Origin of the sequence: Pseudomonas sp. NY15354, assembly GCF_048068075.1 — a bacterium.
Taxonomy (GTDB): Bacteria; Pseudomonadota; Gammaproteobacteria; order Pseudomonadales; family Pseudomonadaceae; genus Aquipseudomonas; species Aquipseudomonas guariconensis_C.
This window is the reverse complement of record NZ_JBLUPV010000030.1, coordinates 1-57,671: the sequence shown is the minus strand read 5'-3', so window position 1 is coordinate 57,671 and position 57,671 is coordinate 1. Positions and strand designations below refer to the sequence as shown.

The 57,671-nt window shown below is 62.7% G+C and carries 47 protein-coding genes; 20 read left to right on the top strand and 27 right to left on the bottom strand.

The window, feature by feature from the left end; translation table 11 throughout:
* The first annotated feature begins 275 nt into the window (after nucleotides 1–275).
* Nucleotides 276–1,559 (top strand): arsenic transporter, encoded by a 1,284-nt coding sequence (locus ACNFCH_RS21630; protein WP_416743701.1) that lies wholly within the window; start codon nucleotides 276–278, stop codon nucleotides 1,557–1,559.
* 144 nt (nucleotides 1,560–1,703) lie between these two features.
* Complete coding sequence (locus ACNFCH_RS21625; protein WP_337160118.1) at nucleotides 1,704–2,915, top strand: MFS transporter; 1,212 nt, start codon at nucleotides 1,704–1,706, stop codon at nucleotides 2,913–2,915.
* Between the two features lie 6 nt (nucleotides 2,916–2,921).
* On the opposite strand, the gene ACNFCH_RS21620 is transcribed toward ACNFCH_RS21625, so the two are convergent.
* The 5 genes from ACNFCH_RS21620 to ACNFCH_RS21600 all read right to left on the bottom strand — a co-directional run bounded on the left by ACNFCH_RS21620 (nucleotide 2,922) and on the right by ACNFCH_RS21600 (nucleotide 10,043).
* Complete coding sequence (locus ACNFCH_RS21620; RefSeq protein WP_416743699.1) at nucleotides 2,922–4,739, bottom strand: ABC transporter ATP-binding protein/permease; 1,818 nt, start codon at nucleotides 4,737–4,739, stop codon at nucleotides 2,922–2,924.
* 177 nt (nucleotides 4,740–4,916) lie between these two features.
* Nucleotides 4,917–5,129, bottom strand: a complete 213-nt coding sequence (locus ACNFCH_RS21615) for a formate dehydrogenase subunit delta (protein WP_337160116.1) — start codon at nucleotides 5,127–5,129, stop codon at nucleotides 4,917–4,919.
* The gene (gene fdhF, locus ACNFCH_RS21610) at nucleotides 5,126–8,011 is read right to left on the bottom strand and encodes a formate dehydrogenase subunit alpha (protein ID WP_416743696.1); all 2,886 of its coding nucleotides are present in this window, start codon (nucleotides 8,009–8,011) and stop codon (nucleotides 5,126–5,128) included. The genes ACNFCH_RS21615 and fdhF overlap by 4 nt, the downstream gene beginning before the upstream one ends.
* A complete protein-coding gene (locus ACNFCH_RS21605; RefSeq protein ID WP_416743694.1) occupies nucleotides 8,008–9,567 on the bottom strand; it encodes a formate dehydrogenase beta subunit in 1,560 nt (519 codons plus the stop codon). Before ACNFCH_RS21605 ends, fdhF begins: the two co-directional genes overlap by 4 nt.
* Complete coding sequence (locus ACNFCH_RS21600) at nucleotides 9,561–10,043, bottom strand: formate dehydrogenase subunit gamma (protein WP_337160113.1); 483 nt, start codon at nucleotides 10,041–10,043, stop codon at nucleotides 9,561–9,563. The genes ACNFCH_RS21605 and ACNFCH_RS21600 overlap by 7 nt, the downstream gene beginning before the upstream one ends.
* 355 nt (nucleotides 10,044–10,398) lie before the next feature.
* Here ACNFCH_RS21600 and ACNFCH_RS21595 point away from each other — a divergent pair, with 355 nt between their 5' ends.
* The 4 genes from ACNFCH_RS21595 (at nucleotide 10,399) to ACNFCH_RS21580 (ending at nucleotide 15,453) form a co-directional block, all read left to right on the top strand.
* On the top strand, nucleotides 10,399–11,079 hold the full coding sequence (locus ACNFCH_RS21595; protein WP_416743692.1) for a hypothetical protein: 681 nt from the start codon (nucleotides 10,399–10,401) through the stop codon (nucleotides 11,077–11,079).
* A 309-nt stretch (nucleotides 11,080–11,388) separates the two neighbouring features.
* Nucleotides 11,389–12,399, top strand: a complete 1,011-nt coding sequence (gene dusA, locus ACNFCH_RS21590; protein ID WP_416743691.1) for a tRNA dihydrouridine(20/20a) synthase DusA — start codon at nucleotides 11,389–11,391, stop codon at nucleotides 12,397–12,399.
* A 122-nt stretch (nucleotides 12,400–12,521) separates the two neighbouring features.
* Nucleotides 12,522–13,448, top strand: coding sequence for a transaldolase (gene tal, locus ACNFCH_RS21585; protein WP_416743689.1), 927 nt, complete (start codon nucleotides 12,522–12,524; stop codon nucleotides 13,446–13,448).
* A 121-nt stretch (nucleotides 13,449–13,569) separates the two neighbouring features.
* Complete coding sequence (locus ACNFCH_RS21580; RefSeq protein WP_416743687.1) at nucleotides 13,570–15,453, top strand: alkaline phosphatase D family protein; 1,884 nt, start codon at nucleotides 13,570–13,572, stop codon at nucleotides 15,451–15,453.
* Nucleotides 15,454–15,573: 120 nt separating this feature from the next.
* Here the strand turns inward: ACNFCH_RS21580 and rssC are convergent, their stop codons facing one another.
* Together rssC and rssB are read right to left on the bottom strand one after the other, a co-directional pair.
* Nucleotides 15,574–16,056 (bottom strand): anti-sigma factor antagonist RssC, encoded by a 483-nt coding sequence (rssC, locus tag ACNFCH_RS21575; RefSeq protein WP_008099230.1) that lies wholly within the window; start codon nucleotides 16,054–16,056, stop codon nucleotides 15,574–15,576.
* Nucleotides 16,053–17,237: a two-component system response regulator RssB gene (gene rssB / locus ACNFCH_RS21570; protein WP_043212903.1), complete on the bottom strand. Its 1,185-nt coding sequence runs from the start codon at nucleotides 17,235–17,237 to the stop codon at nucleotides 16,053–16,055. The genes rssC and rssB overlap by 4 nt, the downstream gene beginning before the upstream one ends.
* 269 nt (nucleotides 17,238–17,506) lie before the next feature.
* On the opposite strand from rssB, the gene ACNFCH_RS21565 reads away from it, so the two are divergent.
* A complete protein-coding gene (locus ACNFCH_RS21565; protein WP_337160109.1) occupies nucleotides 17,507–17,806 on the top strand; it encodes a PilZ domain-containing protein in 300 nt (99 codons plus the stop codon).
* Between the two features lie 53 nt (nucleotides 17,807–17,859).
* On the opposite strand, the gene ACNFCH_RS21560 is transcribed toward ACNFCH_RS21565, so the two are convergent.
* The gene (locus tag ACNFCH_RS21560) at nucleotides 17,860–18,567 is read right to left on the bottom strand and encodes a VacJ family lipoprotein (RefSeq protein ID WP_196164217.1); all 708 of its coding nucleotides are present in this window, start codon (nucleotides 18,565–18,567) and stop codon (nucleotides 17,860–17,862) included.
* 192 nt (nucleotides 18,568–18,759) lie between these two features.
* On the opposite strand from ACNFCH_RS21560, the gene ACNFCH_RS21555 reads away from it, so the two are divergent.
* Both ACNFCH_RS21555 and ACNFCH_RS21550 read left to right on the top strand, forming a co-directional pair.
* Nucleotides 18,760–19,323 (top strand): phosphonoacetaldehyde phosphonohydrolase-related protein, encoded by a 564-nt coding sequence (locus ACNFCH_RS21555; RefSeq protein ID WP_337160108.1) that lies wholly within the window; start codon nucleotides 18,760–18,762, stop codon nucleotides 19,321–19,323.
* 123 nt (nucleotides 19,324–19,446) lie between these two features.
* The gene (locus tag ACNFCH_RS21550; RefSeq protein WP_043212894.1) at nucleotides 19,447–19,710 is read left to right on the top strand and encodes a DUF4404 family protein; all 264 of its coding nucleotides are present in this window, start codon (nucleotides 19,447–19,449) and stop codon (nucleotides 19,708–19,710) included.
* Nucleotides 19,711–19,753: 43 nt separating this feature from the next.
* On the opposite strand, the gene queF is transcribed toward ACNFCH_RS21550, so the two are convergent.
* Together queF and ACNFCH_RS21540 are read right to left on the bottom strand one after the other, a co-directional pair.
* Nucleotides 19,754–20,584: an NADPH-dependent 7-cyano-7-deazaguanine reductase QueF gene (gene queF / locus ACNFCH_RS21545; RefSeq protein ID WP_337160107.1), complete on the bottom strand. Its 831-nt coding sequence runs from the start codon at nucleotides 20,582–20,584 to the stop codon at nucleotides 19,754–19,756.
* Nucleotides 20,585–20,649: 65 nt separating this feature from the next.
* Nucleotides 20,650–21,177: a cupredoxin domain-containing protein gene (locus ACNFCH_RS21540; RefSeq protein WP_416743682.1), complete on the bottom strand. Its 528-nt coding sequence runs from the start codon at nucleotides 21,175–21,177 to the stop codon at nucleotides 20,650–20,652.
* Nucleotides 21,178–21,382: 205 nt separating this feature from the next.
* Here ACNFCH_RS21540 and ACNFCH_RS21535 point away from each other — a divergent pair, with 205 nt between their 5' ends.
* On the top strand, nucleotides 21,383–22,063 hold the full coding sequence (locus ACNFCH_RS21535) for a heavy metal response regulator transcription factor (protein WP_070093452.1): 681 nt from the start codon (nucleotides 21,383–21,385) through the stop codon (nucleotides 22,061–22,063).
* Complete coding sequence (locus ACNFCH_RS21530; RefSeq protein ID WP_337160132.1) at nucleotides 22,060–23,412, top strand: heavy metal sensor histidine kinase; 1,353 nt, start codon at nucleotides 22,060–22,062, stop codon at nucleotides 23,410–23,412. Before ACNFCH_RS21535 ends, ACNFCH_RS21530 begins: the two co-directional genes overlap by 4 nt.
* A 76-nt stretch (nucleotides 23,413–23,488) precedes the next feature.
* Here the strand turns inward: ACNFCH_RS21530 and ACNFCH_RS21525 are convergent, their stop codons facing one another.
* The 3 genes from ACNFCH_RS21525 to ACNFCH_RS21515 all read right to left on the bottom strand — a co-directional run bounded on the left by ACNFCH_RS21525 (nucleotide 23,489) and on the right by ACNFCH_RS21515 (nucleotide 26,733).
* Complete coding sequence (locus tag ACNFCH_RS21525; protein WP_337160104.1) at nucleotides 23,489–24,733, bottom strand: lipoprotein-releasing ABC transporter permease subunit; 1,245 nt, start codon at nucleotides 24,731–24,733, stop codon at nucleotides 23,489–23,491.
* A 61-nt stretch (nucleotides 24,734–24,794) separates the two neighbouring features.
* On the bottom strand, nucleotides 24,795–25,490 hold the full coding sequence (gene lolD, locus ACNFCH_RS21520; protein ID WP_043212877.1) for a lipoprotein-releasing ABC transporter ATP-binding protein LolD: 696 nt from the start codon (nucleotides 25,488–25,490) through the stop codon (nucleotides 24,795–24,797).
* The gene (locus ACNFCH_RS21515; RefSeq protein WP_337160103.1) at nucleotides 25,483–26,733 is read right to left on the bottom strand and encodes a lipoprotein-releasing ABC transporter permease subunit; all 1,251 of its coding nucleotides are present in this window, start codon (nucleotides 26,731–26,733) and stop codon (nucleotides 25,483–25,485) included. The genes lolD and ACNFCH_RS21515 overlap by 8 nt, the downstream gene beginning before the upstream one ends.
* 93 nt (nucleotides 26,734–26,826) lie before the next feature.
* Between ACNFCH_RS21515 and ACNFCH_RS21510 the strand changes: the two genes are divergently transcribed.
* On the top strand, nucleotides 26,827–27,411 hold the full coding sequence (locus ACNFCH_RS21510; protein WP_337160102.1) for a PilZ domain-containing protein: 585 nt from the start codon (nucleotides 26,827–26,829) through the stop codon (nucleotides 27,409–27,411).
* Between the two features lie 31 nt (nucleotides 27,412–27,442).
* Nucleotides 27,443–28,165, top strand: coding sequence for a glycerophosphodiester phosphodiesterase (locus tag ACNFCH_RS21505; protein WP_099593081.1), 723 nt, complete (start codon nucleotides 27,443–27,445; stop codon nucleotides 28,163–28,165).
* Nucleotides 28,166–28,207: 42 nt separating this feature from the next.
* Here the strand turns inward: ACNFCH_RS21505 and sthA are convergent, their stop codons facing one another.
* The 3 genes from sthA to ACNFCH_RS21490 all read right to left on the bottom strand — a co-directional run bounded on the left by sthA (nucleotide 28,208) and on the right by ACNFCH_RS21490 (nucleotide 32,399).
* Nucleotides 28,208–29,602, bottom strand: a complete 1,395-nt coding sequence (gene sthA, locus ACNFCH_RS21500; protein ID WP_337160101.1) for a Si-specific NAD(P)(+) transhydrogenase — start codon at nucleotides 29,600–29,602, stop codon at nucleotides 28,208–28,210.
* Between the two features lie 202 nt (nucleotides 29,603–29,804).
* A complete protein-coding gene (locus ACNFCH_RS21495) occupies nucleotides 29,805–30,803 on the bottom strand; it encodes an FAD:protein FMN transferase (RefSeq protein WP_337160131.1) in 999 nt (332 codons plus the stop codon).
* Between the two features lie 132 nt (nucleotides 30,804–30,935).
* Nucleotides 30,936–32,399 carry a glyceraldehyde-3-phosphate dehydrogenase gene (locus tag ACNFCH_RS21490; protein ID WP_416743679.1) on the bottom strand — a complete coding sequence of 488 codons (1,464 nt, stop codon included), beginning with the start codon at nucleotides 32,397–32,399 and terminating at the stop codon, nucleotides 30,936–30,938.
* Between the two features lie 167 nt (nucleotides 32,400–32,566).
* Between ACNFCH_RS21490 and mfd the strand changes: the two genes are divergently transcribed.
* The 3 genes from mfd to ACNFCH_RS21475 are packed head-to-tail and all read left to right on the top strand — an operon-like array spanning nucleotide 32,567 to nucleotide 39,917.
* The gene (gene mfd / locus ACNFCH_RS21485; protein ID WP_416743677.1) at nucleotides 32,567–36,016 is read left to right on the top strand and encodes a transcription-repair coupling factor; all 3,450 of its coding nucleotides are present in this window, start codon (nucleotides 32,567–32,569) and stop codon (nucleotides 36,014–36,016) included.
* 9 nt (nucleotides 36,017–36,025) lie between these two features.
* The gene (locus tag ACNFCH_RS21480) at nucleotides 36,026–36,598 is read left to right on the top strand and encodes a CsiV family protein (protein WP_337160098.1); all 573 of its coding nucleotides are present in this window, start codon (nucleotides 36,026–36,028) and stop codon (nucleotides 36,596–36,598) included.
* Nucleotide 36,599: 1 nt separating this feature from the next.
* Nucleotides 36,600–39,917, top strand: coding sequence for an SNF2-related protein (locus ACNFCH_RS21475; RefSeq protein WP_416743674.1), 3,318 nt, complete (start codon nucleotides 36,600–36,602; stop codon nucleotides 39,915–39,917).
* Nucleotides 39,918–40,167: 250 nt separating this feature from the next.
* On the opposite strand, the gene nagZ is transcribed toward ACNFCH_RS21475, so the two are convergent.
* From nagZ to ACNFCH_RS21460, 3 genes are read right to left on the bottom strand one after another with little or no spacing between them, the layout of a single operon-like run.
* On the bottom strand, nucleotides 40,168–41,166 hold the full coding sequence (gene nagZ, locus ACNFCH_RS21470; protein ID WP_416743717.1) for a beta-N-acetylhexosaminidase: 999 nt from the start codon (nucleotides 41,164–41,166) through the stop codon (nucleotides 40,168–40,170).
* A gap of 23 nt (nucleotides 41,167–41,189) precedes the next feature.
* Nucleotides 41,190–41,714 (bottom strand): L,D-transpeptidase family protein, encoded by a 525-nt coding sequence (locus ACNFCH_RS21465; RefSeq protein WP_416743672.1) that lies wholly within the window; start codon nucleotides 41,712–41,714, stop codon nucleotides 41,190–41,192.
* A 39-nt stretch (nucleotides 41,715–41,753) separates the two neighbouring features.
* Entirely contained in the window at nucleotides 41,754–42,467 is a 714-nt protein-coding gene (locus tag ACNFCH_RS21460; protein WP_337160096.1) for a TetR/AcrR family transcriptional regulator, read from the bottom strand.
* Between the two features lie 241 nt (nucleotides 42,468–42,708).
* Here ACNFCH_RS21460 and lexA point away from each other — a divergent pair, with 241 nt between their 5' ends.
* A complete protein-coding gene (lexA, locus tag ACNFCH_RS21455) occupies nucleotides 42,709–43,317 on the top strand; it encodes a transcriptional repressor LexA (protein WP_070093465.1) in 609 nt (202 codons plus the stop codon).
* Between the two features lie 13 nt (nucleotides 43,318–43,330).
* Nucleotides 43,331–43,819 carry an SOS-induced cell division inhibitor SulA gene (gene sulA / locus ACNFCH_RS21450; protein WP_337160095.1) on the top strand — a complete coding sequence of 163 codons (489 nt, stop codon included), beginning with the start codon at nucleotides 43,331–43,333 and terminating at the stop codon, nucleotides 43,817–43,819.
* Between the two features lie 53 nt (nucleotides 43,820–43,872).
* Here sulA and ACNFCH_RS21445 read toward each other — a convergent pair whose 3' ends face one another.
* The 7 genes from ACNFCH_RS21445 to ACNFCH_RS21415 form a co-directional block, all read right to left on the bottom strand.
* Complete coding sequence (locus tag ACNFCH_RS21445; protein ID WP_043215749.1) at nucleotides 43,873–44,106, bottom strand: hypothetical protein; 234 nt, start codon at nucleotides 44,104–44,106, stop codon at nucleotides 43,873–43,875.
* A 51-nt stretch (nucleotides 44,107–44,157) separates the two neighbouring features.
* The gene (locus tag ACNFCH_RS21440) at nucleotides 44,158–44,679 is read right to left on the bottom strand and encodes a DUF6586 family protein (RefSeq protein WP_337160094.1); all 522 of its coding nucleotides are present in this window, start codon (nucleotides 44,677–44,679) and stop codon (nucleotides 44,158–44,160) included.
* Nucleotides 44,680–44,837: 158 nt separating this feature from the next.
* Nucleotides 44,838–47,447, bottom strand: a complete 2,610-nt coding sequence (gene topA / locus ACNFCH_RS21435) for a type I DNA topoisomerase (protein WP_337160093.1) — start codon at nucleotides 47,445–47,447, stop codon at nucleotides 44,838–44,840.
* A gap of 100 nt (nucleotides 47,448–47,547) precedes the next feature.
* Nucleotides 47,548–47,799 (bottom strand): DUF1653 domain-containing protein, encoded by a 252-nt coding sequence (locus ACNFCH_RS21430; protein WP_337160092.1) that lies wholly within the window; start codon nucleotides 47,797–47,799, stop codon nucleotides 47,548–47,550.
* A gap of 77 nt (nucleotides 47,800–47,876) precedes the next feature.
* The gene (gene fadA / locus ACNFCH_RS21425) at nucleotides 47,877–49,052 is read right to left on the bottom strand and encodes an acetyl-CoA C-acyltransferase FadA (RefSeq protein WP_196164197.1); all 1,176 of its coding nucleotides are present in this window, start codon (nucleotides 49,050–49,052) and stop codon (nucleotides 47,877–47,879) included.
* A 31-nt stretch (nucleotides 49,053–49,083) separates the two neighbouring features.
* On the bottom strand, nucleotides 49,084–51,231 hold the full coding sequence (fadB, locus tag ACNFCH_RS21420; RefSeq protein ID WP_337160091.1) for a fatty acid oxidation complex subunit alpha FadB: 2,148 nt from the start codon (nucleotides 51,229–51,231) through the stop codon (nucleotides 49,084–49,086).
* A gap of 403 nt (nucleotides 51,232–51,634) precedes the next feature.
* A complete protein-coding gene (locus ACNFCH_RS21415) occupies nucleotides 51,635–52,072 on the bottom strand; it encodes a hypothetical protein (protein WP_337160090.1) in 438 nt (145 codons plus the stop codon).
* Nucleotides 52,073–52,180: 108 nt separating this feature from the next.
* Here ACNFCH_RS21415 and ACNFCH_RS21410 point away from each other — a divergent pair, with 108 nt between their 5' ends.
* Entirely contained in the window at nucleotides 52,181–52,624 is a 444-nt protein-coding gene (locus ACNFCH_RS21410; protein WP_043206695.1) for a universal stress protein, read from the top strand.
* A gap of 108 nt (nucleotides 52,625–52,732) precedes the next feature.
* On the opposite strand, the gene ACNFCH_RS21405 is transcribed toward ACNFCH_RS21410, so the two are convergent.
* Nucleotides 52,733–54,667 carry an ATP-binding cassette domain-containing protein gene (locus tag ACNFCH_RS21405; RefSeq protein ID WP_337160089.1) on the bottom strand — a complete coding sequence of 645 codons (1,935 nt, stop codon included), beginning with the start codon at nucleotides 54,665–54,667 and terminating at the stop codon, nucleotides 52,733–52,735.
* 222 nt (nucleotides 54,668–54,889) lie between these two features.
* Here ACNFCH_RS21405 and ACNFCH_RS21400 point away from each other — a divergent pair, with 222 nt between their 5' ends.
* The gene (locus ACNFCH_RS21400; protein ID WP_337160088.1) at nucleotides 54,890–56,818 is read left to right on the top strand and encodes a transglycosylase SLT domain-containing protein; all 1,929 of its coding nucleotides are present in this window, start codon (nucleotides 54,890–54,892) and stop codon (nucleotides 56,816–56,818) included.
* Nucleotides 56,819–57,671: the final 853 nt, after the last annotated feature.

Sequence of the window (57,671 nt, the reverse complement as noted above, 5' to 3'; positions counted from 1 at the left end):
TGAGTTTAAATCTTATTTACGAAATTTACAGATTGCCGAGGAACTTTCAAATGTCGCAGGCGATGGCTCTATCACGGGATCACCCGCTCTGCTGTGGGGTATCACGATCGGCCAGTTCGCGCGGCAAGGTCGTTGCCTGAATATATGAAATTCCATATATTTGTTTTTCCGTATATCTCAATCGATCACTGCTCCATGCTTACGCCTACCCCTATTTCCCAGCGCCTGGCAGACGAAACCACCGGCGCGCCACCTGCTGCCGAGGAGCGCGCACGATGCTAGCTGCCGCCGCTGTCTTTCTGTTCACCTTGGTCTTGGTCATCTGGCAGCCCAAAGGCCTGGGCGTTGGCTGGAGCGCCAGCCTCGGCGCCGTACTCGCCTTGCTGGTAGGCGCTGTGTCACTACAGGACATTCCCACGGTCTGGGCGATCATCTGGAACGCCACCGCCACCTTCATTGCCATCATCATCGTCAGCCTGTTGCTGGACGAAGCGGGCTTCTTCGAATGGGCTGCCCTGCACGTGGCCCGCTGGGCACGCGGCGACGGCCGACGCCTGTTCGTTTTCATCGTGCTGCTGGGAGCGGCGGTTTCAGCGCTGTTCGCCAACGATGGGGCCGCCTTGATTCTCACCCCGATCGTCATGTCCATGCTGATGGCCTTGCGCTTCTCCCCCGCCGCCACGCTGGCTTTCGTGATGGCAGCAGGCTTCATTGCCGATACCGCGAGCCTGCCGCTGGTGGTGTCGAACCTGGTGAACATCGTCTCGGCCGACTACTTCGGCCTGGGCTTCTCGGCCTACGCGTCGGTGATGCTGCCGGTCAATATCGCGGCGGTGCTCGCCACCTTGCTGGTGTTGTTCCTGTACTTTCGGCGGGATATCCCGGCGCACTACGCGCTCGACGATCTCAAGCCGCCCGCAATGGCCATCCGTGACCGCGCCACCTTCCGCGTCGGCGCGCTGGTGCTGATCGGCCTGCTGGCCGGCCTGTTCGTCCTCGAGCCGTTGGGCATTCCCATCAGCGCCGTGGCAGCGGCCTGCGCCGCCGTGCTGTTCGTTGTGGCCGCCCGCGGTCATGTGATCGCCACACGCCGCGTGCTGCGCGAAGCGCCCTGGCAGATCGTGGTGTTTTCGCTGGGGATGTACCTGGTGGTCTATGGCCTGCGCAACGCCGGGCTGACCGACTCGCTTACCACCCTGCTCGACCGCCTGGCCGCCCAAGGCCTGTGGACCGCTACTTTGGGCACGGGATTGGTCTCGGCGCTGCTCTCCTCGGTGATGAACAACCTGCCCAGCGTGCTGATCGGCGCCCTGTCGATCCATGCCAGCGAAGCGCAAGGCGTGGTGCGCGAGGCGATGATCTATGCCAACGTCATCGGCTGCGACCTTGGCCCGAAGATCACTCCCATCGGCAGCCTGGCGACCCTGCTATGGCTGCATGTGCTGGCGCGCAAGGGCATGCGCATCACCTGGGGCTACTACTTCAAGGTCGGCATCCTGCTGACCCTGCCTGTGCTGTTTGTCACCCTCTCGGCATTGGCCCTGCGGCTGAGCTTATGAACCCGAAAGTCCTGCGGTGACGACGGCCCACGTTGCAGCGCACCTGCAGCTTGGCCGCTCACGTTATCTCAATCGCCAGTCCCCATGGCCTACAGTGAATACGGTCGCGTCCATTCCGGCGCGACACGGATTCCGAGGTCCACGATGAATGGCGCTGGCAACTTCGAGTCATCCCCTCCCCACAGGACACTACCGAGCATCCCCCGCAGCGTCTGGGCGTTGGGCTTCGTCTCGATGTTCATGGATATCTCGTCGGAGATGATCCACGCCTTGCTGCCGCTGTACATGGTGTCAGTGTTGGGCACATCGGTGGTGGCGGTGGGGTTCATCGAGGGGGTGGCCGAGGCGACGGCGTCGATCACCAAAGTGTTTTCCGGAGCCCTCAGCGATTGGCTGGGCAAACGCAAACTGCTCACCGTGCTGGGCTACGGGCTGGCCGCCTTGACCAAACCGGTGTTCCCCTTGGCCTCCGGTCTGGAGTGGCTGACCGCGGCGCGTTTTGTCGACCGCATCGGCAAGGGCATTCGTGGTGCACCGCGTGATGCATTGATCGCCGATGTCACACCGCCTGAGCTGCGTGGCGCGGCCTTTGGCCTGCGCCAGACACTGGACACCGTAGGCGCCTTTCTCGGGCCGTTGCTGGCGATCGTGCTGATGTGGCTGACCGCGAGCCACTTCCAGACGGTGTTCTGGGTGGCGGTGATTCCGGCGTTTCTCGCGGTCTTCGTGCTTATTGTCTTTGTCCGCGAACCCGAGGCCCCTGGCCGGGGGCGAGCGGCGCGCTCGCCATTGGCAATTGCCGAGCTGGCACGCTTGGGCCCGGCCTACTGGCGGTTGATCAGCCTGGTCATGGTGTTCACCCTGGCGCGCTTCAGCGAGGCGTTCTTGCTGCTGCGCGCTCAGGACATGGGCCTGGCGCCGCTCTGGGCACCGGCGGTGCTGGTGCTGATGGCCTTGGCTTATTCGCTGTCGGCCTACCCCGCTGGCGCGCTGTCGGACCGCGTCGGTCGCCGGGGCGTGCTGATGATGGGGCTGGGCTTGCTGATTGCCGCCGACCTGGCGCTGGCCTTGTTGCCGGGCTGGGCCGGGCTGGCAGTGGGGGTGTTGGTGTGGGGGCTGCACTTGGGCTTCACCCAAGGCATCTTCAGTGCCTTGATCGCCGACAGCGCGCCGGCGAACCTGCGCGGCACAGCGTTCGGCCTGTTCAACCTGCTGTCGGGCGTGGCCCTGCTGATTGCCAGCGTGATGGCCGGGCTGCTGTGGGATGGGGCCGGCTACCAGGCCACGTTTCTGGTCGGCGCCGCGTTCGCCAGCGCCACCCTCGCGGGGGTGGCGCTGCTGCGCGGCGGGGCTTGAGCCTCGCTAGGCCAGCACGTCCTGGGTCGGCTGCTGTTCGAGCAGCGACCAACCGCCCTGCCCGTCCATTTCCAAGCGGTGGGTATGGAACGTCGCCAGCGTACTGCGGTGTCCGACACTGACCAGCAAGGTGTCAGGCATTTCGGTGCGCAGCAATGAATACAGCGCATGCTCCAGGCCTTCGTCCATGGCCGAGGTGGACTCGTCGAGGAACACCACTTGTGGCCGATTGAACAACAACCGCGCGAAGGCCAGGCGCTGCTGCTCGCCCACCGAGAGAATGTTCGACCAGTCATTGCTGACATCCAGGCGCTCGACCAGATGAGCCAGGTTGACCTGGCGCAGGGCCTGTTGCATGCGCCCATCGTCTGCGGGTGTCCCTGGCGCGGGATAGGCGATCGCGGTACGCAGATCACCCAACGGCAGGTATGGGCGCTGCGACAGGAACAACGCCTGGTTGCCCAGCGGCCGCCTGACCTCGCCTTCGGCGTAGGGCCACAAGCCAGCCAGGGCGCGCAGCAAAGTGGTCTTGCCGCTGCCCGAAGGCCCTTTGATCAACAGCGCCTGGCCGGCACGCAGGCGCAGATTCAGGTCGGCGATCAGCGCATGACCGTCCGGGCGCAACACCTGCAAGCCAGCGATATCCAACGCTTGGGCCTGCTCCTGCGTGGTGACGCGCGGTAACGTGCTGGCCTGTTGGTTGGCGTCGAGAAACCCGGTGAGACGATCAAGCGTGGCGCGGTACTGGGCGAAAGTGTCGTAGGACTCACGGAAGAACGACAGCGAATCCTGAACCTGGCCGAACGCCTGGGAGGTCTGCATCACATCCCCGAGCTTGATTGCCCCGCTGAAGAATCGCGGCGCCTGGAGGATGAACGGAAACACCACGGCGACCTGGCTGATGCCCAGGTTGAAGCCATTGAACTTCAGGCTCCGATAGACCAACGCCCAGACGTTGACGATCAGCGCGCCGAAGCGTCCCAGCAACGTTCCCCGCTCGACCTGCGCACCTTGGTAGAAGGCGATGTTCTCGGCGTTTTCACGCAGGCGCATCAGGGCATAACGGAAGTTCGCGGTGAGTTTTTCGTTGAGGAAGTTCAGACGGATCAACGGCCGCCCCAGGCGAAACGCGATCCAGGTGGCGACGATCACATACAGATACACCGCAAACACCATCGCCCGGGGGATCTCCACCCCGCCCACCATCAGTGGCGCCGAAAGCCCCCAGAGAATGGCGGTGAATGCCACCAACGAAACCAGCGCACTGACCGCGCCCAGGGCCAGGGACACGGAACCTGTGACGAAGGCATTGACGTCCAGTTCGATACGTTGGTCAGGGTTGTCCACCGGCTCGGCGAGAAACCGCCCGCGGTAGTAGGCATCGCCCTGCATCCAGTCCGCGGTCAGGCGCTCGGTGAGCCAGACACGCCAATGGATGTTGAACGCCTGGGTGACGTAGTAGGTGAACAGCGAGCGCAGCACATGGATCGTGGCCAGCACCGCGAACACGCCCAGCAGGTACCAGAAGGCTGTCTGGTCCAGGGCCTGCAAGGCACTGTAGAAGCCGTTGTACCAGAACGAGAACAGCACGTTCAGGCGCACCGAGAAGAGCGTCAGCACCAGCAGCAGTGCGAACACCAACAGTGGCCGCCAACTGCGCCTGAAACTGAAGTAAGGCCCGGCGAGGGACCAGAATTGACGCCCCCACCGGGTAAAGCGCACGGCCAGGGCGCCAGCGGCGGTGAAACCGATAAGGGTGACGATGGAAGCGATTGCGAGCCAGCTCAGGCTCTCTTGCAGGGCCTGGTGCCAGTTCATGTCCATAGCGGGGTATCCATTGCGAGGTTTTTGCGAGCGTAGCATTCCCCGACGATTTATCTGGCATCCATGACGGACTTTTCATGTTTACCAGGTCCCAATCGCGGGACACCTCAGGGCACCGAACGACGCCTCGACGTGTCCCACGATCGGGCTGCAACGCAGCCCTGCTCGCCTACGGCATCACGCCGCTTGCTGCAGCGCCTCTTTCACCAACGGATCCACCCCCTCGGCATCGGCTTGCACGCGCTCCCCCAACTGCCGACGCATCGCCGGCGTCCAGAAGCTCTGCAGGTGCTGTCTCACCCCCTGCACCGCCAGCGCCCGGTCAGGCTCGCTGGCAAAGTACTGGGCGATCTGGTTGGCCATCTTGACCAGGCTGTCATGGCCGCTCATCGGCGCACCTCGGCTGTCTCGGATTTTTCGGCCTGGCGACGCTCCTTGAGCAACCGATGCTGCTCGTCACTGAACGCCTGGTAGCGCTTCTGCCATTCCGAGGGATGGAACACTTTCACTATCTCCACCGCCGTCACTTTGTATTCAGGGCAGTTGGTGGCCCAGTCGGAGTTGTCGGTGGTGATCACGTTGGCGCCAGACTCAGGGAAGTGGAAGGTGGTGTACACCACCCCCGGTGCCACGCGGGTACTGACCTTGGCGCGCAGCACGGTCTGCCCTGCCCGACTGCCCACGCCTACCCAGTCGCCATCGCTGATGCCACGGGCCTCGGCGTCGGTTGGGTGGATCTCCAACTGGTCCTGGGCGTGCCAGGCGACGTTGCCGGTGCGTCGGGTCTGCGCGCCGACGTTGTACTGGCTGAGGATGCGGCCAGTGGTCAGCAACAGCGGGAAGCGGCTGTTGACCTTCTCGTCGGTGGGCACATAACCGGTGAGCATGAAGCGCCCCTTGCCTCGCACGAACTGGTCGATGTGCATGGTCGGGGTGCCATCGGGCGCGGCGTCGTTGCACGGCCACTGCAGGCTGCCGTGGCGGTCGATCTCGGCATAGCTGACCCGGTGGAAGGTCGGCGTCAGGCGCGCGATCTCGTCCATGATCTCGGACGGATGGCGATAGTCCATCCGATAGCCCAGGGCGTTGGCCAGGGCGACGGTGGCTTCCCAGTCGGCCTTGCCGGCCAGCGGGTCCATGACCTTGCGCACCCGCGAGATGCGGCGCTCGGCGTTGGTGAAGGTGCCGTCCTTCTCCAGGAACGAACTGCCCGGCAGGAACACATGGGCGAACTTGGCGGTTTCGTTGAGGAAGATGTCCTGCACCACCACGCACTCCATGGCCATCAGGGCCGCGGTGACGTGTTGGGTGTTGGGGTCGCTCTGGGCGATGTCCTCACCCTGGCAGTAAAGGGCCTTGAAGCTGCCATCGAGGGCCGCCTCGAACATGTTGGGAATACGCAGGCCAGGATCAGGCTGCAGGGTCACGCCCCAGGCCTGCTCGAACTCGGCGCGCACGGTCTCGTTGGAGATGTGCCGGTAACCGGGCAGCTCGTGGGGGAACGAGCCCATGTCACAGGAGCCCTGAACGTTGTTCTGCCCCCGCAGCGGGTTCACGCCCACGCCTTCGCGGCCGACGTTGCCGGTGGCCATGGCCAGGTTGGCGATGCCCATCACCGCGGTACTGCCCTGGCTGTGCTCGGTGACGCCCAGGCCGTAGTAGATCGCCGCATTGCCGCCGGTGGCGTACAACCGGGCAGCCTCGCGGATCTGCTCGGCAGGCACGCCGCACACCGGGCCAAGCACCTCGGGGGCGTTTTCCGGCAGGCTGACGAAATCACGCCAGCGGACGAAGTCTTGCGCCTCGCAGCGGGCATCGACGAACGGCTGGTCAACCAGGCCTTCGGTGACGATCACATGGGCCAGGGCGTTGAGCATGGCCACGTTGGTGCCCGGACGCAGTTGCAGATGCAGCTCGGCGCGGGCATGAGGCGAATCCACCAGGTCGATGCGCCGTGGGTCGATGACGATCAACCGCGCGCCCTGGCGCAGGCGACGCTTGAGCTGGGAGCCGAACACCGGGTGAGCGTCGGTGGGGTTGGCACCGATCACCAGGACCACGTCGGCCTGCATCACCGAATCGAAGCTCTGGGTACCGGCGGACTCGCCCAATGTCTGCTTGAGGCCATAGCCGGTCGGCGAATGGCACACCCGCGCGCAGGTGTCGACGTTGTTGTTGCCGAAAGCAGCGCGCACCAGCTTCTGCACCAGGTAGGCTTCTTCGTTGGTGCAACGGCTGGAGGTGATCCCGCCGATGGAGTCGCGCCCATGCTTGAGCTGGATACGCCGGAACTCGCTGGCGGCATAGTTGACCGCCTCGTCCCAGCTGACTTCCTGCCACGGGTCATTGATGTGCTTGCGGATCATCGGCTTGGTGACGCGATCCGGGTGGGTCGCGTAACCCCAGGCGAAGCGGCCCTTGACGCAGGCGTGGCCGTGGTTGGCACCGCCGTTCTTGTCCGGGACCATGCGCACCAGCTGGTCGCCTTTCATTTCGGCACGGAACGAACAGCCCACGCCGCAGTAGGCGCAGGTGGTGATCACCGCACGTTCTGGCTGGCCCAGCTGGATCAAGCTCTTCTCGCTCAACGTCGCGGTCGGGCAGGCCTGCACGCAGGCGCCGCAGGATACGCACTCGGAGCTGAGGAAGTCGTCACCACCGGCTGCCGCCACGCGGGACTCGAAACCGCGCCCGGTGATGGTCAGGGCGAAGGTGCCCTGGATGTCTTCGCAGGCGCGCACGCAGCGGCTGCAGACAATGCACTTGCTCGGCTCGTAGTCGAAGTACGGGTTGGAGACGTCTTTCTTCTCCTCCAGGTGGTTGGCGCCGTCATAGCCATAACGCACCTCGCGCAGGCCCACTTGGCCAGCAACGGTCTGCAGCTCACAGTTGCCGTTGGCCGAACAGGTCAGGCAGTCCAGCGGGTGGTCGGAGATGTACAGCTCCATGACATTGCGCCGCAGATCGGCCAGGCGCGAGGTCTGGGTCCGCACCACCATGCCTTCGCTCACCGGCGTGGTGCACGAGGCCGGGTAGCCGCGCATACCTTCGATCTCGACCATGCACATGCGGCAGGAGCCGAAGGCTTCCAGGCTGTCGGTGGCGCACAGTTTGGGAATGGTGGTACCAAGCAAGGCCGCGGCGCGCATCACCGAGGTGCCTGCGGGCACGCTGATATCACGCCCATCGATGACCAGGCTGACTTGCACTTCGCTTTCGCGCGCAGGCGTACCCAGGTCGAGGTCGTTGGCGGGGTCGAAGAAATTGATCACTGGGCGGCCTCCGTGGTGGTCAGACCGAAGTCGGCAGGGAAATACTTGAGGGCACTGGCCACCGGGTACGAGGTCATCCCGCCCATGGCGCAGAGCGAGCCGTACTGCAGGGTGTCGCACAGATCGCGCAACAACAGCGCCTGGTTCTCGCGCTCGGCCATGTCGGTGCTGGCGATCAGCCGGTCCACCACCTCCATGCCGCGGGTCGAGCCGATCCGGCAAGGGGTGCATTTGCCGCAGGATTCCTCGGCGCAGAACTGCAGCGCGAAGCGGGCCATGCTGGCCATGTTCAGCGTGTCGTCTGCCACCACCACGCCGCCGTGGCCCAGCATCGCACCCATGGCGGCGAAGGCCTCGTAGTCCAGAGGAGTGTCGAAGCCGCTCGGCGGCACCCAAGCGCCCAAAGGACCACCGACCTGCGCGGCCTTGAGCGGCCGACCACTGGCAGTGCCACCGCCGTAGCCTTCCACCAGCTCGCGCAGGGTGAGGCCAAAGGCGCGCTCCACCAGGCCACCGTGGCGAATGTTGCCGGCCAACTGGAACGGCATGGTGCCCAGCGAGCGCCCCATGCCGAAGTCCCGATAGAACGCGGAGCCTTTGGCCAGGATCACCGGCACCGAGGCCAAGGTGAGTACGTTGTGCACCAAGGTTGGCAGGCCGAACAGGCCTTCGAGGGCCGGCAGCGGCGGCTTGGCGCGCACGATGCCACGCTTGCCCTCGATGGATTCGAGCAGCGCGGTTTCCTCGCCGCAGATATAAGCGCCAGCGCCGACCCGTACTTCCAGGTCGAAGGCCAGGCCACTGCCGGCGACGTCATCGCCCAGGTAGCCTGCCGCGCGGGCAATGTCGAAGGCCGCATTCAGCGCCCGGATCGCATCCGGGTATTCCGAGCGCACGTAGATGTAGCCCTTGGTGGCACCAACGGCCAGGCCGGCGATGGCCATGCCTTCGATCAGCAGGAAGGGGTCCCCCTCCATCAGCATTCGGTCAGCGAAGGTGCCGGAATCGCCTTCGTCGGCGTTGCAGACCACGTACTTCTGCGCAGCCTGCGCGCCACGCACGGTGCGCCACTTGATACCGGCGGGGAATGCCGCGCCACCACGGCCACGCAGGCCGGAGTCGAGCACGTCCGCGACCACGTCCGCACCCTCGAGCGTCACCGCGCGGGCCAAGCCCTCGAAGCCGCCATGGGCGCGGTAGTCGTCCAGCGACAGCGGCCGGGTGACACCCGCACGGGCGAACAGCAGGCGCTGCTGGGTCTTGAGGTAAGGAATCTCGACCACTGGCCCCAGGGCCAACGCATGACCACCAGACTCGCCCACCAAGGCATCCAGCAGGCTCGATACATCCTCAGCCGTGACCGGGCCAAAGCCCAGACGCTCACCGGCATGTTCCACTTCGACCAGCGGCTCCAGCCAATAGAGGCCACGAGAACTGGTGCGTTGAATCTCCACCGGCACCTGCCGGCGTTCGGCCTCGCGGGCCAGTGCGTCGGCGACCTGGTCGGCGCCGACCGCGCGGGCGACCGAATCGCACGGAACGAATAGCTTCAGCATGCTTCTTCCTCCCGGCAGCCGTTGACCAGTGCCCGCAGGCGCTCAGGGGTCAGGCGCGCGTGCAGTTGCCCGTCCAGTTCCAGGGCTGGCGAACAGGCGCACGCGCCCAGGCAGTACACAGGGCGCAGGCTGATGGCGCCATCGGCGGTGGTGCCGTGGTCATCCAGGCCCAGTTGCTCGCGCAATTGCGCGGCCAGGGCCTCGGCGCCTCGGCTCTGGCAGGACTCGGCCCGGCACAAGCGCAAGGTATGGCGTGCCGGGGGCGAGGTACGAAAATCGTGATAGAAGCTGATCACCCCGCGCACCTCGGCCTGGCTGAGGTTGAGGGCATGGGCGATTTCAGGGACGGCGTCGTCAGGCACGTAGCCTACGTCTTCCTGGATGGCATGGAGGATCGGCAGCAAGGCACCGTCGGTGTCCTTGTAGCGCTCCAGCACGCGCTGGATCAATGGCAGGTGAAGCGTCTCGTCAGGCATACAGCGGACCTCGGCATCACGGACCGCTGCAGGGCAAGCGTCCGGCGTCTTCTGCTGCGGCGCACCGTCCATGTCACGGTCACATGGTCATCGGGCGCCCTCCGTACCTAGGCCCTGCGTCTGCGCGCAGTGGGTCCGTAGGCATCCTGCAAGCATGGCACCCCTGGCGCCGGAGGGTTGCGCCCAAGCGACAGGGCGCATTCTGAAACCGACCTGAGGACGCTGCATGATTCTCGCAGCACGCAGACAACCCATGCAGTCACCAGATCGCTGACTGCCGGTCAACTGTCATAGCTGCGAGACTCGCGAAAAGTCCTTAAGCGCTAAGGTGGAACTTCACTGAAGGAGTAACACCATGCATGACAACAGCGTGAAACACGAACGAGTTGGTTTTGGTAAATCACGAGTCATCGTTGAAGATGTTAGAAAGCTACTTCAAGCATCTGTAAACAGTGCCTTTTATCATGACGGGGAGAACTATACCGTCAGCGCGCGGTTCATTCGGCTGGTCGGTGATGACCGAGCCACAATCTATATCCGTAACGATCAGGGGGACGAGTACTACGGTACCGTGGAATCGGCTCAAAGCGCTTTCGACCATGCCACCGAACTGGATATTTTCATCAATGATGACAACTATCAGTTCGTTTGGGAGAAGCAAGTTTTTGCCCACGACCATCCAACAGAAGTCACCAGCCACTCCATTCCCCCACTAACCCCCGAAGACGGAATAGAGAACGACCTGGCCCTGTTTGCCTCCAAGTGCTCCCGCATCACGGTCGACAATGAAGACGACTATGTCCTGTACCGTGCTCTTTATAGTTTGCCGGACGGGCAATCGACATTTGTCGTGAAAACGATCAGCGATAAGACTTACACCCACTCTGGCCCGACCTCGGCGCTTGAAGCCCGAGTCGTCCCCGGGGATTTCTATACGTACCAGCCTCACAACGATTTGCTATGGCAGGTTCATGGGATTCAGTTGAGCCCACTCGGCTTCATCAGACCCGTTGCCTCTCCGGTATATCTCGTTTGATCCATGGTCGCGGAGCCGGCAAAAACGCCGGGTGAAGAGTCAATTTTCGGTGACGACACGATGGATTGGTGACCTGTTGCATTGAAACGGGGCTCGGAATGCTCATGTACTCCAGCGACTCCACTTGCCCGCACTGCCTGGCCCTCGCGTGAACCCATTTCGCACCACCACTGACTACCCACCATCAGTGAGTCAGGCGAACAGGCACCACTCTTGGTAAACTGGGGCAACTTTTTGAAGGCCGATCTAGCGAAGTCACTGACCGCGCCATCGGCCTTTTTCCTGCTCTGATCCTTGCCGTAGACTCACATGCCCATAGAATCACCCTCGAATCCAAGCACTGTAAGGCCCGAGCCGTCCCGCCGGTTCAGCGTTGCACCGATGATGGACTGGACCGACCGTCACTGCCGGTTCTTCCTGCGCCTGCTCTCCAAGCACACCCTGCTCTACACCGAAATGGTCACCACCGGTGCATTGCTGCACAACGATGCCCATCGCTTCCTGCGCCATGACGAATCCGAGCACCCGCTGGCCTTGCAACTGGGTGGCAGCGTGCCGGCGGAGCTGGCGGCGTGCGCGCGGCTGGCCGAGGATGCAGGTTACGATGAGGTCAACCTCAACGTTGGCTGCCCGAGCGACCGGGTGCAGAACAACATGATCGGCGCCTGCCTGATGGGGCATCCGGCGCTGGTGGCTGATTGCGTCAAGGCCATGCGCGATGCGGTGGATATTCCGGTCACGGTCAAGCACCGCATCGGCATCAATGGCCGTGACAGCTACGCCGAACTGTGCGATTTCGTGGGACAGGTGCGTGACGCGGGTTGCCGCAGCTTCACCGTGCATGCGCGTATCGCCATCCTCGAAGGCCTGTCGCCCAAGGAAAACCGCGAGATCCCGCCGCTGCGCTATGACGTGGCTGCGCAACTGAAGGCCGACTTCCCGGATCTGGAACTGGTGCTCAATGGCGGCATCAAGACGCTGGAAGAGTGCCATGCGCATCTGCAGACCTTCGACGGCGTGATGCTGGGCCGCGAGGCCTATCACAACCCTTACCTGCTGGCCGAAGTGGACCAGCAGCTGTTCTCCAGCACCGCCCCGGTGGTCAGCCGCAGCGAGGCGCTGGCGAAGCTGCGCCCGTACATCGTCGCGCACCTGGAAAGCGGTGGCGCCATGCATCACATCACTCGCCATATCCTCGGCCTGGGCCAGGGTTTCCCCGGTGCCCGACGCTTCCGCCAACTGCTGTCGGCGGACATCCACAAGGCCCCGGAACCGCTGGCCATCCTCGACCAGGCCGCCGAGCTGCTGCAAGGCCGCTGACGGAACCTGGGGCGCGCTTTCGACTCGAACCATCATTCCCCTGCCCGACCCGCCCCGCCGGCCCTTGAGCGGCCGTCGGGGCTCGGGTAATGTCGAGTCATTGCACAGGACAGAGCACGCCCATGACCTCCAAGCTGGAACAACTCAAGCGGTTCACCACCGTGGTCGCCGACACCGGGGACCTGGACGCCATCACCCGCCTCAAGCCGGTCGATGCCACCACCAACCCCTCGCTGCTGCTCAAGGCGGCGGCGATCCCGGGTTACGCGGACCTGCTCAAGCAGGTCAAGAGCGATGCCAAGGGCAATGTGGACCTGGCCTGCGACAAGTTCGCCGTGGCCGTGGGCTCGGGCATCCTCAAGGTCATTCCCGGGCGTATCTCCACCGAGGTCGACGCCCGCCTGTCGTTCGACGAACCTGCGCTGCTGGCCAAGGCGCGCCAATTGATCGGCCTGTACGAGCAGGCCGGCGTGCCGCGTGATCGCGTGCTGATCAAACTGGCCTCCACCTGGGAAGGCATCCGCGCCGCCGAGAAGCTGGAAAAAGAAGGCATCCAGACCAACCTGACCCTGCTGTTCTCCTTCGCCCAGGCCCAGGCCTGCGCCGATGCCGGGGTGTTCCTGATTTCGCCGTTCGTGGGCCGTATCTACGACTGGTACAAGAAGAGCACCGGCAAGGAATATGTCGGCGCCGAAGACCCAGGTGTGCAGTCGGTGACGCGCATCTACAACTACTACAAGGCCAACGGCTACGACACCGTGGTGATGGGGGCGAGCTTCCGCAACATCGGCCAGATCGAGCAACTGGCTGGCTGCGATCGCCTGACCATCAGCCCAGAGCTGCTGCAGCAATTGAGCGATGACCAGGGCCAACTGCCGCGCATCCTCAAGCCAGGCAACGCCGGTGAAGCCAAGCAGCACCTGAGCGAAAGCCAGTTCCGCTGGGCGATGAACGAAGACGCCATGGGCACCGAGAAACTGGCCGAAGGCATCCGCCAGTTCGCCCGGGACCAAGAGAAGCTCGAAGCCCTGATGGCTGACAAAGCCTGATACACATCAGGGTTGCCCTACGGGCGGGAGATGCCGAGCATTTTCCGCCCGTTTTCATTTGAGGCGCGTTCAAACTGCTTGGCCTGCGAAAGACCAGGCACACACGACTGAAAACCAATCGATGCCACCGAACACCGCACTTCCCCTTGTCCTTGCCGGCCCCGTCCTGCGTCGGCTGGAGCCTCAACGCCTGGCCATCTGGCTCGTTGCCACGCAGCCGCTGCAGCCGACATTCGTTCTCGATCTTCCAGCCCCTACCGCCAACCTCGCGTGCGAGGTGATCGCCATCGGCACCCAGGCCTTCGTTCACCTGCTGGATATCCACTTCGACCAGCCGCTGCCCTGCAACAAGGCCCTCCACTATGACCTGCTGCTCGATAGCGGCCAGGGGATCGCCGACTGGGCCCCTCACCTGCTCTACCCCGGCAGCCAACGCCCAAGCTTCGTGCTGCGCGAGCGCCTTGAGCAGTTGCTCCACGGTTCTTGCCGCAAGCCCCACTACCCAGCGGCCGATGGCCTGCTGTGTGCGGACCGGCTTCTGCAACAGTGCCAGCAACCCCAGGAGCGCCCTGCGCTGCTGTTGATGAGCGGTGACCAGGTCTATGCCGACGATGTCGCCGGCCCAATGCTACGCGCCATCCATACGCTGATAGAACGCCTGGGCCTGTTCGGCGAAACACTGGAAGGCGCCTTGGTCGCCGACAGCGCCGCGCTGTATCGCCACCCCGCCAGCTACTACCACCGCGCGGACCTGCTGCCCGCCCAGGAGAGCAACGAAACCTTGCGCGAGCGCTTCTTCGGCGGCAAGCGCAAACCGATCTTCTCCAGCAGCAACGCCGACAACCACCTGGTGACCTTCGCCGAAGTCATGGCCATGTACCTGCTGGTCTGGTCACCCGTGCCGTGGACGCTGATACACCTGGACATGCCCGAAGGCCTGAGCGACAAGCGTCAAGCACGCTACCAGGAAGAGCTGCCCCAGATCGAAGCCTTCGCCGCCAACCTCGATCAGGTAGCCCGGGTAATGGCGCACCTGCCGTGCCTGATGATCTTCGATGACCATGACATCACTGACGACTGGAACCTCTCGGCGCAATGGGAAGAGACAGCCTACGGACATCCCTTCTCGCGCCGGATCATCGGCAATGCGCTGCTTGGCTATCTGCTCTGCCAGGGCTGGGGCAACGATCCAGACAGTTGCCAGGCGTTGATCGAGCCGTGCAAGGCCCTGGGCGATCGCCAGCAACAACACCTGGACCTCCAGACCCAGGACGCACTGATCGACCAGTTACTGCGCTTTCAGGGCTGGCAATTCAACCTGCCCACCCAGCCACCGCTGCTGGTGCTGGACACCCGCACCCGCCGCTGGCGCAGCGAGAGCAGCCTGAAAAAACCTTCAGGCCTGCTCGACTGGGAGGCCTTGTGCGAACTGCAACAGGCACTGCTGGACCATCCTTCGGCGATCATCGTCTCCCCGGCACCGATCTTTGGGGTCAAGCTGATCGAGACGGTCCAGCGCGTGTTCAGCTGGCTAGGCTACCCGTTGTTGGTGGATGCGGAAAACTGGATGGCCCATCGCGGCGCGGCCCAGGTGATCCTCAACATCTTCAGCCATTCGCGTACTCCAGGGCACTATGTAGTCCTGTCGGGCGACGTGCACTATTCGTTCGTCTACGAGGTGTTGATCCGCCACCGTCAGCGCAGCCCGCACCTGTGGCAGATCACCAGCAGCGGCATCAAGAACCAGTTTCCCAAACGCCTGCTGGACGTATTGGATCGCCTCAACCGCTGGCTCTACGCGCCGCGTTCGCCACTCAACTGGTTCACCAAACGTCGACAGATGGAGGTGATGCCACGCACGCCCAGCCGCAGCCAAGCTGGTGAGCGGCTGTGGAATGGTGCGGGACTGGGACAGGTGTTCTTCGATGAGCAGGGGCGCCCGGCGCGGGTGTTTCAACTGAGCGCCAATGGGAGCGAGGCTACGGAGTTTACGCGGCGGGAGTGACAACGGCTGTTTCTGCCGACCTCTTCGCGGGTACCCCCACAGGAGTATCACCCGCCTAGAGGCTTGTGATGTACCTGTGGGAGCGGGTTTACCCGCGAAAGAATCGATACGAGGTAGGGATCAGGTGCGCTCCAAGGCGCTGACCAAGTCGTGGAAAGCCTCGCGGTTGGAGTCGTTCAGCCCCATGAGGATCTTGTGCGCCTCCAACACCTTGGAGCGCACCACATCTTCGTTCTGGTCTTGGGATGGCAGGTCGGTCAGGCACTCCGGGCAGGGTACCGGGCGGTCGACGATGTTGAACACCTGATCGAAGCCCATGGACTGCAGCAACCGGGAAATGTCCGGGTTGGTGGTGACCACGGTCGGCAGCAGGCCAACCTTCTGCCGGGACAGGATCGACAGCTTGGCCAGCAAACCGAGGGTGGTGCTGTCGATACTCTCGGTCTCGGTCAGATCGATGACGATGGCCGAGAAGTTCAGCGCGGTGAAGATCTTTTCGATCGTTGCATCCAGCGCCGAGCACAGGGTCAGGCGCACTTCACCGACGAACTTCAGAACAAAGGTCCCGCTCTGCTCGGCGAACTGGATTCTACCGGTACTCATTCAAGGTTCCTGCTCAACACCAATAGGGCGATATCATCCGGCATCTCCCCAAGCGTAGCCAATCCAAATCGTTGGCGCAGCCCATCCAGGCTGCCCCCCGCGTCCTTGACGATTTCCGGCAAGGTCGCTTCCTTATCTTTGAGTGTATCCCCTGGCAAAAGGTCCAGAATGCCATCGGACATCAGGGTCAGGCTGAAGCGCGACGGCAGCTCCAGCACCTGATCCTGGTAACTGGCCTCTTCGAACAGCCCCACCGGCAGGCCGCGGCCTTCAAGGTAACGAGCCTGGCCCGGGGTATAGAGCACCGGCAGCGGCAAATGGCCGCCGACACTGTAGGTCATCAGCCCGGTTTCCTCATCGATCACCCCACCCACCATGGTCACGTGCTTGCCCAGCTTGCAATTGATCAGCCCACGGTTGATGTGGCTGAGCACCTCGGAGGGCTTGAACTCACGCATCTTGCCGCTGCGCTTGAATTCAAAGAGCAAGCGGGTGGTCATGAACTTCAGCAATACGGTGACGAACGCCGACGATGCGCCATGGCCGGAGACGTCTGCCAGGTAGAAGGCGATACGTCGCTCATCGACCCGGAAGTAGTCGGCAAAATCACCCGACAGGTACAACGACGGGATGATCTGATGCTCGAACGACAAATCGCCCGCTGTCCACGGACTTTCCGGCAGCATGTTCATCTGCACCTGGCGACCGGCGTTCTGGTCCTCCTGGAGCAGGTGCAGGCTGGCTTCCAGCTCACGGTTGGCGGCTTCGAGCTTGTCGCGGTAGCGCTGGTTTTCCAGCACCAGGCGCGAACGGTCGAGGGCGCGGCGCACCGAATGCTCGAGCACAGCCAGATCTTCCAGTGGCTTGATCAGGTAGTCGGCGGCGCCCAGGCGCAAGGCCTCGACTGCATCGTTCATGACGCCTGCCCCGGATACCACGATCACCGGCAGTTGCGGCGCCCGCTCGCTGATCCGACGGATCAGTTCGAGGCCGCCCATCTGCGGCATGCGCAGATCGCAGATCACGAGGTCGGGCTGGTGTTCTTCGAAGACCTGAAGCCCCTGCTGGCCATTGCCGGCCTGGAGGACGCTGAAGCCACTGTCTTCCAGATAGGCGGCGAGGCTGGCACGGACCACGTCGTCGTCATCGATGATCAGCAGCGTTGCACTGGTTTTCTGCATGTGGGCGAACGGCGCCGGATTGGTTGGCGTAGTGACGTCAGCAAGGCGGACGGCGGCTACAGGGATACTCTGTGGCAACTCTCTACTTGAGTTGTAGGACAAGAAAACTGGCCCGGCAACTGGCAGAGGTGCCTTGTAAGGCGCAGACGGTACTCCCATCCGCCAGGCGTTTCAAGCCATGCGAGGGTCGACTTCCCCGCACTTTACAGGGCAAATCACCGGGAGTTATAAGAAAGCCGACCAGTGCAACCCAATGGGAAGGATGCAGCATGCCTCAGACCCCCACGAACCACAGCGAGAAACGCGACTTCATCCGCATGCGTATCGATGCCGACGTCACCCTGCTACATGCGGGCCAGGTGATCTCGGCCGTCTGCCTCGACCTGTCCAGTGGCGGCATGCAGGTCCAGGCCGCGCAACATTTTAAGGTGGGTGACAAGGTGCAGACGCGTATCGAATCCGACCACCCTGCCCTCAAAGGCCTTGAAGCCAGCACCGAAGTGGTGTGGATCGCTGATCAACCCAATGGCCAGCAGAAGTTCGGTTTGCGCATCCTGGCCCTGCACTGAGGCCAAAACGAGAAAAGGCGACCCGAAGGTCGCCTTTTTCATGCCCGCACGGATCAGAAGTCGTCTTCGACTTCCCCATCCTTGACCTTGAACTCGCGGTTCTGCAGGTAGGCGTTGCGGATGAACACGTACTTGTCGCCGGTGATCAGTTTTTCCGCCGACAGCAGGTTGGCCCGGGTGTCGATCACGTCCAGGGCGAAGATCGAGTTGCGGGTCGGCACGTGGTCGATATAGCGGTAGGGTTCGGTGTAGGTGTCCGGGTACTTGGCCAGGCCATCGCGCACGGTGCTTGGGCCCAGCAGCGGAATGACCACGTAGGGGCCACTGCCGATGCCCCAGTAGCCCAGGGTCTGGCCGAAGTCTTCGTCGTTGCGCTGCAGGCCCATCTTGGTGCCGACATCGAAGAAGCCGCCCAGGCCGAACGTGGTGTTGACGATCAGGCGCGCCGTGTCGACGCCCGCGGCATGGGGCTTGAGCTGCAGCACATCGTTGACCAGGTTGGTGACATCGCCCAGGTTGCGGAAGACATTGTGGATGCCATCTTCGAGGAACTGTGGGGTGACGGCCTGGTAACCCTTGGCCAATGGCTTGAGGGCATAGGTGTCGAGGGTATCGTTGAACTTGAAGATCGGTCGGTTGACCGCCTCCCAGGGATCCTCCTCGGTGGCCGCCTGGGTGGCTGCCACGGGCGCCAGCAACAAGCTGGCGCAGACACAGGCCTGGGTGACTCGCTCGATCACTCCGGCACCGATCCTACGCATAGATGTTTCTCCATCGGATTTGACGGCAACAGGCACGTTAGTGCACTGCAAAATTAAGACGCCAGTATAAAGGCTCATCGGCTGATAAGCAGCTTTACACATTTTTATTCAAGATTATGTGAACAACTGTTGCGGTGTCATCCAGCGGTAACAGGCGCCCACTAGCCTGCGGACTATTTGAGGGACGCTGCCATGGAAGATGCATCCGCCTTCACCGCCATACTCTTTGGCCTGCGTGGCTGCCTGGTCCAGGCAGTCAACGGCAGCCCCCAGCCCACGCCTGGGGCGCTGGACACCCTCTCGGCCCTGCGCAAGCACCAAGTACCCTGCATATGGCTCGACGAACTGAGCGCCAACCAGGGCAGGCGTCTGGCCAACGTGTTGCCAGACTGGCTGCCAGGGCAAGCCGTCAATGATTGTCCTTGGCCCGCTCCTAATGCCTGCTGGCAGGCGCTGATGACCTTGCAGAGCGCTCGCCTGGACGGCAGCGTGCTGGTCAGCGGCGATCCGCGCCTGCTGCAATCAGGCCTCAACGCGGGGCTGTGGACCGTTGGCCTGGCCAACAGCAGCCCGTCGTGCGATGTAGGCTCCAGCCAATGGCAGGCGATGACCGAGCAAGCACGCGAACTGGCCCGCGGCAAAGCGACACTGGAGTTGTTCGGCCTCGGTGTCCACTCGGTGATCGACCATCTGGAGGCGCTCGAAACGTGCCTGGCGGACATCGCGCTGCGCCGACGCAAGGGCGAAAAGCCCTGATACAGGGTCGTTGACACCGATCATGCAAAGCGCCTGCAGGTGGATTACGCTTGGAGACAGGCCAGAACCTTTGCACCGTCGCGAAGGTCCATGCCTTGCCAAGCCATAGAGGGAGAACACCCAATGCCCGCCCGCGAACTGCAAGAGCGACTCAATAGCCTGCGCGAGCAACTGGATCGGAATGTACCGCTGTCGGACGAAGAACTGGCCAGCCTGCACGAAGAAGCGAGACAGATAGAGGCGCAACTCAAGCTTGAGGAAGCCACGCCCGACAACAACCTGGTTGACGGTGTGAACCTCGCCATCGAACGCTTCGAGGTCGACCACCCCGACCTGACCGCCACGCTGCGCAATATTGCCAACTACCTGCATAGCATGGGTATCTGACGCTAAAACCTGCATCGGGGCTGCCCAGCAGCCCCCATGTTCCTTACTGCCGAACCAACCGCTGATTGTCTGGGCTAATCGCTCCGGTGCTGCGGTACGGGTTGATGTCCAGGCCGCCGCGACGGACATAGCGCGCATACACGGTCAGGTGCTCGGGTTTGAGTAGGCGCAAGAGGTCCAGATAAATGCGCTCGACGCACTGCTCATGGAAGTCCGAGTGCTGGCGGAAACTCACCAGGTAGCTCAGCAGGCTCGCGTGATCGAGCGCCAGGCCTTTGTACGCCACCACGACGCTTCCCCAATCCGGTTGCCCGGTGACCGGGCAGTTGGATTTGAGCAGATGGCTGTGCACCGCCTCCTCAACCACACGCTGCGAATCGCATTGCAGCAGCTCCGGCTGGGGCTGCTCGTAGTTGCTGATGCTCACGTCTAGCTCATCGATGCATTGGCCTGGCAACGCCACCACGCCCTGGGCCTCGACGGCCGCCAAGGTGCGCACACGGACAGCGACAGCCTTGCCGGCGGCAGCGGAGAGGTCTTTTTCCAGGCAGGCCTGCAGTTCGCCGCTGGAAGCGAAGACGGTCTGGTTCAAGGAGTTCAGATACAGCTTGAACGACTTGGATTCGATGATGTTGGGCGAGTCGGCCGGGATGGCGAACTCACCGATGGCCACCACGGGCTTGCCCGAGGGCAGCAACCAGGACAGCTCGAAACAGTTCCAGTAGTCCACGCCCTGCCACGGCAGGGTCTGGGCGGTGACGCCCAGCTCGGCCCACTTGGCCGCACGCGGTATGGGGAACAGCAACGAAGGGGTGTAGGTGGCGATGTACTCGCTGGCTTTACCCAGCGGGGAATGTTCGGCGGCGGGATGCATGGAGCTGACCTGAAAAATCGTGATGGGCCATTCTACCGGTTTTGCTTCCCGCCTTGGGGTCGAAGTCACTCGATGGTCAGTTTTCCGACCATGCCGGCCTGGTAATGCCCAGGGACGTTGCAGGCGAACTCGATGGGCGCAGACTTGCGGAAGGTCCAGGTCAGTTCGGCTCGCTGGCCAGGCTGCACCAGTACCGTGTTGCCGGCGTCATGACCATGTCCGCCCATCATCTGGCCGTGATCCATGCCAGCCATGGCGCCGTGGTCCATGCCTTCGTGGTTCATACCCTCGTGACTCATGCTCATGCCTGGCATGGCCAGCATCTGCTTCTGATGCTCGGCATGCATGGCCTTGTCCCCCAGGTTGAACTCATGAGGCAGTTTGCCCTGGTTGATCAGGACGAAGCGCACGGTCTCGCCCGCCTTGACCTCGAGACTCGTGGGTTCGAAGGCAATGTCCTTGAGTACGACTTCGACGGTCCGGGTGGCCTTGGAGGCTGGGGCCGGCTCGCCAAAGGCGAAGGTTTTTGCATCGCTTGCCAACGTGGGCAGGCTGACCAGGGCCAGGGCGGCGGCGATGAACAGGTGTTTCATGAAGACTCCAACGGTTACAGCGGGATGAACTCCACTCTATAAAGGTGCTGCTGGCGGTTAGCTGACAGGAACATTACAACGTTGTCAGCTTCGGTGATGATTGCCAGAGTCACGTATCATTTCAGTCATCACCTCGCCCCCAATGGGGAGCTTTTACCCGCTCCCTCAGGGATAGGCGCGCCCTCTTCTGAACTATGGACAGGACATGAAACTGCTGATCGTCGAAGACCAGATCAAGACTGGCCAATATTTGCGCCAAGGGCTGAGCGAGGCCGGCTTCACCACCGAGCTCGCCTGCGATGGCGACATCGGCCAGCACCTGGCCCTGACCGGCGATCATGACCTGCTGATCCTCGATGTCATGCTCCCAGGGCGCGACGGCTGGCAGATTCTCCAGGCTGTGCGCCAGGCGGGCCTGGAAACCCCGGTGCTGTTCCTCACCGCCCGCGATGCCGTGGAGGACCGCGTCCACGGCCTGGAGCTAGGCGCGGACGACTATTTGGTCAAACCCTTCGCCTTCTCCGAGCTGCTGGCCAGGGTGCGCACACTGCTGCGCCGCGGCGCCAATTCCAGCCAAGATACACAATTGGGCCTGGCTGACCTGCGCCTGGACCTGATCCGCCGACGCGCCGAGCGCGCCGGCCAGCGCATCGACCTGACCGCCAAGGAGTTCGCCCTGCTCGAACTGCTGTTGCGCCGCCAAGGCGAGGTGCTGCCCAAATCACTGATCGCCTCGCAAGTCTGGGACATGAACTTCGACAGCGACACCAACGTCATCGAGGTGGCGATCCGCCGCCTGCGCCTGAAGATCGACGATCACCACGACAACAAGCTGATCCACACCGTGCGCGGCATGGGCTATGTACTCGAGGAGCGCCAAGACTGATGCTGCGCCTGTCCCTGGGTGGGCGCCTGGCCCTGCTGTTCGCCGCCTGCACCGCAGCCGTCTCGCTGACCGCTGGCCTGCTGTTCAGCCGGGCCAGCGAACGCCATTTCATCGAACTGGACCAGCAACTGCTCAATGGTCGGCTGTCCTTGATGCGCACTCTGCTCGACGGCGTCACCCGCCCCGGCGATCTGGCGTCGCGCCTGCCCGCCCTGCGCAACGAACTGAGCCACCAAGCCGATCTGGCCTTACGTATTCGCGGCGCCGATGGTGCGCTGTGGTTCGACAGCCGCAGCGGCCTGCCGGACACACCCGCACACGCAGGGCTCGCCACCCTGCATGCCGATGGTGTGGACTATCGCAGCCTGTGCATCCAGCTCGACGAAGGCAATCCTGGTTCAGCCCGGTTGACCCTGCTGTTGGACATCACCCACCACCAGCACTTCCTGCAAGGCATGCAGCGCCTGATCTGGCTGACCGTCGGCCTGTCGGCCTTGGCCACCGCGCTGCTCGGCGCCTGGGCTGCTCGCCGCGGGCTGCGCCCCTTGCGCCAGATGGGCGAAGTGGCTGCCAGCGTCAATGCCCGCTCTCTGACCACCCGATTGCCTGTGGCCCAGATGCCCGAGGAACTGGCCGAGCTGGCCAGCACCGTCAATGCCATGCTGCAACGCCTGGACGATGCCTTCCAGCGCCTGTCGGCGTTTTCCGCCGACATCGCCCATGAACTGCGCACGCCACTGTCCAACTTGCTGACCCACACCCAGGTAACCCTCACCCGCCCACGTAGCCTCGATGAGTATCGCGAGACTTTGCACGGCAACCTGGAGGAGTTGCAATGGATGGCGCAATTGGTCAACGACATGCTCTACCTGGCCAAGGCCGACCACGGCCTGCTGATACCCAACCGCGAAGCATTGGACCTGGCAGCGGAATTGGACGCCTTGCTGGAGTATTACGCGCCGCTGGCCGAGGACGCAGAGGTCCGCCTGATGCGCGAAGGTGAGGCACGGCTGGAGGGTGATCGACATATGCTGCGCCGAGCGCTGTCCAACCTGCTGGACAATGCCCTGCGTTTCACCCCGCAAGGTGGCGAGATCCGTGTGTCGCTGAGCCCGGGGGCACACATCATCGTGGCCAACACCGGCCCTGCGATTGCGCCAGCCGTGCTGCCAAGGCTCTTCGACCGCTTCTATCGGGCGGACCCGGCACGGCGGGAAGGCAGCAGCGAACATGCGGGGTTGGGGCTGGCGATCACCCGTTCGATCATCCAGGCCCATGGTGGGGCCATCCGCGCCGAGTGCGCTGAGGGTTGGACGCGCTTCGTGATCGAGTTACCTGAAGCGTTGTGAAAGGGCTGCCCCGCAGCCCAATCCGTAGGAGCGGCCTTGTGCCGCGAAAGGGGTGCAAAAGCACCCCCACAGGCGCTTATTCGTAACGCAGCGCCATCGCCGGCTCCACCTGGGACGCCCGATACGCCGGATAGATCGTGGCCAGGAAGCTCATGACCAGCCCAGCGGTGCAGATGAGCGCCACATCTCCCCATTGCAGGTCCGATGGCAGGCTGCTGATGAAGTACACATCGGAGGTGAAGATGTGCTGTCCACTGATCCGCTCCAGCCAGCCCACGATCTGGCTGACATTGAAGGCCGCGATCACACCGAGCACGCCACCGACCAAGGTACCGACGATACCGATCAACGAACCCTGAACCATGAAGGTCCCCATGATCTGCGCAGGCGTCGCACCGATGGTCCGCAGGATGGCGATATCAGAGCCCTTGTCATTCACCACCATCACCAGGGTGGCGATGATGTTGAACGCCGCCACCGCGATGATCATCATCAGCAACAGGCCGATCATGGTCTTTTCCATCTTCATGGCACTGAACAGGCTGCCCTGGGTGTGCGACCAGTCATCGGCGCGGTAATCATTGCCAAGGCCCGCAGCGATCACCTTGGAGACCTCGGGCGCGGCATACAGGTCGTGCAGTTTCAGGCGCACACCCTGCACGCTGCCCGGCGCCCAGCGCTGCATTTCGCCGGCATCGGCAACATGGATGTAGGCCTGGGAGCCGTCGAGCTCGGCCCCCACCTTGAAGATGCCGACTACCGTCAGGCGCTGCATACGCGGCGTGATGCCGCCGGGGGCCTTGCTGATTTCGGGCACGATCAGCGTCAGCTTGTCGCCGGTATTGAGGCGAAAACGCCGCGCGGTCAGCTCACCGATGACCACGCCATACTCGCCCGGGACCAAGTCCTGCAGGCGCCCCTGAACGATATGCTGACCGACGATGGAGACCTTGCCCTCCTCGGCCGGGTCGATACCGCTGACCTGGATCGGCTGCATCGCGCCCTTGTACGACAGCATGCCTTCCATCTCCGTGATCGGCGCAGCCGCCACCACGGCCGGGTTCTTCAGCGCCGCATCGGCCACCTTGCGCCAGTCATCCAGCGGCTGCACCCCCAGGATGCTGGCGTGAGGCACAAGGCCCAGGATGCGCGAACTCATCTCACGCTGGAAACCGTTCATCACCGACAGCACCACGATCATCGCCAGCACGCCCAGGGACAGGCCGATCATCGAGGTCATGGAGATGAACGAGATGAATTGGTTACGGCGCTTGGCACGGGTGTAGCGAGCACCGATGAACAAGGGCAAGGGTCTGAACATGTACGAGAACACCCAATGAAAAAAGGTTACGGCGCAGCCCGTGCCGCGCCGTGCAATCGACTCAGATCGGCACCAGGCGACCGTCTTCCAGGTGCAGGACACGGTCCATCTGGCGCGCCAGGTTCAGGTCGTGGGTCACTACCAGGAACGCTGTCTGCGAAGCACTGGAAAGCTCTTGCATCAATTCCTGGATGCCCAGGGCAGTGTGGTGGTCCAGGTTGCCGGTGGGCTCGTCGAGCATCACCAGGCCAGGGCGGTTGACCAGCGCGCGAGCGATCGCCACGCGCTGACGCTCGCCACCGGAGAGCTCGGCCGGCTTGTGATTGAGGCGATGCCCCAGACCCACCCGCTTGAGCAGTGCCTCGGCGCGCTCGCGCGCTTCGGGGATCGGCGTGCGACCGATCAGCAGCGGCATGCAGGCGTTTTCCAGGGCAGTGAACTCTGGCAACAAGTGATGGAACTGGTAGACGAAGCCCAGCGCACGGTTGCGCAGCAGACCCCGGGCGCGCTCGCCGAGGGCCGACAGCTCTTCGCCTGCCAACCAGACACTGCCCTGGGTTGGGGTGTCGAGGCCACCTAGCAGGTTGAGCAAGGTGCTCTTGCCAGAGCCGGAACTGCCGACGATGGCCACCCGCTCACCTGCGTGCAACTCCAGGTTCAACCCGGACAGCACCTTCACCGACTCCGGCCCTTCCTCGTAGGACTTGCCCAGGTTGCGGCAGCTCAGTACGGCTTTATTCATGCGCGACTCACTCATAACGTAGCGCCTCTGCAGGCTGGGTGCGGGCCGCACGCCAGGCCGGATACAGGGTGGCGAAGAAACTCAGGACCAGCGCCGCACCGCAGACCATCCACACGTCTTCGGCCATGATCTGCGACGGCAGGTAATCGATGAAGTACACATCCGCGTTCAGGAACTTGTGCCCGATCAGCTTCTCGATGCCGGCGATCACCGCACTGACATTGAGTGCAGCGACGATGCCGACGACTGCGCCGATCAAGGTGCCGACCACACCGATCACCGTGCCCTGAACCATGAAGATGGCCATGATCTGCCCCGGCGTGGCGCCAAGTGTACGCAGGATGGCGATGTCGCCACGCTTGTCGTTGACCACCATCACCAGGGTGGAAATGATGTTGAAAGCCGCCACCGCCACAATCAGCAACAGCAACAGGCCGATCATGGCCTTCTCCATGCGAATGGCCTGGTAAAGGTTGCCGTGGCTGCGGGTCCAGTCGCGGGTGTAGAACTCCTGCTCGCCCAGGCGCTGGGCGATGTCCCATGCCACGCGCGGGGCCTGGAACAGGTCGTCGAACTTCAGGCGCAGGCCCTGGACCTGATCGGCCTTCCAGCGGTGCAGGCGCGAGAGGTCGCTGATGTTGGTCAGCCCCAGGTAGCCGTCGATTTCGCCGGCACCGACGTGGAAGGTGCCGACCACGGTGAAGCGCTTCATGCGCGGGAACATGCCCGCCGGGGTGACGCTGACCTCCGGGGCGACGAAGGTCAGCTTGTCGCCAACGCCAACGCCCAGCTTGGCCGCGGCCTTGTCGCCGATCATGATGCCCCACTCGCCTGGCGCCAACTTGTCGAGGCTGCCCTGCAGGAGGAAGTTGTCGATGATCGACACCTGCCGCTCCTGGACGGGGTCGATGCCATTGAGCAACACCTTCTGCACCTTGCCGTCGTGGGTCAGCAACCCCTGCATCTGGGTGAAGGGCGCGACCGCCAGCACCTGTGGATTCTGCTTTACTTGTTGGGCAAGGCCCGACCAGTTGTCCAGCGGCTGGCCCGTTTCGAGCGTGGCATGGGGAATCATGCCCAGCACGCGGGTACGCATCTCGTGGTCGAAGCCGTTCATGACCGACAGCACCACGATCATCACCACCACGCCCAGGGCGAGGCCGATCATCGAAGTCAGCGAAATGAACGAGACGAAGTGGTTGCGACGCTTGGCACGGGTGTAACGCGTGCCGATGAATACGAAAAGAGGTCTGAACATGTCGGGGCTTGTTCGGATGAAAGGGAACGTCCTTGTGGCAGGGCGCCTGCAGCGGCTTTACACTCGGACCACCGCCGTAACCATGGGTTCGCCATGACGACACTAGACGAAGAAGATCGCCGCGAATACTACCGCATCGAAGACAGTATCGCACTTGAAATCAGTGCCTTGGACACGGCCCAAGCCCAGGAGACAGACCTGTTGCAGGATGCTTCACCGCTGTTCAACCTGCTCAGCGAACTGCATCTGGCCGACTTCGAGTCCCAGCACCTGATGCGCCAGTTGAGCGAGAAGGATCGCACGCTCGCCGCCTTCCTGCGGGTGCAGAACAAACGCATCGACCTGCTCAGCGCGGTGCTCGCCCAGACCCTGCTGGGCGAAATCGGAAAGCCCCAGCGGGTGATCCTCTCCGAAGGCGGCATCGAGTTCGCCCATTCCACACCGATCGCCCCCGGCACACGACTGGCGGTGAAGATGATCCTCATGCCCCGCGCCCTTGGTCTGCTGCTGCGCGCACGGGTCACCCACTGCGACCCTCGCCCAGATGGCGATCACGAGATCGGCACCGAGTTCATCGACATGACCGACGCCCAGCGCCAACTGCTGGCGCGGTACATCCTGCAGCGCCAGCAACAGCAACGACGCCAGGCGCTGGAACAGAACGACCCCGCCTCTTGAGCCTTTTCCATTTTGACCTGAAGGAACGAACGTGACCCTGATCTATGGCCATCGCGGCGCCAAGGGCGAAGCGCCCGAGAACACCCTGAACAGCTTCCGCCAGTGCTTGTCTCATGGCGTCGATCGCTGCGAACTGGACCTGCACCTGTCGGCCGACAACGAGCTGATGGTGATCCACGATCCGACACTCAAACGCACCACTGGCCGACGCGGCAAGGTGGTCGAGCATCCCGCCGCCGAGCTGGTCACCTATGACGCACGCAAGGGCGGCCCGGGCTGGGTGCAGCCCTGCCCCATTCCACGCTTGGAAGAGCTGTTCGAGAAATGCGCCTTCGCGCATTGGCAACTGGAGGTCAAGAGTGCCTCGCGCACCCGTGCCGCCAGTACGGTGCTGGCGATTCGCGAGCTGGCGCAACAGTACGGCCTGCTGGACAAGATCACCATCACCTCCAGCTCCCGCGAAGTGCTGGGCGCCGCGCTGGAACTGGTTCCGGACGTGTCTCGCGGGCTGGTCGCCGAGTATGCCTGGCTAGACCCTCTGAAGGTGGCCCAGAACTATGGCTGCCAGATGCTGGCGTTGAACTGGACACTCTGCACGCCCGAGCGCCTGCTCAAGGCCCAGCGTCAGGGGTTGCATGTGTCGGTGTGGACGGTCAACGAACCGGCGCTGATGCGCCGGCTCGCCGACTTTGGCGTAGACAGCCTGATTACAGACTTTCCCGGTTTGGCCATGACCACCCTTGGGAAGGGCTGAATCCGGACTCCCCGACCGGCTCAGGCCACCGGCCGGAGCCGCTCAAAAAAGCCGGTTCAGGCCGTCGTAGGCCGCTACCCGATAGGCTTCGGCCATGGTCGGGTAGTTGAAGGTGGTGTTGACGAAGTACTTCAGATTGTTCTGCTCACCGGGCTGGTTCATGATCGCCTGGCCGATGTGGACGATCTCCGAGGCCTGGTAGCCGAAGCAATGCACCCCCAGGATCTCCAGGGTCTCGCGGTGGAACAGGATCTTCAGCATGCCCTGGGGCTCGCCGGCGATCTGGGCACGGGCCATGCTCTTGAAGAAGGCCTTGCCTACTTCATAAGGCACCTTGGCCTGGGTCAGTTCCTGCTCGTTCTTGCCGATCGAGCTGATCTCCGGAATGGTGTAGATGCCGGTTGGCACGTCATCGACGAAACGCCAGCTGCCATTGTCTACGATGCTGCCGGCGGCGGAACGACCCTGGTCGTGGGCGGCACTGGCCAGGCTCGGCCAGCCGATCACATCACCGGCGCCATAGATGTTCGGCACGGTGGTGCGGTAGGTCTCGTCGACCTCGATCTGGCCACGGCTGTTGACCTTGATACCGATGTTCTCCAGGCCCAGCTTGTCGGTGTTGCCAGTACGGCCGTTGCACCACAGCAAGGCGTCGGCCTTGATCTTCTTGCCCGATTTCAGGTGCAGGATCACACCGTTGTCCAGCCCCTCGACCCGCTCGTACTCCTCGTTGTGGCGTACGGTGATGTTGTTGTTGCTGAAGTGGTAGCTCAGCGCCTGAGAGATTTCCGAATCCAGGAAGCTCAGCAGTTGCCCGCGGTTGTCCACCAGCTCGACCAGCACGCCCAGGCCACTGAAGATCGAGGCGTATTCGCAGCCGATCACGCCAGCGCCATAGACGATCAGCTTGCGCGGGGTATGGCTCAGGCTAAGGATGGTATCGCTGTCGTAGACGCGCGGGTGGTGGAAGTCGATGTCGGCCGGACGATACGGACGCGAGCCGGTGGCGATGATGATGTGCTTGGCGACCAGTTTCTCGACCACACCATTGGAGCACACCACTTCCACGGTCTGCTCGTCGGCGAAGCTGCCGGTACCGACAAACACATCGACGCGGTTGCGCGCGTAATAGCCGGTGCGCGAGGCCACCTGCTTGGAGATCACCTTCTCGGCGCTCTTGAGCACATCGGGGAAGGAGAACCAACGCGGCTCACCGATGGCGCGGAACATGGGGTTGGTATTGAATTGCATGATCTGGCGCACCGAGTGACGCAGGGCCTTGGACGGGATGGTGCCCAAGTGGGTGCAGTTGCCGCCGACCTGGCGACGGCTGTCGACCATGGCCACCTTGCGTCCTGCTTTGGCGGCATTCATTGCCGCACCTTCTCCGGCCGGGCCGGAACCCAGCACCACTACGTCGTAGTTGTAGACAGCCATGCGTACTCCTTCAGAACTGGCCCGCCGGCCGGGTGGCCGCGGGGCGCGATCATGTCGCCGGGGCGCCATGAGAAAATTCGGGTGCAGTCTAATCAAGCGTGAACGCCGCGCACATTAACCCTTGGTCGCGTCGTAGGCCAATTTTGCCTGCACTACATGTCATTCACCGGTTCCCTGGCGACGATCATCCGTGTTTGCGCTTTCACTCGCCTTTCAGTGCCTGCTCGAACGCAGGCGTAGCACGGGAGACGAAGCCACCCTCGGCCCGGGTCACCAGCATCGCGGCAATGCCATGGGACACGGCGAAGTCCCAGCCTTGCTCCGGCCCCAGGATCAACAACAGAGTCGAGTAACCATCGGCTCGAAGCGCCGAGGCATCGAGCACGGTGACAGCGGCCAGGTCATGTTCGACCGGACGCCCCAGGCGGGCATCGAAGGCGTGCGAATAGCGCCGGCCATTGTCCTTGAAATAATGCCGATAGTCACCCGAGGTCGATACGGCCAGGCCATCCACGTCGATGACCTGGCGGACGATCTGGCGGTCTTCGCGCGGCAATTCCAGCGCCACTCGCCACGGGCTGCCATCGCGCTTGCGGCCCACGGCCTTGAGTTCTCCCGTGGCTTCGGCGAGAAAGTTTGCGACCCCCATTGCCTCCAGGCGTTCGGCAATCAAGTCAACGGCGTGGCCTGCGGCGATACTGTTGAAGTCCAGCTCTACCGCGGCGTCTTTGCACAGGGCGTCGCCTTCGACATGCAAGTGGTGATAGCCCACGCGCTGGCGGACCTGGGCCAGCTGTAATGGGTCGGGAACGTGCTCCTGACGCGCCTGAGGGCCAAAGCCCCACAGATCGAGCAGCGGCTCGACGGTAAGGTCGAAGGCGCCCTGGCTTTGCTCGGCCAATTGCTGACCAAACCCGACCAGCGCCCACACGTCCTTACCCAGTACCAGGCATTGGCCCGCCTGTAGCTGGTTGAAACGGCTGACCGTAGAATCGCCACGGTAGGTTGAATACTGCTCGTCGATATCGCGCAGGATTGCCTCCACCGCCTCCTGCACCTCGAGGCGGGACGGCCCGCCTGACTCTCGGACATACTGGATGCTGTAGCTGCTGCCCATGGTCGGGCCGCCAAAGCGCTCCAGGCTAGGAGCCTGGTCGCAGCCAGCCAGGAACATCAGGGTGAGCAGAAGACCTGTGCGCAATTTCACGTTTCTCGACTGGCCGCACTGGCCTGCTCGCAGGTCAACCCGCGAAGAGGCCCGCGAACGGCATATAGAAGCCCAAAAAAAACGGGAACCCGAAGGTTCCCGTTTCTTCAACGCATTACAAGCGGATCAGCGTGGAAACGCTGGCGGGTTCACACCAGCCATCTCTTCCATCACACGTACCACCTGGCAGCTGTAACCGAACTCGTTGTCGTACCAGACGTACAGGACAACGCGGTTGTCGTTGCAGATGGTCGCTTCGGCGTCGACCACACCGGCGTGGCGAGAGCCTACGAAGTCGGTGGAGACCACTTCCTGGGAGCTGACGTAGTCGATCTGCTTGTGCAGTTCCGAGTGCATGGCGATCTGGCGCAGGTACTCGTTGATCTCGTCGCGGTTGGTGGCCTTTTCCAGGTTCAGGTTCAGGATGGCCATCGAGACGTTCGGCGTCGGCACGCGAATGGCGTTGCCGGTCAGCTTGCCCTTGAGCACTGGCAGTGCCTTGGCGGCGGCGGTGGCGGCACCGGTCTCGGTGATGACCATGTTCAACGGCGCGGCGCGGCCACGACGGCTGCCCTTGTGGAAGTTGTCGATCAGGTTCTGGTCGTTGGTGAACGAGTGAACGGTTTCGACGTGGCCGTTGATGATGCCGTACTGGTCGTTGACGGCCTTGAGTACCGGCACGATGGCGTTGGTGGTGCAGGAAGCCGCGGAGATGATCTTGTCATCGGCGCTGATTTCGCCATGGTTGATGCCGTGAACGATGTTCTTCAGCGCGCCTTTGCCCGGAGCGGTGAGGATCACACGGCTGATGCCAGGGCACTTGAGGTGCTGACCCAGGCCTTCGGCGTCACGCCATTTACCGGTGTTGTCCACCAGCAGGGCGTTGTCGATGCCGTATTGGGTGTAGTCGATCGAGGCCGGATCGTTGGAGTAGATCACCTGGATCAGGTTGCCGTTGGCAGTGATGGTGTTGTGCTCTTCGTCGATGACGATGGTGCCGTCGAACGGACCATGTACCGAGTCGCGGCGCAGCAGGCTGGCGCGCTTGGTCAGGTCGTTCTCGGCGCCCTTGCGCACGACGATGGCACGCAGGCGCAGGCCGTCGCCACCACCGGTCTTCTCGATCAGGATACGCGCCAGCAAACGGCCGATGCGACCGAAGCCGTACAGGACGACGTCGGTACCCTTGCGAGCGGACAGGTTCTGCTGACCGACGACATCGGCCAGCTCTTCACGCACGAACTGCTCGACGCTGCGGCCGTTGCCTTCCTGCTTGAACTTGTTGGCCAGCTTGCCCAGGTCGACCGAAGCGGCGCCCAGTTTCAGCTCGCTCATGGCCTTGAGCAGGGGGAATGTCTCGTGGACGGACAGCTCGGTTTCGTCGGTTTGACGGTGACGGGCAAAGCGGTGGGCTTTGAGGATCGAGATAACCGAACGATTGATCAGGCTGCGGCCATAGATCGAGCTCACCACGTTGTTGTTGCGGTAGAGCTGACCGATAAGCGGGATCATCGCTTCAGCCAGGGCTTCACGATCGATCCACTCACCAAGACACTGGTCGGGCTTCTGAGTCACGGGAACCTTCCACATGTAGGGGGAGAAAAAAGGGGCTACATTATGACGCCCCTCGGCGTATCGGGCAATGAGCGCCTGTCGCCGCCGCCCGAGCCCGTCGCCAAGCCCTTCCGAGCCTGACAGCGCGCACCAGCACCGGTACAATTGTCCTCTTTGCCGCAACGCTTGGAGTCCAATCTCCCGTGTCAGTTCTGCGCCTACCGCAATTATCGGCCACGGCCGGCAAACAAACCTGGGGAAACCTGCCCGGGGCCGCCCTGAGCCTGGCCATCGCCGAAGCCGCCAGCAGCGCTGGTCGCTTCACCTTGCTGTTGACTGCCGACAGCCAGGCTGCCGACCGCCTGGAGCAGGAGCTGCGCTTCTTCGCGCCCGACCTGCCGGTGCTGCCGTTCCCCGACTGGGAAACCCTGCCCTACGACCTGTTCTCACCTCACCAGGACATCATTTCCCAGCGCATCGCCAGCCTCTATCGGTTGCCGGAGCTCGATCACGGCATCCTCGTGGTGCCGATCACCACCGCCCTGCACCGCCTGGCCCCGACCCGTTTCCTGCTGGGCAGCAGCCTGGTACTGGACGTCGGCCAGACGATCGATGTGGAACAGATGCGCACGCGCCTGGAAGCCAGCGGTTACCGCTGCGTCGACACGGTCTACGAGCATGGCGAGTTCGCCGTGCGTGGCGCCCTGATCGACCTGTTCCCCATGGGCAGCAAGCTGCCCTATCGGATCGACCTGTTCGACGATGAGATCGAGACGCTGCGCACCTTCGACCCCGAGACCCAGCGCTCGATCGACAAGGTCGACTCGGTCCGCCTGCTGCCGGCACGCGAGTTCCCGATGCAGAAGGACGAGGTCACCCGGTTCAAGGCGCGCTTTCGCGAGCGCTTCGACGTGGACTTCCGGCGCAGCGCGATCTTCCAGGACCTGACCAGCGGCATCATTCCTGCGGGCATCGAGTACTACCTGCCGCTGTTCTTCGAAGAGACCTCCACCCTCTTCGACTACCTGCCGACTGACACCCAGGTGTTTTCTCTGCCTGGCGTCGAACAGGCCGCCGAGCATTTCTGGAACGACGTGCGCGGGCGCTACGAAGAGCGACGCGGCGACCTGAGCCGCCCCCTGCTGCCACCGGCCGAGCTGTTCCTGCCGGTCGAGGACTGCTTCGCCCAACTCAAGCAGTGGCCCAGGGTCGTGGTCAGCAGCGATGAGATCGAAACCGGCGCGGGGCGCCTGCGATTCCCGGCGCGCGCCCTGCCGAATCTTGCGATCGAAGCCAAGGCCAACCAGCCACTGGCGGAGCTGTCGAACTTCCTCGAGCAGTTCCCTGGCCGCGTGCTGTTCACGGCCGAGTCGGCGGGCCGCCGCGAAGTGCTGCTGGAGCTGCTCGAGCGCCTGAAGCTACGCCCACAGACCGTCGAAGGCTGGGACGATTTCGTCACTGGCAAGGATCGCCTGGCGATCACCATTGCGCCGCTAGACGATGGCCTGCTGCTGGATGACCCAGGCCTGGCCCTGATCGCCGAAAGCCCGCTGTTCGGCCAGCGCGTGATGCAGCGCCGGCGCCGTGAGAAACGCGGCGACGCGGCCAACGATGCCGTCATCAAGAACCTCACCGAACTGCGCGAAGGCGCGCCGGTGGTGCACATCGACCATGGTGTGGGGCGTTACCTGGGCCTGGCCACTCTGGAAATCGAAGGCCAGGCTGCCGAATTCCTCACCCTGGAATACGCCGAGGGCGCCAAGCTCTACGTGCCGGTGGCCAACCTGCACCTGATCGCCCGCTACACCGGCAGCGACGATGCACTGGCCCCGCTGCACCGCCTTGGCTCCGAAGCCTGGCAAAAGGCCAAGCGCAAGGCCGCCGAGCAAGTCCGCGACGTGGCGGCCGAACTGCTCGACATCTATGCCCGACGCGCCGCGCGCAAGGGCCATGCCTTCGCCGACCCGGCCGCCGACTATGCCACCTTCAGCGCCGGCTTCCCGTTCGAAGAAACCCCGGACCAGCAATCGGCCATCGAGGCCGTGCGCACCGACATGCTCGCCGGCAAGCCGATGGACCGCCTGGTCTGTGGCGACGTCGGCTTCGGCAAGACCGAAGTGGCCATGCGCGCGGCCTTCATTGCCGTTCACAGTGGCCGCCAGGTGGCGGTACTGGTGCCCACCACCCTGCTCGCCCAGCAGCACTACAACAGTTTCCGCGACCGTTTCGCCGACTGGCCGGTGACCGTCGAGGTGATGAGCCGCTTCAAATCGGCCAAGGAAGTCAGCGCCGCCGCTGCAGACTTGGCCGAAGGCAAGATCGACATCCTCATCGGCACCCACAAACTGCTGCAGGACGATGTGCGCTTCAAGGACCTGGGGCTGGTCATCATCGACGAGGAGCATCGCTTCGGTGTACGCCAGAAAGAACAGCTCAAGGCCCTGCGCAGCGAGGTGGACATTCTCACCCTGACCGCTACGCCCATTCCGCGCACCCTCAACATGGCGGTCTCGGGCATGCGTGATCTGTCGATCATCGCCACCCCGCCAGCACGACGCCTGTCGGTGCGCACCTTCGTCATGGAGCAGAACAAGAGCACGGTCAAAGAGGCCCTGCTGCGTGAGTTGCTGCGTGGCGGGCAGGTTTACTACCTGCACAACGACGTCAAGAGCATCGAGAAATGCGCCGCGGAGCTGGCCGAATTGGTGCCCGAGGCACGCATCGGCATAGGCCATGGACAAATGCGCGAGCGCGAACTCGAGCAAGTGATGAGCGACTTCTACCACAAGCGCTTCAACGTGCTGGTGGCCTCGACCATCATCGAGACCGGCATCGACGTGCCCAGCGCCAACACCATCGTCATCGAGCGCGCCGACAAGTTCGGCCTGGCCCAATTGCACCAGTTGCGCGGCCGGGTCGGGCGCAGCCACCACCAGGCCTACGCCTACCTGCTGACGCCGCCGCGCCAGCAGATCAGCGCCGATGCCGAAAAACGCCTGGAAGCCATCGCCAACACCCAGGACCTGGGCGCAGGTTTCGTGCTGGCCACCAACGATTTGGAGATCCGCGGCGCCGGCGAACTGCTCGGCGAAGGCCAGAGCGGTCAGATCCAGGCCGTGGGCTTCACCCTGTACATGGAAATGCTCGAGCGCGCCGTCAAGGCCATCCGCAAGGGCACCCAGCCGAACCTCGAGCAACCGCTTGGCGGCGGCCCGGAGATCAACCTGCGCCTGCCGGCGCTGATCCCCGAGGACTACCTGCCGGACGTGCATGCCCGCCTGATCCTCTACAAACGCATCGCCTCGGCCGCCGACGAAGAGGGCCTGAAGGACCTGCAAGTGGAGATGATCGACCGCTTCGGCCTGCTGCCTGAGCCGACCAAGAACCTGATGCGCCTGACCCAGCTCAAGTTGCAGGCGGAAAAACTCGGCATCAAGAAAGTCGACGCCGGCCCCAATGGCGGCAAGCTCGAGTTCGAGGCCGAAACCCCGGTCGACCCGCTGACCCTGATCAAGCTCATCCAGGGCCAGCCCAAGCGCTACAAGTTCGAGGGCGCCACGCAGTTCCGCTTCCTCGTGCCGATGGAGCGCCCCGATGAACGTTTCAACACCCTGGAGGCGCTGTTCGAGCGCCTGACCCCACAGCCTGCCTAAGGAAGATCCATGCGTGCCATTCGTTGCCTGACCTTGATGCTGACGCTGTTCGCGCCGGCCGCCTTCGCCGAAGGCCTTTATCAGGTGGAAATGATCCTGGTACGGCAGAATGCCGTGCCTGCGGTAACCAGTCCGTTCGCCCCCGAAGACTGGAGCGCCGGCGCCCCACGCCTGGACAAGGGTGCCGAGCGCCCCCTGGCGCTGGAAGACGAAGTCACCCGGCTGCAAGCGACCGCCGACTACACCGTGCTGATGCACAAGGCCTGGCAACAGGAAGTGGGCGCCGAACCGAGCCGTATCGCCCTGGGCGCAGGCCAGGAGCAGTTCGGTCATTTCCCCATCGAGGGCAACCTGAGCATCGCCGATGGCCGCTTCATCGCCGTCCAGGCCAATTTCTGGGTGAACCAGCTCGACGGCAACGGTGCCGTGGTGCGCAGCGAGCAGTTCAAGCAGAGCAACAGCAACATGAAGGGCAACCAGCTGACCTTCCTCGACGGCGGGCACCTGGCCGTACTGCTGAAGGTGACACCTGCAGGCATGCGCAAGATGCCGGTGATGGATCCGGAGATGATGGAGCAGTGAGGTGAGCGAGAGCGATGTGCGGCACCTGCTTCAGCGCGATGAAAGCTGGACGTCGGATTTCGACGCCGGAACGCTCGCCCGTGGACAAACCTACGCCACACAGGGCCGGACAAAAACGCTTTCGATCCATGACAGAACGATAGAGGCCGCCTGCCTGGGCTCGGCAGGCCAGCGCTACACCCAGAAGATCCACCTCCAGCCGAACGCTGGCAGGCTGCGGGTGCTGGGGCGCTGCACCTGCCCTGTGGGCATCAACTGCAAGCATTGCGCAGCGACCCTTTTCCATTTGCAGGCATCCATCGATGATCACGACGCCAGCGATGACGGGCTGTCCCTCCCGACAGAGCTGAGCCAATGGGTCAAGACGCTGGAGAAACCCGAGCCTGCGCCACCCAATCAAAGCCCCTCGCGCAAAGGGCCGGCCATCTATTACCAGATCAGCCTGAACCAGGCGCAATGGCGCCTGGAGGCCATAAAAGGCACACGCCAGAGCGACGACACACTGAAGTTGGCCCGGATCACCTCGCTGCAGGAAATGATCTACTACACCCCCCGCTATGTGACCGAAGCCGATGCAAGACTGCTGCGCTTGATCAGCGCCCAGAACAGCAGCGTCGTCTCATCGGTGATCCACCTGGAGGGTAAGAAAGGCGCCGAGCTGCTCGAATACGCTCTGGCGAGCGGTCGCCTGCTGTTCGACGAGCAGCAGGAACCGCTGACCCCCGGCCCGGATCAGGCTGCCGAATTTCGCTGGGTCCGACTAGAGGATGGTGCCTATCGGGGGGATTGGCATCATGACAGCGATACGCCGCTTCAGGTCCTGCCACTGGACCCGCTGTACTACGTCAATCCACAGACCCACCAGACCGGCAGGCTGCGGCACAATCTGGACCCGTTCATCGCCAGTCAGCTGGCACGTGCGCCCATCGTACCCGAACACCTGGTTGTCCCTTTGAGTCACCGTCTGAACGCCTTGAACCGCCAGGTCCCCACGCCCACCGCCGTGCGCAGCGAAGAGCATGACGACATCCAGCCACGTCCGCACCTGACCCTGGGCAGCCTGGAGTTCAGCGCCTACATGCCCAAGACCGGCCGCATGCAGCGCCAGATGCAGCACCGCGCCGCGCTCGCGTTCAACTACGACGGCCTGATGGCCAGCGGCAATGACGAAAAACCCGTGAGTCGCCTGGTAGGAGAAACCAGTCAGCGCATCCGTCGCCAGCCCAAGGCCGAGCAAGCCATCCGCAAAACCCTGCGCGAACTGGGCTTCAAGCCCGCCACCCGACAGAGCAAAGCCCTGCCAGACAGTGCGGGCGAGATGCTCCAGCTACCCGACGATGAAGCTTGGCTGTGCTTTGCCCGCGAAGGTCTACCCCAACTGCGTCAGGCTGGCTGGGAGATCGACATTCCCCGGGATTTCGCCTTCGATTTGCAGGAGGTGGACGACTGGTACGCCACCGTCGAAGAGGCGCCAGGCCACGAATGGTTCGACTTGGAGCTGGGTATCGTGGTCGACGGGCAGCGCCACAGTCTGCTGCCGATCGTGCTGCAGCTGCTGCGCAGCAGTCCTGAACTGCTGCGAACCAGCGAGTTGGCGCGGCGCAGCGACGATGAACACCTGCTGATCGACCTGAACCGGGGACGCCAGGACAGCCCTGCCCTGCGTGTCGCCCTGCCCTACGGCCGCATCAAGGCGGTGATGGGCACCCTCGGCGAGCTCTACCTGCATGAGGATGCTGTCGGCCCGTCCTTGCGCCTGGAGCGTGCCGATGCGGCGCGCCTGAACGATATCGAGCACCTCCCCCTGCACTGGGAAGGCGGCGAACATGTGCGTGACCTGGGCCGACGGCTTCGCGATGCGCGTGATTTGCAGATCGAACCGCCCAAGGGGCTCAAGGCCAACCTGCGCCCCTACCAACAGCAGGGCCTGAACTGGCTGCAGGCCCTGCGCGAAATGGGCACCGGCGGCATCCTGGGCGACGACATGGGCCTGGGCAAGACCCTGCAGACCCTCGCCCATCTGCTGCTTGAAAAACAAAGCGCGCGCCTGGAGCAACCCGCGCTGGTGGTGATGCCCACAAGCCTTGTGCCCAACTGGCTCGATGAAGCCCAACGCTTCGCTCCTGAGCTTCGCGTCCTGGCGTTGCATGGCCCAGGCCGCAGCAAGCATTTCGCCTCGCTTAACGACTACGATGTGATCCTGACCACCTACGCCCTGCTACCGCGTGACCTGGAGCACCTGCGCGCGTTGCACTGGAGCCTTCTGATCCTCGACGAGGCGCAGAACATCAAGAGCAGCACCAGCAAGGCAGCCCAGGCGGTCTGCGATCTCAAGGCCTGTCAACGCCTGTGCCTGACCGGCACACCGATGGAAAACAACCTGGGCGAGCTGTGGTCGCTGTTCCATTTCCTCATGCCCGGCTGGCTGGGTGACCTCAAGCGCTTCAATCAGGATTACCGCACGCCGATCGAGCGCCACGGCGACACCGAACGCATGGCGCACCTGGCCAGCCGCATCCGCCCGTTCCTGCTGCGCCGCACCAAAGAGCAGGTGGCTACCGAGCTGCCGGCCAAGACCGAGATGATCCACTGGGTCGACCTCAGCGATGCCCAGCGCGACACCTATGAAGCCGTGCGCGTGGCGATGGACAAGAAAGTCCGTGACGAGATTGCCCGCAATGGGGCCGCGCGCAGCCAGATCGTCATTCTCGATGCGTTGCTCAAACTGCGCCAAGTGTGCTGTGACCTGCGTCTGGTCAAGGGCGTGGAGACCAAGGGCAACCAGGCTGACAAAGGCAAGCTCGGCAGCCTGATGGAAATGCTCGAAGAGCTGCTCAGCGAGGGGCGTCGAGTGCTGCTGTTCTCCCAGTTCACCTCGATGCTGGCCCTGATCGAGGCCGAGCTTGCCAAGCGCAACATCCGTTACAGCCTACTGACCGGCGATACCCGCGATCGGCGCACGCCAGTGCAGCAATTCCAGAATGGCGAAAGCGAGGTGTTCCTGATCAGCCTCAAAGCCGGCGGCACGGGCCTGAACCTGACGGCTGCCGACACAGTGATCCACTATGATCCGTGGTGGAATCCAGCCAGCGAAAGCCAGGCCACCGACCGCGCCTATCGCATTGGCCAGGACAAACCGGTGTTCGTGTTCAAGCTGATTACCCGAGGCACGGTGGAAGAAAAGATCCAGCAATTGCAGCAGGAGAAAGCAGCCCTGGCGGCCGGCCTGCTCGATGGCGGATCGGCCGGCCAGTGGCGCCTGGGCGATGAGGAGATCGAAGCCCTGTTCGCGCCACTGCCGGGTAAGCGCGGCCGCTGACCCAGGCGAGGCCTGCCCGCGAAGGGGTTGGCGGCGGCCTCTGTGGAAGACTCTATGGTGCCGGACAAGCTCGAATCGCCTTCGGTTGGTATTGTTTGGCGCTTTTCAGCCGTGCAAATACCAGCCCTGGCGCAGTTCCCACAGGCACAGCGGTGTTGTTGAGAGCACCGGACAACCCGTGGGGTTTACCCGCGAATGGCCAATGTAATCACCGCCAGCACCCCGCCCTACGGATCGCCTGCGCGCAAGGTCAATCGACCAGTTGCGCCTCCCTCAAGGCACTCAGCGCCTCCAGCCAGCGCGGCTGTTGCCGGTAATCGGTACGGGCAAAACCACGGCCACGCATCCTCGCAATCCGCGGCGATGGTTCGACCTTCAGGCGCTGGGCCGCGCTCAGTGCCAGCTCCGCCGCCGCCCGGTCATTGCACACCAGCCCCATGTCGCAGCCTGCGCTCAGCGCCGCTTCGATGCGGTTGGCGGCGTCGCCGACCACATGGGCCCCCGCCATGGACAGGTCATCACTGAAAATCACCCCCTCGAAGCCCAGCTCACCGCGCAGGATGTCCTGCAGCCAGCGACGCGAGAATCCGGCGGGCTGGTTATCGATCTGTGGGTAGATCACATGGGCTGGCATCACGGCCGCCAATTGACCACTGAGCCGGGTGAAGGGCACCAGGTCCGCCTGGCGTAATTGCTCGAGGCTGCGCTCATCCGTGGGGATGGCCACGTGAGAGTCGGCCTCCGCCCAGCCGTGCCCTGGGAAGTGCTTGCCACAGGCGGCCATGCCAGCGGCATTCATGCCGCGAATGAACGCGCCGGCCAGCTGCGTGGCGCGTGCCGGATCGCCCTCGAAGGCACGGCTGCCGACCACGGCGCTGCGCTGATGGTCCAGATCGAGTACCGGAGCAAAGCTCAGGTCCAGGCCGACGGCCAGGACTTCGGTCGCCATCAACCAACCACACTGTTCGGCCAGGTACTCGGCGTTGGCGTTGTCGGCGATCGCACGCATGGCCGGCAGACGCACGAAGCCCTGGCGCAGGCGCTGAACCCGCCCGCCTTCCTGGTCGACGGCCAGGATCAGGTCGGGACGCACGGCGCGGATGGACGCGCACAGCTCACGCACCTGACGCGGGCTGTCGATGTTGCGGGCGAAAATGATCAGGCCGGCCACTTCGGGCTGGCGCAGGAGATGGCGGTCTTCGGCGGTCAGCCATTTACCGGCGATATCCACCATCAGGGAGCCTTGCAGGCGGGCAGTCATATTGGATTCCTTCATGGGAGGGGCAGGACACCCCAGTGCGGGCAGGCGGATTCGTCGATCCGCACCGCGCAATGTTCCGGTACCCGCTCGAACAGCGCTATCAGATCGCTGTTCCTCAGACGTATGCAACCATGGGACAACGGGATACCCATAGGTTCAGTGTCCGGCGTACCGTGCAAATAGATGTAGCGGCGAAAGGTATCGACCTTGCCAAGCCGATTGAACCCTGGCTCGCAACCGCTGAGCCAGAGAATGCGACTCAGGATCCAGTCGCGGCCGGGAAATTGCTCATGCAGCGCCGCAGACCAGACCTCGCCGGTCCAGCGCCGGCTTCGCAGTACAGCGCCCTGCGGCAGACCGGCACCGATTTTCGCGCGGACCTGGTGAAGGCCTCGCGGCGTACAACCAGAGCCATTGAGTTCCCCTGCACCGTTACGCGCGGTGGATATCTCCAGGCGCACGCACAACGCCCCACGGGTGAATCCGTAGAGGCGCTGGTCGGCAAGGGATATATGCAGGAAGTCGAGGTCAGGCATGGGCGCTAGCTTAGCCCAAGCGCCTCTTAGCGCACAGTGTCAGGCCTTGACTGGTGCTTGTGCGGCGCCGCTCTTGCTGCGCGGACGCAGTTGCGCGGCGGCCATGGCAGGATCAGTGACCCCGCTGTCGGCACGCATGCCGGCGGCCAGGAATGGCACCATCAGGCGCATTACCTGCTCAATCGAGGTGTTGATGCCAAAATCGGTTTCGGCGATGGCCCGCAGCGCCTTGATGCCCGACATGCTGAAGGCGGCGGCCCCAAGCATGAAGTGCACGCGCCAGAACAGTTCCAGTGGCGGGATACGTGGCGCGGCTTCATTGACCAGCAGCATGTAGCGACGGAATATCTTGCCGTACATGTCTTCGAGGTATCGACGCAGGTGCCCCTGGCTCTGGCTGAAAGCAAGGCCCAGAAGACGCATGAAGATCGACAGGTCGTTGTTACTGCGAGGTTGCACGACCAGCGCTTGCTCGACCAGCATCTCGAGCAGTTCTTCCAGGCTTGGCTTGGATTCGGGGCGCGCCTGGCGACGATCCAGTTCACGTTCGAGGCTGGAGCAGAACGGGCCGAGAAAACGCGAGAAGACCGCTTGGATGAGAGCCTTCTTGGAACCGAAATGGTAGTTCACCGCCGCCAGGTTGACCCCGGCCTTGCTGGTGATCAGCCGCAACGAGGTTTCCGCGAACCCCCTCTCCGCAAACAGCTGCTCTGCAGCATCGAGAATGCGTTCAACGGTTTCCGATTGGGCCATGACTACTCCGCCTGACAAACAGTTGTTTGAAACATACGTTTCAAGCCCTCGTCTGTCAAGCCGGGTGACCCGCCAGTCGCCATTTAACCACAGCATTCAAATATTCGCTGCAAGCCACGGCTGGCGCAGGCTTCATCCAAGCGAGGAGCGCAATGGCGTGTTTTCCCGTCCCGCAGTGCTTGCAGCTGGCCAGCCACTGTATATAATTCCAGTCACTGTATAAAAAGACAGAGCGCTTGCCATGCTTAAACTGACGCCACGCCAAGCCGAGATCCTGGCTTTCATCAAACGCTGCCTGGAAGACAACGGCTTTCCGCCGACCCGCGCGGAAATCGCCCAGGAGCTTGGGTTCAAATCACCCAACGCCGCCGAAGAGCACCTCAAGGCACTCGCCCGCAAAGGCGCGATCGAGATGACCCCAGGCGCCTCTCGCGGCATTCGCATCCCAGGGCTGGAAGCCAAGGCCGAAGACAGCAGCCTGCCGATCATCGGCCGAGTCGCGGCCGGCGCACCGATCCTCGCCGAGCAACACATCGAGGAATCCTGCAACATCAACCCAGCCTTCTTTCACCCTCGTGCGGACTACCTGCTGCGCGTCCACGGCATGAGCATGAAGGACATCGGCATCTTCGACGGCGACCTGCTAGCGGTACATACCTGCCGGGAGGCCCGCAATGGCCAGGTCGTGGTTGCCCGCATCGGTGATGAAGTGACCGTCAAGCGCTTCAAGCGCGAAGGCAGCAAGGTCTGGTTGATCGCCGAGAATCCCGAATTCGCCCCCATCGAAGTCGACCTGAAAGAACAGGAACTGGTGATCGAGGGCTTGAGCGTCGGCGTCATTCGCCGCTGATCCAGGAGGCGTCATGCAGCAGTTCATCCACGCACCCCAGCAAGCCCAGTTGCCGTTGTTCGAGGCATTCCTGGCCCAACCGGCGCTGCCCGGCCTCAAGCCTCGGGACGCTGCCGCGGAGCAGCCGCGCAAGGGTAACCAGCCGGAGCTGTTCAGCGAACTGTCTCTGCGCGGCGCCCCCGGTCATTGCCAGGGTCTGCTCGCCCCGATCCTGCGCGAGCTAAGCGAAGAGGACGAAACCCGCTGGCTGACCCTCATCGCCCCACCCACCAGCCTGACCCAAGCTTGGCTGCGTGATGCGGGCCTCAACCGCGAGCGTATCCTGCTGTTGCACCCGGGCGCCAACCAGAGCGCCTTGCAACTGGCCTGCGAGGCATTGCGCCTGGGCCATAGTCACACCGTCGTCAGCTGGCTTGGCAGCGTTAGTACCAACGCACGCCAGCAATTGATACGCGCTGCCAATACCGGAAACGCACAAAGCCTGAACATCCGCCTCGGCTGATGTTCAGGCTTTGCCTGTATCAATCCAATCCTTGAATCTGGAAAGCGCGATGCTCAGTGCAGAACGCGCGGTCCCTCGTCACGCTCGAAATCGCCTTCGACCAGGCGACCCGCCATCTGCACACCCACGCTCAACATGGCCTTAGCCACTTCAACATGCTGGCCCTGCAGGAACGCCTTGGCGTCCTCGGAGAAATCCAGGGTCACCAGGGAACCCTCGTCCTCGGCGCGGCGCAGTTCGATCCGGCCATCAGGCAACTCGACAATTTCTAGAAAGGACGTTGACATATAGGGCCTGCTTTTCACGAAAGGCGAATAGTGTACCAGCCACCAGCGCTATCAGCACTCACTCAACGCGTCACGGAAGCGTCGGACCACGTCCTTTAGATTGGCCCGCCAGCTTTCCAGCTCTTGCCGGGAAAGCGCTGGTTGCTCGGGCTCATCCAGATTGACAGCCTGGATCAGCGGCTGGGTGACGTCGGTTTTCGGGGCTTTCTTGGCGACCGGCGGTCGGAACAAATCGGCATAAGCGCGCAGCAAATGCGCAAGCCAGGTTTCTGGCTGACGCACCAACTCCAGCAGCTCAGCCACTTCAGGAATAGCAATGCCGTCCAGCGCCTCGTCATTGAGCAACAGCTCGACCCGCGACGCAGTGGCCTGGGGCAAACGGTAGAAACCTGCGATCTCGTGGCACAGCCCCAGCAGAGCGCCATACAAGTGAAACAGCGCCGACTCGCGCTCGGCCTGGATCAAACCTTGGGCATTCATCGCCTGGCTACCTTCAGCCTTGGCCATGGACTCCAGGGCAAGCCCGGCGAAGAAGAGTTTCTGGTTGGTGCGGGTGTAGAGTTCCTGGGCCATCTTCAGTGGCCTCCCTGAGGCTGCAAAGCGATACCTCAGTGTCAGGGATTGCCCTGCCCTGCCGCAAGTTCCATGTCACAAAAGACTGGGGCCGCTTCACGTCCATCGCTGGATAAGCCCGCGATGGACGTGAAGCGGCCCCTTTTTCCGCGCTTGAATCAGCGCTTGTCTTCGACCTTCCAGGCATTGCCATCGAAGAATGCCTTCCAACCGGTCGGCTTGCCGTCGACTTCGGACTGCACGTACTGCTCCTTGGTCTTACGGCTATAGCGAATCACCGCCGGACGACCCTCGGGGTCTTTCTGCGGGGCATCGCACAGGAAGTGGTACTTCGGATCGATCTCGTGCTTGTGCGGAATGATCTCCAGCACCAGGGGCGCGCGGGTTTCTCGGTTCTTCGGGAACTGGCTGGCAGCCAGGAACAACCCCGAAGCGCCATCACGCAGCACGTAGGTGTCATCGACCTTTTCACACTTGAGCTCGGGCATGTCCACCTTGTCCATCTTAGGTGGCGCTGCCTCGCCGCTCTTGAGCAGCTTGCGGGTGTTCTTGCACGCAGGATTGGTGCAACCGAAGAACTTGCCGAAACGGCCAGTCTTGAGCTGCATCTCGCTACCACACTTGTCGCATTCCAGGCTCGGCCCTTCATAGCCCTTGATGCGGTAGCTGCCCTGCTCGATCTCGTAACCGGCGCAGTCCGGGTTGTTGCCGCAGATGTGCAGCTTGTGCTTTTCATCTAGCAGATAGGCATCCATCGCCGTGGCACAAATCGGGCAACGGTGCTTGCCACGCAGGACCAGGGATTCGGACTCACCTTCATCGTCGGCAGCGATTTCATCGCCCGGCACAAGGTTCACAGTGGCCTTGCAACGCTCCTTGGGCGGCAGGCTGTAGCCCGAGCAGCCCAAGAACACACCAGTGGAGGCGGTACGGATCATCATTGGCCGACCACACTCCTTGCAAGGAATGTTGGTCAGGGTCGGCTGGTTGGCACGCATGCCGTTCTCGGCGGACTCGGCCGTCAAAAGCTTCTTGCTGAAGTCGCCATAGAACTCGTCCAGAACGTTTTTCCAGTCACGCTCGCCTTGGGCCACATCATCGAGATTCTCTTCCATGCCGGCGGTAAAGCCGTAGTCCATGAGATTGGAGAAGCTCTCCGACAGACGCTCGGTGACGATGTCGCCCATCTTCTCGGAGTAGAAGCGGCGGTTATGCAACGTCACGTAGCCACGGTCCTGGATGGTGGAAATGATCGCCGCATAGGTCGATGGACGACCGATCCCGCGCTTTTCCATTTCCTTGACCAGGCTGGCTTCGGTGTAGCGCGCCGGCGGCTTGGTGAAGTGCTGGCTCGGATCGAGCTGGATGAGCTTGAGCGGCTCGCCCTGGGCCATTTCCGGCAGCACGTCGTCTTCGCCTGGCTTGCTCTGTTGAGGCAGTACACGGGTATAACCGTCGAATTTGAGGATACGGCCTTTGGCACGCAGCTCGAAGTCACCGGCATTGACCGTGACGCTGGTGGACAGGTATTGCGCAGGCGGCATCTGGCAGGCCAGGAACTGGCGCCAGATCAACTCGTACAAGCGCTCGGCGTCACGCTCCATGCCACTGAGCTTGGTCGGGTGAGTATTGACATCGGAGGGGCGAATCGCCTCGTGCGCCTCCTGGGCGCCCTCCTTGCTGCCATACACCACCGGCTTCTCCGGCAGGTACTGCTTGCCGAACTCACGTTCAATGTAGCTGCGCGCCATGTCCAGGGCATCGACCGACAGGTTGGTCGAGTCGGTACGCATATAGGTGATGTAGCCCGCCTCGTAGAGACGCTGGGCCATCATCATGGTTTTCTTCACCCCAAAGCCCAGGCGGTTGCTCGCTGCCTGCTGCAGGGTGGAGGTAATGAACGGCGCCGACGGTTTACTGCTGGTCGGGCGGTCTTCACGCTTGGCGACGCTGTAGCTGGAGGCCTTGAGCTTCTCCAGCGCCGCCATGGCCTGGGCTTCGTTCAGTGGCTTGAAGGCTTCGCCCTTCTCGCGCGCCACTTCGAAACGCACCTTGGCATTCTTGGCGGTTCCCAGGTCAGCGTGCACTTCCCAGTATTCTTCAGGATTGAAGGCCCGGATTTCGCGCTCACGTTCCACCACCAGCTTCACGGCCACCGACTGCACGCGTCCAGCCGACAGCCCGCGAGCGATCTTGGCCCACAGCAACGGCGAGACCATGTAGCCGACCACGCGATCGAGGAAGCGGCGCGCCTGCTGGGCGTTGACCCGGTCGATGTCCAGCTCGCCCGGTTGGGAGAAGGCCTCCTGAATAGCCTTCTTGGTAATTTCGTTGAACACCACGCGCTTGTAGCGGCTGTCATCACCACCGATGGCTTCGCGCAGGTGCCAGGCAATGGCTTCCCCTTCGCGGTCCAAGTCGGTTGCGAGATAGATGGTGTCGGCATCCTTGGCCAGGCGACGCAGTTCGTCGATGACCTTTTCCTTGCCGGGCAGGATTTCGTACTTGGCTTTCCAGCCGGCTTCCGGGTCGACACCCATGCGAGCGACCAGCTGGCGGCGTGCCTTCTCCTTCGGCGACAGCGCTGGGGCCTCAGACGCGGTCTTGCCGCGCTTGGCCGCCGGTTCTTTGGTGGCGCTGGCCGAACCGCTGGTGGGGAGGTCTCGGATATGGCCGATACTCGACTTCACCACGTACTGGCTGCCCAGGTACTTGTTGATGGTCTTGGCCTTGGCCGGGGATTCCACAATGACCAGCGATTTGCCCATGGATCGGAGTATTCCTGAATCTGAAGATGAAAAACGCGTCAGGTGCCAGACGCGGCACCGCTATATATAGTGGCAACAGAGTGAGGTCAAGCGCTCAGGTTCAGCCACCCGCTACGCCAGGCTGCTCGAACCGCCCCTCTTCGGCCTTGACCAAAGCAAAGCGTGGCACCTGCTCGCCGTCAACCTCGACAGACTCCAGGAACATCGACAACGGCCTCACCCAGAGCCCGAATTCGCCATACAACGCCTGGTAGAACACGACCCACTCTTCGGTCTCGGAGTGCCGTGCAACGCCGAACACACGGTACTCAGGCCCCTTGTAATGCCGGTACACACCGGGTTGTATCTGCATGCCGTCCACCCTCTTGAAACAAATCCTGTAAAAACAAAAACCGGGGCACAAGGCCCCGGTTGCTGTCGACAACGCGATCAGACGCGTTCGAAGACAGTGGTGATGCCTTGGCCCAGGCCGACACACATGGTGGCGACGCCGAGGGTGCCGCCTTTTTGCTTCATGACATTGAGCAGGGTGCCGGAAATCCGTGCCCCCGAGCAACCGAACGGGTGGCCCAACGCGATGGCGCCGCCGTGCAGGTTAACCTTCTCATCCATCTTGTCGAGCACTTTCAGGTCCTTGAGCACGGGCAGGGCCTGTGCAGCGAACGCTTCGTTGAGCTCGATGAAGTCGATATCGGCCATGGTCAGACCGGCACGCTTGAGGGCTTTCTGGGTAGACGGGACAGGGCCATAGCCCATAATTGCCGGGTCGACGCCGGCTACCGCCATGGCGCGGATGACCGCCAAGGGCTGGATCCCCAGGTCCATCGCACGCTGGCCGGACATGACGATCATGCACGAAGCGCCGTCGGTGATCTGCGACGAAGTACCGGCGGTGACAGTGCCCCCTTTAGGGTTGAACGCCGGCTTGAGCGACGCCAGGCCCTCGAGGGTGGTTTCCGGGCGAATGGTCTCATCGTAATCGAAGACCTTCAGGAAACCGTTCTCGTCATAGCCCTGCATCGGGATGATCTCATCCTTGAAGTTACCCTCGACCGTCGCCTGGTGGGCAAGCTGGTGCGAACGCAGGCCAAACAGGTCTTGCTGCTCACGGGTGATGCCGTGCATCTTGCCGAGCATTTCCGCAGTCAGGCCCATCATGCCCGACGCCTTGGCGGCATGCAGGGACAGGTGCGGGTTGGGGTCCACGCCGTGCATCATGCTGACGTGCCCCATGTGCTCGACACCACCGACGACGAACACATCGCCATTGCCAGTCATGATCGCCTGGGCGGCGGTGTGCAGCGCGCTCATCGACGAGCCGCACAGGCGGCTGACGGTCTGGGCAGCGGAGGTGTGTGGGATCGGGGTCATCAACGACGCCATGCGGGCAATGTTCCAGCCCTGCTCCAGGGTCTGGTTGACGCAACCCCAGATCACGTCCTCGACTTCTTTCGGATCGACCTTGTCGTTGCGCTCCAGCAACTTGCTGATCAGGTGCGCGGACATATCCTCGGCACGGGTGTTACGGTGCATGCCGCCTTTGGAACGACCCATCGGCGTGCGACCGAAGTCGACAATCACCACGTCTCTTGGATTCAGGCTCATATCAATACTCTCGCTCTAACTCGTTGGGCGCTCAGTTGAAGAAGCGCTGGCCGTTCTTGGCCATTTCGCGCAGCTTCGCGGTCGGGTGGTACAGCGGCCCCAGATCGGCATACTGGTCGGCCAGGGCAACGAACTCAGCGACCCCGATCGAATCGATGTAGCGCAGCGCGCCACCACGGAAGGGAGGGAAGCCGATGCCGTACACCAGGCCCATATCGGCCTCGGCGGCGGTCTCGACGATGCCATCTTCCAGGCAGCGGACGGTTTCCAGACACAGTGGGATCATCATCCAATTGATGATGTCTTCATCGGTCACTTCACGCTGCTCGAAGACGATCGGCTTGAGCACCTCCAGCACCGAGGCATCGGCGACCTTCTTCGGCTTGCCGCGCTTGTCGGTTTCGTAGGCGTAGAAGCCCTTGCCGTTCTTCTGGCCCAGGCGATTGGCCTCGTACAGGGCGTCGACAGCAGAACGGCGATCGTCCTTCATGCGGTCCGGGAAGCCCTCGGCCATGACGTCGCGACCGTGGTGGCCGGTGTCGATGCCGACCACGTCCATCAGATAGGCCGGGCCCATCGGCCAGCCGAACTTTTCCATTACCTTGTCGATGCGCACGAAGTCGACACCGGCGCTCACCAGTTTGGCGAAACCACCGAAGTACGGGAACAGCACGCGGTTGACCAAAAAGCCCGGGCAGTCGTTGACCACAATCGGGTTTTTGCCCATTTTCTTGGCGTAGGCGACGGTGGTGGCGACCGCCACTTCACTGGATTTCTCGCCACGGATGACTTCCACCAGCGGCATCATGTGCACCGGGTTGAAGAAGTGCATGCCGACGAAGTTCTCGGGGCGCTTGAGGGCCTTGGCCAGTAGGTTGATGGAAATGGTCGAGGTGTTGGAGGCGAGAATCGCATCCTCTTTGACCTGCCCTTCCACTTCCGCCAGCACTGCCTGCTTGACCTTCGGATTCTCGACCACCGCCTCGACAACGATATCGACGTTGCCGAAATCACCGTAGGACAGGGCTGGGCGAATGGCGTTGAGTGCCTCGGCCATCTTCGCTGGGGTCAGACGACCCTTCTCGACACGCTTGCCGAGCAGCTTGGAGGCCTCGTTCAAGCCCAACTGGATGGCCTCCTCGCGGATGTCCTTCATCAGGATCGGCGTGCCCTTGACGGCGGACTGATAGGCAATACCGCCCCCCATGATACCGGCGCCGAGCACGGCGGCCTGCTTCACGTCGCGTGCGATCTCGTCGTACGCCTTGGCCTTGCGCTTGAGTTCCTGATCATTGAGGAACAAGCCAATCAAGCTTTCGGCGACCGAAGTGCGGGCCAGCTTGGCAAAACCTGCGGCCTCGACTTCCAGGGCCTTGTCGCGACCGAAATTGGCGGCTTTCTGGATGGTCTTGATGGCTTCGACCGGTGCCGGGTAGTTCGGACCGGCCTGACCGGCGACGAAGCCCTTGGCAGTCTCGAAGGCCATCATCTGCTCAATGGCATTGAGCTTGAGCTTTTCAAGCTTTGGCTGGCGCTTGGCCTTGTGGTCCAGCTCACCACTGATGGCGCGCTTGACCAAGTCCAGGGCAGCGGCCTGCAGCAGCTCGGGAGCAACCACTGCGTCGACGGCGCCGACCTTGAGCGCGTCCTCGGCACGGTTTTCCTTGCCGGAGGCGATCCACTCGATGGCATTGTCCGAACCGATCAGGCGCGGCAGTCGCACGGTGCCACCAAAGCCTGGGTAGATGCCCAGTTTGACTTCCGGCAGGCCGATCTTGGCGTTCGAGGACATGACGCGGTAGTCGGCCGCCAGGCACATTTCCAGACCACCACCCAGGGCGACGCCGTTGATGGCAGCTACGGTCGGCACGCCGAGGTCTTCGAAGTCGTTGAAGATGCGGTTGGCTTGCAGGTTGCCGCCGACCAGCTCGGCCTCGGGCAGCTTGAAGTTGTCGACGAATTCGGTGATGTCGGCGCCGACGATGAACACGTCCTTGCCGCTGCTGACGATCACGCCCTTGATGGCGGCGTCGGCCTTGATGGCGTCCACGGCCTGGCGCAGTTCTTCCAGGGTCAGGCGGTTGAACTTGTTGACGGACTCACCCTTGAGATCGAACTTCAGTTCGACGATGCCGCTTTCAAGAGCCTTAACCGTGATGGCTTTACCTTCGTAAATCATCAACTGATCTCCACGATATGGAAGCTGAACTGTACACGCCGATCGCTGGTGCGAAGGCCGGCTAAGCCTTCTTTCCAGGCACACCCGTCAGCGCGATAGTCGGGATTCTGTACGAGCGATCTGACATACAAACGCTCAATTCATACGCCCGTTTGATTTGGGTATGCACACATTCACCGAAAAGATCGGCATTGTCAAATGCTCGAAAGCACCCTTAAAACGCGACTTTCCGGTCATTTTGCACCGCACGGGTACGAAACATGATGACAGTGATTGCCACACATTCAGCAGGAAGATAGACAGCCAACGCCCCAGGAATGCACCTGTGTAAGCGGGAGTTCAAGGTCAGGAGGGAGCTTATGGCGCTAGCGGGGCCGCGAAAGCGGCCCTGGAGAGGTCGAGGTCAGGCGAGGGTTTCGAGCACTTGGGCAATATCCTGCAAAACAGACTTGTCGCCCCGCTCGCTCCAGTACAGAGCCAACATGCGGCTGTCGGCCTCGATTTTGTAGACCGTTGCCGGCAGGCGCGCAAAGGCCTCGCTCAAGCGTGGATCTTCGCAGGGCTCGCGCCACTGGTTCCACCAGATCCCTGGCGTGATTTGCCAGTAACTCCAAGTGTCGTCGCTCCCCCTGCGCCGGGCGCGATGGTACTGCGGACAAGGGCTGGGAGGCTCTTTTTCCAGCCAATGAGGCCACTGCTGAGGCGCCAACTGCATGGCCAGCCCCATGCGCCGGCCTTCCAGGCGCAGGCTCATCTGCTCGCTCTGTTTTCGCGAAGGGCGAAGCCAGGCCATGGGACTTAGAATCAGCGCAAGGATTGACACCACCAGCAATACCGTCATATCTGTAGATTCCATAAAGCGTTGCAAATGAGCCGGTTAGCCAGGTTTCTCGGCACTCGGCCCGAAAGCGACCATACTTCTACTATCGCAAATGTCAGGAGTACCACCATGTCCTACGAACATCTTCTGGTTGCTGTCGACCTGACCGAAGAATGCGACCCGGTGATCAAGCGCGCCATGAAGCTCGCCGAACCGACTGGGGCCAAGGTTTCGCTGGTGCACATCGTCGAACCCATGGCCATGGCCTTCGGTGGCGACGTGCCGATGGACCTGTCGCAATTGCAGCAGCAACAGTTCGATCAGGCCAAGGAGCGCATGGACCGCCTGTTCAACAAGTACCCGACCATCAACCGTGGCGACTCGCACCTGACCTACGGCCAGCCACGCCAGGAAATCCATCAACTGGCCAAGGACCAGAACTGCGACCTGATCGTGGTCGGCAGCCACGGCCGCCATGGCCTGGCCTTGCTGCTGGGCTCCACCGCAAACGATGTGCTGCACGGCGCGCCTTGTGACGTGCTGGCCGTACGCCTACAAAAGAAAGAAGGCTAAACCTGCCTTAAGCCGTTCAACAGGCCATCACAGGTTTCACCAGCTTCCAGCCAAGGGAGCTGGCGAAACCCGGTGATGCGCAAAGCGCCCCCGGACGGCTTGAGCCGCTTACCCTTCCAGTTCTGCCCAGCGCTCGACCAGCGTATCCAGCTCGCCCTGCATCTGTTCAAGTTTGGCCAGCACTGCTGAAGTCTCGCCAATCGGTCGCTGGTAGAAGCCTGGGGCATTGACCTCTTCCTGCACCGTAGCCATGCGCTGTTCCAGTTCATCGATCTGCCCAGGCAGGGCCTCGAGCTCGCGCTGCAGCTTGTAGCTCAATTTCTTCTTCGCCGGATCCGCCGCAGCCACCGATACGCTCGCTGCAGATGCTGCCTGCTCGACAGGCTTCTCCACCACAGCACTGCCCAGCTCGGCCTTGCCGCCCTTGCTCTCGGCTACGCCAAGCAGCTTGGGCGAGCCACCTTGGCGAATCCAGTCTTCATAGCCACCGACGTACTCACGCACTCGACCTTCGCCCTCGAACACCAGGGTGCTGGTCACCACGTTGTCGAGGAACGCCCGGTCATGGCTGACCATCAGCACGGTGCCCTTGAAGTTGGAGAGCACTTCCTCGAGCAGCTCGAGGGTCTCCACATCCAGGTCGTTGGTCGGCTCGTCCAGCACCAGCAGGTTGGCTGGCTTGCTGAACAGCTTGGCCAGCAACAGCCGGGCCCGTTCGCCTCCGGACAACGCCTTGACCGGCGTACGGGCACGCTGTGGGCTGAACAGGAAGTCGCCCAGGTAGCTGAGCACGTGTCGGTTCTGGCCGTCGATCTCGATGAAGTCCCGCCCTTCGGCAAGGTTGTCGATGACCGTCTTCTCCAGGTCCAGTTGATGGCGCAGTTGGTCGAAGTAGGCGACCTCCAGCTTAGTACCGCGTTCGACCTTGCCCGAAGTGGGCTCGAGATCGCCCAGCATCAGCTTGAGCAAAGTGGTCTTGCCGGTACCGTTGGCACCCAGCAGGCCGATGCGGTCCTCGCGCTGCAGGACCATGGAGAAGTTCTTGACCAGCGCCGGGCCATCGGCGTGCGCGAAGCTGACATTCTCCAGCATCATGACCTGCTTGCCAGACTTGTCCGCAACCTCGATCTGAATATTCGCCTTACCCTGGCGCTCGCGACGTTCGCCACGCTCCACACGCAAGGCTTTCAGGGCACGCACGCGGCCTTCGTTGCGGGTACGTCGAGCCTTGATGCCCTGGCGAATCCACACCTCTTCCTGAGCCAAGCGCTTGTCGAACAGCGCATTGGCGGTTTCCTCCGCGGCCAGCATGGCCTCCTTGTGCACCAGGAAGCTTGCGTAATCGCCGTTCCAGTCAATCAGCCCGCCCCGATCCAGCTCCAGGATGCGGGTAGCCAGATTTTGCAGGAAGGAACGGTCGTGAGTGATGAACAGCACGGCGCCGTTGAAACCGCTCAGTGCCTCTTCGAGCCAGGCGATGGCGCCGATGTCCAAATGGTTGGTCGGCTCGTCGAGCAGCAACAGGTCTGGCTCGGATACCAGCGCCTGGGCGAGCAGCACACGCCGACGCCAACCACCGGACAGCTCGGCGAGGGTCTTGTCTGCGGGCAGTTGCAGGCGGCTCAGGGTGCTTTCCACCACCTGCTGCAGGCGCCAGCCATCGCGGGCTTCGAGCTCATGCTGGACATGCATCAGCTTCTCGAGGTCGGCATCGCCCTGGATGTTCTGGCTCAGGTGGTGATACTCGGCCAACAGCGCACCGACGCCATCCAGGCCTTCGGCCACTACGTCGAACACCGTACGCTCGTCGGCCACCGGCAGCTCTTGCGGCAGTTCGCCGATCTTCAGGCCCGGGGCACGCCAGATCTCGCCGTCATCAGGCTTCTGTTCGCCCTTGACCAGGCGCAGCATGCTCGATTTGCCGGTGCCGTTACGGCCGATGATGCACACCCGCTCGCCACGCGCGATCTGCCAGGACACCTTGTCCAGTAGCGGCATGGCGCCGAACGCAAGGGACACATCGCTGAATTTGAGCAGGGTCATAGTCATCTCCAAAAACCGGGCGCGCATTCTACCTGACTTGCCCCTTCCCGGCATCAGCTAGGCCGTACCCGGCAGGCTTTGCGACATCCGGTCGAAGATAATGATTGGATACAAGCACAGTGCTTTCACCCGCTGCCGGCAAACGGCTAAGCTAAGGCAATAGATCCCAACAGTGCTGGCTTCGCCGTCACTTTTTCCTTGGTTCACTTGCCCGGACGTCTCATGCGCAGCCGCCTGTTTCAACTCGTTTCCTGCCTGCTGCTCACCGCCACCACTGCGAGCGCGGCACAGGCCATCGATATCACCCAGCAACGTCAATACTATGATGAGGCCAAGCGTGCCCTGGCCAAGGGCGACAAGGGGCCCTACCTGCGCTATGCCAATGCGCTTCGCGACTATCCGCTGACGCCTTACCTGGCCTACGACGAGCTCACCGCTCGCCTCAAGGGCGCCAGCAATGAAGAGATCGAAAGCTTTCTCGCCCAGCATGGCGACCTGCCCCAGGCCAACTGGATGAAACTGCGCTGGCTGCGCTGGCTGGCCGAGCGCGGCGAATGGAACACTTTCGTCAAGTACTACGACCCCAAGCTCAACTTCACCGAGCTGGACTGCCTGAACGGCCAGTACCAATTGACCCATGGCCTGCGCGCGGAAGGTTTTGCCAGCGCCGAAAAACTATGGAACGTCGGCAAGTCGCAACCCGCGGCCTGCGACACCCTGTTCGGTCTGTGGGCAGCCGAAGGCCAATTGACCGAGGCCAAGCGCTGGCAGCGGGCCAAGCTCGCAGCCCAGGCGCGCAACTACAGCCTGGCCAACAACCTGGTCAAGACCCTGACCACCCTCGCCCCCCAGGGCCGCCTGCTGATCGACGTGGCGCAAAAGCCCGAGCTGCTCAATCAGCCTTCACGCTTTACCCCCGTCAATGAGGCCATGTCCGATGTGGTCAGCCTGGGCTTGCGTCGCTTGGCTCGTCAGGACCCTGAGCGGGCCATGTCACTGCTCGACGACTACGCCCAGCGCATGCACTTCTCTCGCGACGAGAAGGTCGCCATCGCCCGCGAGATCGGCCTGACCCTGGCGCGTCGCTATGACCCTCGCGCCCTGGACCTGATGACCCGTTACGACCCCGAGCTGCGCGACAACACTGTCAGCGAGTGGCGCCTGCGCCTGCTGTTGCGCCTGGGTCGCTGGGAAGACGCCTATGAGCTGACCAAGCGCCTGCCCCAGGACCTGGCCAGCAGCAACCGCTGGCGTTACTGGCAGGCGCGTAGCCTGGAGCTGGCGCAGCCGAACAATCCGCAGATCCCGCTGCTGTACAAGACGGTGGCTCGCGAGCGTGATTTCTACGGTTTCCTCGCCGCAGACCGCGCACAAACGCCCTATCAGCTCAACAATAAGCCATTGATGCTGAGTCAGCAGGTGATCAACAAGGTGCGTAACACCCCTGGCGTGCGCCGTGCCCTGGAGTTCCATGCTCGCGGCCAGATCGTCGAGGGTCGTCGAGAGTGGTACCACGTCAGCCGCCACTTCAACCGCGACGAGATGGTCGCCCAGGCCCGCCTGGCCTACGACCTGCGCTGGTACTTCCCAGCGATCCGGACGATCAGCCAGGCCCAGTACTGGGATGATCTGGACATCCGCTTCCCCATGGCCCATCGCGACACGCTGGTGCGCGAAGCCAAGGTACGCGGGCTGCATTCGAGCTGGGTGTTCGCCATCACCCGCCAGGAAAGCGCCTTCATGGAAGACGCCCGCTCCAGCGTGGGTGCCAGTGGCCTGATGCAGCTGATGCCGGCGACGGCCAAAGAGACAGCGCGCAAGTTCAACATTCCGCTGGCCTCGCCTTCGCAGGTGCTCAATCCGGACAAGAACATTCAGCTTGGCGCGGCTTACCTGAGCCAGGTGCATGGGCAGTTCAACGGTAACCGGGTCTTGGCCTCGGCGGCGTACAACGCAGGTCCCGGACGGGTACGGCAGTGGCTCAAGGGCGCCAAGCACCTGAGCTTCGATGTGTGGGTGGAGTCGATCCCGTTCGACGAAACGCGGCAGTATGTGCAGAACGTGTTGTCTTATTCGGTGATCTATGGACAGAAGCTGAATTCGCCGCAGCCGTTGGTGGATTGGCATGAGCGGTATTTTGACGATATGTGAGGGCTTGGGCTTGGGCTTTCAGAGAGTGTGAATATCCGGTTTTGGTGGTGGCGCCACTGGCGCTTTCCGCCTTCACGGCGGGTCACTTTGGTCTTGGCCAAAGTAACCAAAGCCGTCTTGCTCCCACATACGGCCCCTGCGCTGCGCTCCGGGGTTCCCTCCGCTCCGGTGCCTTACGGGGCTTCGCGGCCTCCGGCTTGCTACGCAAGCCTCCATCTCGCGACTTCGGCTACGCCGAAGGGCGCTGCGCGCCTGCCCCTACAGACACCTCCACTCGGCCTCCTGAGGTCGCGATTGGTGGCGCCTGGACTATCGCGCATCAAAAGCAACGGCAACGGCAAACAAGCTAATTATTTGTTGTTTGTGCGGGCCTATTCGCGGGTAAACCCGCTCCCACAGGCTCACCGCTGTCCTTGAGAACGGCGCTGTACCTGTGGGAGCGGCGGTTCGGCGCTCCGATTTACCCGCGAATGGGCCAAAAAGCTCACCACAAAAACCACTGAATGAAACAACGCCAGCCCAGGCGCCGCCTGTAACTTGCGTCCCATCAGCAGGCCGAGCGGAGGTGTCTGTAGGGGCAGGCGCGTAGCGCCCTTCGGCGTAGCCGAAGTCGCGAGATGGAGGCTGGCGCAGCCAGCCGGAGGCCGCGAGGCCCCGCAAGACACCGCAGCGAGGGAACCCGGTGCGAAGCGCCGGGCCGGATGCAGGGGGCGCGCGGCTTTTGGTTACTTTTGGCCAAGACTGTAGAGACCGGACACATCGCTGACACGTGTGCGGAGACATGGTTGACACATTATGGTCCGTAATCAGGTTTATTCACGTCGATGGTGCGCAGGCGTTGATGGCAAAAGTA

Coding starts and splice junctions, on each gene's coding strand:
- ACNFCH_RS21630 (WP_416743701.1), top strand. CDS start 276: ATGCTAGCTGCCGCCGCTGTCTTTCTGTTCACCTTGGTCTTGGTCATC.
- ACNFCH_RS21625 (WP_337160118.1), top strand. CDS start 1,704: ATGAATGGCGCTGGCAACTTCGAGTCATCCCCTCCCCACAGGACACTA.
- ACNFCH_RS21620 (WP_416743699.1), bottom strand. CDS start 4,739: ATGGACATGAACTGGCACCAGGCCCTGCAAGAGAGCCTGAGCTGGCTC.
- ACNFCH_RS21615 (WP_337160116.1), bottom strand. CDS start 5,129: ATGAGCGGCCATGACAGCCTGGTCAAGATGGCCAACCAGATCGCCCAG.
- ACNFCH_RS21605 (WP_416743694.1), bottom strand. CDS start 9,567: ATGCTGAAGCTATTCGTTCCGTGCGATTCGGTCGCCCGCGCGGTCGGC.
- ACNFCH_RS21600 (WP_337160113.1), bottom strand. CDS start 10,043: ATGCCTGACGAGACGCTTCACCTGCCATTGATCCAGCGCGTGCTGGAG.
- ACNFCH_RS21595 (WP_416743692.1), top strand. CDS start 10,399: ATGCATGACAACAGCGTGAAACACGAACGAGTTGGTTTTGGTAAATCA.
- dusA (WP_416743691.1), top strand. CDS start 11,389: ATGCCCATAGAATCACCCTCGAATCCAAGCACTGTAAGGCCCGAGCCG.
- tal (WP_416743689.1), top strand. CDS start 12,522: ATGACCTCCAAGCTGGAACAACTCAAGCGGTTCACCACCGTGGTCGCC.
- ACNFCH_RS21580 (WP_416743687.1), top strand. CDS start 13,570: ATGCCACCGAACACCGCACTTCCCCTTGTCCTTGCCGGCCCCGTCCTG.
- rssC (WP_008099230.1), bottom strand. CDS start 16,056: ATGAGTACCGGTAGAATCCAGTTCGCCGAGCAGAGCGGGACCTTTGTT.
- rssB (WP_043212903.1), bottom strand. CDS start 17,237: ATGCAGAAAACCAGTGCAACGCTGCTGATCATCGATGACGACGACGTG.
- ACNFCH_RS21565 (WP_337160109.1), top strand. CDS start 17,507: ATGCCTCAGACCCCCACGAACCACAGCGAGAAACGCGACTTCATCCGC.
- ACNFCH_RS21560 (WP_196164217.1), bottom strand. CDS start 18,567: ATGCGTAGGATCGGTGCCGGAGTGATCGAGCGAGTCACCCAGGCCTGT.
- ACNFCH_RS21555 (WP_337160108.1), top strand. CDS start 18,760: ATGGAAGATGCATCCGCCTTCACCGCCATACTCTTTGGCCTGCGTGGC.
- ACNFCH_RS21550 (WP_043212894.1), top strand. CDS start 19,447: ATGCCCGCCCGCGAACTGCAAGAGCGACTCAATAGCCTGCGCGAGCAA.
- queF (WP_337160107.1), bottom strand. CDS start 20,584: ATGCATCCCGCCGCCGAACATTCCCCGCTGGGTAAAGCCAGCGAGTAC.
- ACNFCH_RS21540 (WP_416743682.1), bottom strand. CDS start 21,177: ATGAAACACCTGTTCATCGCCGCCGCCCTGGCCCTGGTCAGCCTGCCC.
- ACNFCH_RS21535 (WP_070093452.1), top strand. CDS start 21,383: ATGAAACTGCTGATCGTCGAAGACCAGATCAAGACTGGCCAATATTTG.
- ACNFCH_RS21525 (WP_337160104.1), bottom strand. CDS start 24,733: ATGTTCAGACCCTTGCCCTTGTTCATCGGTGCTCGCTACACCCGTGCC.
- lolD (WP_043212877.1), bottom strand. CDS start 25,490: ATGAGTGAGTCGCGCATGAATAAAGCCGTACTGAGCTGCCGCAACCTG.
- ACNFCH_RS21515 (WP_337160103.1), bottom strand. CDS start 26,733: ATGTTCAGACCTCTTTTCGTATTCATCGGCACGCGTTACACCCGTGCC.
- ACNFCH_RS21510 (WP_337160102.1), top strand. CDS start 26,827: ATGACGACACTAGACGAAGAAGATCGCCGCGAATACTACCGCATCGAA.
- sthA (WP_337160101.1), bottom strand. CDS start 29,602: ATGGCTGTCTACAACTACGACGTAGTGGTGCTGGGTTCCGGCCCGGCC.
- ACNFCH_RS21490 (WP_416743679.1), bottom strand. CDS start 32,399: ATGTGGAAGGTTCCCGTGACTCAGAAGCCCGACCAGTGTCTTGGTGAG.
- ACNFCH_RS21480 (WP_337160098.1), top strand. CDS start 36,026: ATGCGTGCCATTCGTTGCCTGACCTTGATGCTGACGCTGTTCGCGCCG.
- ACNFCH_RS21465 (WP_416743672.1), bottom strand. CDS start 41,714: ATGCCTGACCTCGACTTCCTGCATATATCCCTTGCCGACCAGCGCCTC.
- ACNFCH_RS21460 (WP_337160096.1), bottom strand. CDS start 42,467: ATGGCCCAATCGGAAACCGTTGAACGCATTCTCGATGCTGCAGAGCAG.
- lexA (WP_070093465.1), top strand. CDS start 42,709: ATGCTTAAACTGACGCCACGCCAAGCCGAGATCCTGGCTTTCATCAAA.
- sulA (WP_337160095.1), top strand. CDS start 43,331: ATGCAGCAGTTCATCCACGCACCCCAGCAAGCCCAGTTGCCGTTGTTC.
- ACNFCH_RS21445 (WP_043215749.1), bottom strand. CDS start 44,106: ATGTCAACGTCCTTTCTAGAAATTGTCGAGTTGCCTGATGGCCGGATC.
- ACNFCH_RS21440 (WP_337160094.1), bottom strand. CDS start 44,679: ATGGCCCAGGAACTCTACACCCGCACCAACCAGAAACTCTTCTTCGCC.
- topA (WP_337160093.1), bottom strand. CDS start 47,447: ATGGGCAAATCGCTGGTCATTGTGGAATCCCCGGCCAAGGCCAAGACC.
- ACNFCH_RS21430 (WP_337160092.1), bottom strand. CDS start 47,799: ATGCAGATACAACCCGGTGTGTACCGGCATTACAAGGGGCCTGAGTAC.
- fadA (WP_196164197.1), bottom strand. CDS start 49,052: ATGAGCCTGAATCCAAGAGACGTGGTGATTGTCGACTTCGGTCGCACG.
- fadB (WP_337160091.1), bottom strand. CDS start 51,231: ATGATTTACGAAGGTAAAGCCATCACGGTTAAGGCTCTTGAAAGCGGC.
- ACNFCH_RS21415 (WP_337160090.1), bottom strand. CDS start 52,072: ATGACGGTATTGCTGGTGGTGTCAATCCTTGCGCTGATTCTAAGTCCC.
- ACNFCH_RS21410 (WP_043206695.1), top strand. CDS start 52,181: ATGTCCTACGAACATCTTCTGGTTGCTGTCGACCTGACCGAAGAATGC.
- ACNFCH_RS21405 (WP_337160089.1), bottom strand. CDS start 54,667: ATGACCCTGCTCAAATTCAGCGATGTGTCCCTTGCGTTCGGCGCCATG.
- ACNFCH_RS21400 (WP_337160088.1), top strand. CDS start 54,890: ATGCGCAGCCGCCTGTTTCAACTCGTTTCCTGCCTGCTGCTCACCGCC.